This window comes from Streptomyces collinus, assembly GCF_031348265.1.
GTDB classification, from domain to species: Bacteria; Actinomycetota; Actinomycetes; order Streptomycetales; family Streptomycetaceae; genus Streptomyces; species Streptomyces collinus.
This window is the reverse complement of record NZ_CP133771.1, coordinates 3,210,037-3,266,675: the sequence shown is the minus strand read 5'-3', so window position 1 is coordinate 3,266,675 and position 56,639 is coordinate 3,210,037. Positions and strand designations below refer to the sequence as shown.

Below are 56,639 nucleotides of genomic sequence, written 5' to 3'. Positions count from 1 at the left end.
CGGATCGGCTCCTCGGTGCTCGGCGGCACGGAGGTGCGCATCTGGATCCAGCTCGACGGCCGCGCCCCCGCGACCGGAGGACACCGGCAGCCGCGGCGCCGCCGCCCCGGCCGGCTCGCGGCCGCGTACCACCGCTCCCGCTCCCGCTGAGCGCTCCCGGTCCCGCTGGCCGCTCCCGCTCCCCTGACCGCTCCCGGTCCCGCCGGCCGCTCTCTTTGAGCCGCCTTCACGAGACGGTCACGTTTCGACAAATGAAGGGAACGGCTCTTGACGCATGACCGGACATGCGGCTGTCATTGCGCCACCGTGTTCGGTCAAGTTGATTTCTGGTCGATTACGGCTGGATTTCACGCCACACCCTCGTGGCCGAACCCTGCCCTCAGGAGCCGTCCATGCACGACCTCTCTTCCTCCGGATCCTCCCTCCCCGTCCCCAGCCGCCGCACCCTCCTGCGCGGCATGGGCGGCGCGGCCCTGCTCGGCGCCGGCATACCCCTGCTGAGCGCCTGTGGCGGCAGCGGGTCGTCCGCCGACCCGAAGACGGTCAGTCTCGGCTCCAACTCGTCCGACGCCGTGCCGAAGAAGGCGTTCGCGGAGATCTACGCCGCGTTCACCAAGAAGTCCGGCATCAAGGTCGACGTGAACACCAAGGACCACAACACGTTCCAGGAGCAGATCAACTCCTATCTGCAGGGCACGCCCGACGACGTGTTCACCTGGTTCGCCGGCTACCGCATGCAGTTCTTCGCCTCGAAGAAGCTGGCCACGCCGATCGACGACGTGTGGCAGAAGATCGGCGGCAACTTCCCCGAGGCGATGCAGAAGCTCAGCAAGGGCGAGGACGGCAAGTACTACTTCGTGCCGCTGTACACGTACCCGTGGGCGGTGTTCTACCGCAAGAGCGTCTTCGCGCAGCACGGATACAAGGTCCCCACCACCTGGGACGACTTCGTCGCCCTGTGCAAGCGGATGCAGAAGGACGGGCTGGTCCCGATCGCCTTCGGCGACAAGGACGCCTGGCCCGCGATGGGCACCTTCGACCAGATCAACTTCCGCACCAACGGCTACGACTTCCACGTCGAGCTGATGGCCGGCAAGGCCTCCTGGACCGACCCCAAGGTGCGCAAGGTCTTCGACCACTGGACGGAGATCCTGCCCTACCACCAGGAGGGCGCGGTGGGCCGCACCTGGCAGGACGCGGCGCAGACGCTGGTGGCCAAGAAGGCCGGCATGTATCTCCTGGGCACCTTCGTCGGCCAGCAGTTCACGAACAAGGCCGACCTGGACGACCTCGACTTCTTCGCCTTCCCGGAGATCGACCCGCAGTTCGGGCAGGACACCGTCGAGGCGCCGACCGACGGCTTCATGCTCTCCAAGGCCCCGAAGAACCGCGACGGCGCCGTCAAGCTCCTGGAGTACCTGGGCACCCCCGAGGCCGAGCAGATCTACCTGAAGGCCGACTCCAGCGTGGTGGCCGCCTCCACCAAGGCCGACACCTCCTCCTACACCGCGCTGCAGAAGAAGTCCTTCGAGATGATCTCCGGCGCGAAGAGCCTCACCCAGTTCATGGACCGCGACTCCCGCCCGGACTTCACGTCCACGGTGATGCAGCCCGCGCTGCAGAACTTCGTCCGCAACCCGAAGAGCGTCGACAGCATCCTCTCGTCGATCGAACGCCAGAAGAAGACGATCTTCGCCTCCTCCTGACCGAACGGAGACTCGACGACTCGGATCCGACATGACTGCCACCTCCGCGAAGGCCCCGGAGCCGGCCACCCCGCCGGCTCCGGGGCCCGCCCCCACACCCGCGCCCGCCAAGGCGCCCCACGGCCACCGGCGTCTGCTCACCCGCCGCGACCGTCTCACGCTCGGCCTGATGGCGGGCCTGCCCACGATCCTGCACGTCGCCCTGGTGTGGCTGACGGCGCTGGCCTCGATCGCGCTGGCCTTCACCACCTGGGACGGCATCGGCTTCGACTCCATCACATGGGTCGGCCTGCAGAACTTCAGGGAGCTGTTCACCAGCAACCCGCAGTTCTGGCCCGCCGTCGAGCACAACGTGATCTGGTTCGTGGTGCTCATCCTGCTGCCCACGCCCTTCGGCCTGTTCCTGGCCGTGCAGCTCGACAAGAAGATCCGCTTCAGCCGCGTCTACCAGACCGCGTTCTTCCTGCCGGTCGTGATGTCGCTGGCGGTCGTCGGGTTCGTCTGGCAGCTGATCTACAACCCCGACACGGGCCTGATCAACAGCATCATCGGCGCCAACAAGCCCGGCCACTACATCGACTGGATCGGCGACCCGGACCTCAACCTGTGGGCCGTGCTCGTCGCCGCGTCCTGGCGCCACACCGGCTACATGATGATCCTCTACCTGGCCGGCCTGAAGAGCGTCGATCCCGCCCTGCGCGAGGCCTCCGCCCTGGACGGCGCGGGCGAGTGGCAGACGTTCAAGAACGTGGTGTTCCCGACCCTGCGGCCCACGAACACCGTCGTGCTGGTCGTGACGATCATCGAGGCGCTGCGCGCGTTCGACCTGGTCTTCGTCTTCAACAAGGGCGCCCAGGGCACCGAACTGCTGTCGATCCTGGTGACGAACAACATCATCGGCGAGTCCAGCCGGATCGGATACGGCTCCGCGATCGCCGTCGTCCTGCTGGTGATCTCCCTCGCGGTGATCATCCCGTATCTGATCGCCACCTTCCGGAAGGAGCGGCGCGCATGAGCTCCCACCCGTCGCCCACCACCGCCCTGAACGTGGCGCTTCGCGCCGCCCCTTTGAACTCTGGCGCCCCGCGCAGGCAGCGCACCCCGATCCGCCCCGCCCGGATCCTGCTGCACACCTTCCTCGTCGTCACGGCCCTGGCCTGGCTGGCGCCCCTGCTGTGGGCCCTGCTCGCGGCGATGCGGCCGTACGCGGAGACCAGCGACAAGGGCTATGTCTCCTGGCCCGACCAGCTCACCTTCGACAATTTCACCAACGCCTTCCAGCAGTCGGACATGCTGCACTACTTCGGGAACACGCTGCTGATCGCGGTCCCGGCGGTGCTGCTGACGCTGCTGCTGTCGTCGATGGTCGCCTTCTACGTCAGCCGCTTCGACTTCCGGGTCAACCTGTTCCTGCTGCTGGTGTTCACGGCCGGCAACCTGCTGCCCCAGCAGGTGATCATCACCCCGCTGTACCGGCTGTACCTGCTGATCGACCTGCCCGGCATCACCATGAGCGGCAAGCTGTACGACTCCGCGCTCGGCCTGGTGCTGATCCACGTGGCGTTCCAGTCCGGGTTCTGCGCGTTCGTGCTGAGCAACTACATGCGCTCGCTGCCGCACGAGCTGACCGAGGCCGCCCTGGTCGACGGCGCCTCCGTGTGGCGGCTGTACTGGCAGATCGTGCTGCCGCTGTGCAAGCCGGCGATGGCGGCCCTGGCCACCCTGCTCTCCATCTGGATCTACAACGACTTCTTCTGGGCGATCGTGCTGATCTCCACCGGCGAGAACATGCCGATCACCTCGGCGCTGAACAACCTCTCCGGCCAGTACTTCACCGACCCCAACCTGGTCGCCGCCGGCGCCCTGCTCACCGCGATCCCCACCCTGATCGTCTACTTCGCGCTCCAGCGCCAGTTCGTCAGCGGCCTCACCCTGGGCGCCAACAAGGGCTGACGCCCGCTCCCCGAAAGAGAACCCCGTGCACCACCCCTTCACCCCGGTCGCCTCCGTGCCGGTCGATCCCCGCAAGGCGCTCGTCCACGAGGAGGGCTGGCAGTCCTGGAGCCCCAGCGGCGCCTACGCCCTCGACGCGACGCCTCCCCCCAGCTCTCGGCTTCGCGCGGGCAGGGGGCGCCCCCATCGCCCGGCCAACGCCAACTGGGCCACGGTCTGCTACCGCCCCGGCGTCACCGTCCCCGCCGGCACCTTCCAGGGCGAGGGCCTGCTCGCCCTCGACCCCGGCGACGGCTCACCGGCCCGCCTCTGGGCCGCTGCCGAGCCGACGCGTGAGGTGCCGTCGATCCGGCTGGTCAGCGGGGACGGCCGGGTCGCCGAGATCAGCGCCGACGGGCCGGTGAAGGAGTGGACCGGCCCGGACATCCCGTCGGTTTTGGGCGAGTGGGCCACCGGCCTCGGCCTCGACGCCCCCCGCCCGGCACCGACCGTCTGGTGCTCCTGGTACGAGTACTTCACGGCCGTCACCGAGGACGACATCCACGAGAACCTCCGCGCGATGGACACCCTCGACCTGCCCGTCGACGTCGTCCAGATCGACGACGGCTACCAGCGCGCCCTCGGCGACTGGCTCACCCTCTCCGGCCGCTTCCGCTCCCGCGCCGGCATCGCCGAGAAGATCCGCTCCCGCGGCCGCCGCGCCGGTATCTGGGCGGCCCCGTTCCTCGTCGACCCGGCGAGCGACCTGGCCGCCGCCCACCCCGACTGGCTGGTCCGCGACACCGCCGGCGGCTTCGCGCACGCCGGCCGCAACTGGGGCCACGACCTGCGCGTCCTGGACACCACCCACCCGGACGCCGCCGCGTACCTGACCGACGTCTTCACGACCCTGCGCGCCGAGGGCTACGACTACTTCAAGACCGACTTCCTCTACGCGGGCGCCCTGGACGGCGTACGCCACGCGGACACCGACGCCCTCACGGCCTACCGCGCCGGCATCGCCCTGATCCGCGAGGCGATCGGCGAGGACGCCTACCTCCTGGGCTGCGGCGCCCCGATGCTCCCCTCCATCGGCCTGTTCGACGCCATGCGCGTCAGCCCGGACACGGCACCCCACCGCCGCCCCGAGGCCGACGACTACAGCCAACCCGGCCAGGACCCGGCCGAGTTCACGGGAGCGGCCCGCCAGTGGCAGCACAAACGCCTCTGGACCAACGACCCGGACTGCCTGATGGCCCGCCCGGCGGTCGAGACCCGCGAACGGTGGGCGGCCCATGTGGAGTCCACCGCAGGCCTGATGGCCTCCAGCGACCGCCTGCTGTCCCTGGACCGGTGGGGCGTGGACACGACCCGCCGGCTCTTCGAAGGCGTCACCCGATGATCTGCCCCGTCACTTGCCGTCTTCCGGGCCGTACCACTGAAGGGCCTGGCCGGTCACGGAAGCGATGCACTCGAAGTCGCGATCGCGGTGCAGGAGAGTGAGCCCCTGCAACTCGGCGGTCGCGGCCACGACCAGGTCCACCGGCCCTGCGCTGCGATGCTGTCCGCGCTTGGTCAGTGCCTCCTGGACCCGCCAAGCGCGGTCGTAGGCACGGTCGTCGACGGGTACCCACCCGAAGATCAGCCGCAGGTCCTCGATCCCCCGGGCACGGTCCTGGGCGGACCGCGCACTGTAGAAGAACTCGAACTCGGTGATCGGAGAGGTCGCGATGAGTCCGGCCGCCGCGGCCTGGTCCCAGCCGTACTGCTCGGCATCGCGCCGCAGGAACCGGGCGAGCGCACTGGTGTCGATCAGGAACTGCGCCGCGTTCACCGCCGGTAATTCCCCTTGTCCTCGAAAAGATCGAGGTCGAAAGCGCCGTCGGTGGCCGCGGTACGCAGGCGTGTGAGAGCCAGTGCCCGTCGGCGGTTGTCCAGCACTTCGCGCAGGGCGGTGTTGACGGTCTCCCTCTTCGTGCTCGTGCCGAGTGCCTTGGCGACGTCGGCGAGCAGATCGTCGTCGAGATCGATCACTGTGCGGCTCATCGATGACACCTCCTCGTATATCAAAGATGCTGCCGATTATATATCGCCCTGTGTGATGCCTCCGGCGAGTCATGACAGCCGCCGGGGACGGAGGGGCGCGGCACTCCCCTAATCGTGCCGCGCCCCGCCCCCGTCCCCCGTCGGTCAGACCGCCTCGGCCTCGGGCAGGGCCCCGGTCCGCGCCGCCCGGCCGTACCACCGGGCGCTCGTCTTCGGCGTGCGTTCCAGCGTCGCGTAGTCCACGTACACCGCGCCGAAGCGCTTGCCGTAGCCGTAGGACCACTCGAAGTTGTCCATCAGGGACCACAGGTAGTAGCCGCGGACGTCCGCGCCGTCGTCGATCGCCCGGCGGACCGCCGACAGGTGGCCGTGCAGGTAGGCCACCCGCTCCGGGTCGTGCACCCGGCCGTCGGAGTCGATCTTGTCGTCGTAGGCCGCGCCGTTCTCCGTGATGTACAGCGGAAGGCCCGGGGCCTCCCGGGTATAGCGCATGATCAGCTCGTGCAGGCCGGTCGGGTCGATCGTCCAGCCCATCTCGGTGCGGTCGCCGGGCGTCTGGTGGAAGGCGATGTCGTCCGCGGCCGGCCACGGCGAGTGGTCGCTCGCCCCGTGGCCGTCGGCGCGCGGCGCCTTCGCCGACGCGTCCGCCGCCGAGACCAGCGAGGGCGTGTAGTAGTTGAGGCCCAGCGCGTCCAGCGGCTGGTTGATCAGCTCCAGGTCGCCGCCGAGGACGAAGTCCCAGTCCGTGAGGGACGCCGTCGCCACGTACAGCGACTCCGGGTAGGCACCGTGCAGCATCGGCCCGTGGAACACACCGTTGGCCAGGTCGTCGATCCTGCGGGCCGCGTCCAGATCCGCCGGGTCCTGCGAAAGCGGCCGCACCACCGAGGAGTTGAGGCTGACCGCCACCGTGTTGCGGGCCGGCATCGCCGACCGCAGCGCGGACGCGCCCAGCCCGTGCGCCAGGTTCAAGTGGTGCGCGGCGCGCAGCGAGGCCACCGGGTCCGTACGGCCCGGGGCGTGCACCCCGGAGGCATAACCCAGGAACGCGCTGCACCACGGCTCGTTGAGCGTGATCCACTGCTCCACCCGGTCGCCCAGCGCCTCGCCGACGATCTGCGCGTACTCCGCGAACCGGTACGCCGTGTCACGCTCCGGCCAGCCGCCCGCGTCCTCCAGCTCCTGCGGCAGGTCCCAGTGGTAGAGGGTCACGGCCGGCTTGATGCCCTTGGACAGCAGCTCGTCCACCAGCCGCCGGTAGAAGTCCAGGCCCTTCTGCACGGCCGGGCCCCGGCCGGTCGGCTGCACCCGCGACCACGAGATGGAGAAGCGGTAGGCGCCCAGGCCCAGCTCCGCCATCAGCGCCACGTCGTCGCGGTAGCGGTGGTAGTGGTCGACAGCGATGTCACCGGTCTCACCACCGGCCGTCTTGCCCGGCGTATGGCTGAAGGTGTCCCAGATCGACGGCGTACGGCCGTCCTCCCGCACCGCGCCCTCGATCTGGTACGCGGACGTCGCCGCGCCCCACAGGAAGGCGGGCGGGAAGGTCACCGCAGTGGCCGGGTTCTCGGAGTCAGGCATGGAAGCGCTCCCAAAGGGGGTCGAGGAGACCGATGTCGGAGGGGGAGGGGAGGAGAGAAGAGGGGCCGGAGCGGCGCTGACCCGGCCCCCGGGCGGAACGATCAGCCCTTGACGGCGCCCTGCATGATGCCGCCCACGATCTGCTTGCCGAAGATCGCGAAGACCAGCAGCAGCGGCAGCGTGCCCAGCAGCGCGCCCGCCATGATCAGGGACTGGTCGGGGGTGTAACCGCGGCCCAGACCCGCGACCGCGACCTGCACGGTCGGGTTGCCCATCTGGGTCAGCACCAGGAACGGCCACATGAAGTCGTTCCAGGTCTGCACGAACGTCAGCATCCCGAGCACGGCCATCGCGGGCCGGGCCGCCGGGAACACCACGTGCCACACCACCCGCCAGCTGCTCGCGCCGTCCACCCGGGCCGCCTCGATGATCTCGTCCGGCAGAGCCTGGATCAGGTACTGGCGCATGAAGAACACGCCGAACGCGCTCACCAGCGACGGCAGGATCACCGCCTGCAACTGGTCGGTCCAGTCGAGCTTGGCGACCATCATGTACAGCGGGATCACACTCAGCTGCGGCGGCACCATCATCGTGCCGATCACGATCAGCATCAGGGCGCCGCGGCCCCTGAACCGCAGCTTGGCGAAGGCGAAACCGGCGATCGTCGACATGAAGACGATGGTCAGAGCCGAAGTGCCCGCCACGATCGTGGTGTTGAAGAACGCCTCGCCCAGGTTGGCGTCCTTCCAGGCGATCTCCAGCTTGTCGAACAGACCCGAGCCGAACCAGAACGGCGGCGGCGTCTGCGCGAGCCGCTGGTTGTCACGCGAGGCGGCGATCGCCGTCCACACCAGCGGGAACAGCGAAACGAGCGTGAACACGATGAGGATCGCGTACGCGATGGGGCCACCGTGCAGCTGCCCGCCGGCCCGCGCGGACTTCGGCAGCCGGGGGCGCCTGGTCTTCTCGACGGGCTTGGTCTCCGGGGGCGTCACAGTCGTCGTCACGGCCACACTCCTTAACTACTGGCGCGCAGCCGGCGCGAGATGACGTAGTTGACGATGCCGATGACGATCAGGATCAGGAACATCGTCCACGCGATCGCCGAGGCCCGGCCCAGGTGCTGGGCGACCCAGCCCTGCTCGTACAGATACAGGCCCAGCGTCTGGAACTGGTGCTCCGCGCCGCCGGAGGTGCCCTTGTTGGCGTCGAACAGCAGTGGCTCACCGAAGACCTGGCTCGCCCCGATCGTCGACACGACAACGGTGAACAGGATCGTCGGACGCAGCGCCGGCAGCGTCACATGGATGAACTGCTGCCAGCGGTTGGCCCCGTCCAGGGCGGCCGACTCGTACAGATCGTGCGGGATCGCCTGCATCGCGGCCAGGTAGATCAGCGCGTTGTAGCCGGTCCAGCGCCAGATGATGATCGACGAGACGGCGATCTGCGAGGGCCACTTGTCGTTCTGCCAGTCGACCGGGTTGATGCCGACCGTGTCGAGCGCCCAGTTGATCATGCCGTAGTCGCGGCCGAAGAGCAGCACGAACACCAGCGAGGCGGCGGCGATCGACGTCGCGTACGGCGCGAGCATCGCGACCCGGAAGAACGTCGAGGCGCGCAGCTTGTAGTTGAGGATGTGGGCGATGCCCATCGCCATCAGCAGCTGCGGAACGGTGGAGATGATGCCGATGGTCAGGGTGTTCTTCGCCGCGTTCCAGAAGAAGTCGTCGTCGAAGATCCGGGTGTAGTTGCGCAGCCCGACCCAGTTCATGTCGGTCGGCGCGGTCAGCTCCACCTGGTGCAGCGAGGCCCAGCCCGTGTAGATCAGCGGGAACAGGCCGAACGCGACGAACAGCAGGAAGAACGGCGACACGAACGCGTACGGGCTCCAGCGGATGTCCCGCTGCCAGCGCCGGGACAGCCGGTCCCGGCGGCGCCGCTCCTTCTCCGCGGCGGCGTCCTCGGGCGGGCGGCCCGGGGCCGCGCCCCCCTTCACGGGGAGCGCGGCGGTGTCGTTGCGGGTGGCCATTCGGGTCACTGGTCCAGCTTGTTGTCGATGGTCTTGATCGCGGACTCCCAGGCGTCCTTGGCGGACTTGCCCTTCGTCACCAGGATCACGCCGTTGTCCGACAGGCCCTGCATGATGATCTGGTCCTTCGGGCCGATCACCTGGACCGGGGCGGCCTTGGCGGCCTCGGCGAAGATCGGACCGATCTTCTGGCCACCGGTCATCTCGTTCGTCGCGCCCGTCACTTCGGGCATGGTGTAGGCGGACGGGGCGCTCGGGAAGCTGGCCTGCACCTTGAACAGCTTCGCCTGCTGCTCCGGCGCGGTCAGCCAGGTCACGAACTTCTGGGCTTCCTTCACGTTCTTGCCGCTCTTCGGCACGGTGAGGAAGGTGCCGCCCCAGTTGCCGCCCTTCGGCGCGACGGCCACGGCCCACTTGCCGGCGGCGTCGGGCTTCGCGTTGCCCTTGATCGTGCCCAGCATCCACGGCGGGCAGGCGATCGCGGCGAACTTGTTGTTGGCGATCGTGGAGTTCCAGGACGGCTGGAACTGGGTCTGCGACTGGACGAGGCCCTTCTCGGCGGCCTCCGCGGTCAGGTCGAAGGCGGCCTTGACGGCCGGGTTCGTCTTGTAGATGACCTCGCCGGAGGAGTCGTAGAACTTCTCCTTCTCGCTGCCGAGGATCGCGTTGATCAGGCCGCCGGGGGAGTCCATGAAGAACGTGCCCTTGGGGGCCTTCGACTTGTACCGCTCGCCGACGTCGACGAGCTTGGCCCAGTCACCGGCCCACAGCTTGCCGACCTCGGCCGGGTCGGTGGGCAGACCGGCCTGCTTGAAGAGGTCCGTGCGGTAGCAGATCGCCATCGGGCCGACGTCGGTGCCGAGGCCGATCGTCTTGCCGTCCTTGGTGGTGGCCTGCTGCCACTTCCAGGGCAGCCACTTGCTCTTGTCCACGCCCGGAGCCTTCGACATGTCCTCGAGCTTGTCGGCCTGGGTGGCCGTCACCTCGGCGATGTTGGCCACCTCGACGGCCTGGACGTCCAGCAGGCCGCTGTTGGTGGTCAGGTGGTTCAGCAGCGCCGGGTAGTAGTTCTCGTTGCGCTCGACGACGTTCTGCTCGATCTTGATCTTCGGGTTGAGCTTCTCGTACTCGGCGTAGAGACCGGCTTCCTTGAAGCCCATGGTGCCGAAGAGGCCCACCGAGATCGTGGTCTTGCCGCCGCTGTCGCCGTCCGACGAGTCGGAGCCGCCGTTTCCGCCGTCGTCGGCACAGCCGGCCAGCAGCCCGGCGCCCAGCGACGCGACGGCCGCGACGACCATCGCCTTGCGGGCGGTTCGGATGCGTGCTCGCATGTCGTCCTCCTGTTGCCCTGACGTGCCGACCCCCCGGCCAACTGCATCGTCGGACCGTTTTACGCGCTAAAGGCTCGGGCGGGGAACGTGCGGGTTGTGTATGTGTCAGGTAGTGTGGGAGCGCTCCCACCGGTGATGTGTTGAAGAGTCCCCGGTCGCGGCGGGGGTGTCAAGGGACCGGACAGCGGGAGATGCGTTCAGTTATAGGGCTGTTAACTGGACCCGGAACGGGCCCGATTGAGGCCCGGGACAGCGATATCAAGCCGGTTCGGACGCCGCTCGTACCGGTTCCCCCGGCCGAAGCGGAAGGCCGGGGGCGTTGAGCCCTCGGCGGCCATCACAGGGCTGACGAGCCTGTTAAATTCCAGGCCAGTCGCAGAGTGCGGGCGTGGACGGGAAGGCGGAGCCCATGGCAACCCACGGAGCGCGGGGCCGAAGTGGTGGCCGGCCCACCCTTGAAGAGGTGGCGGCGCGCGCCGGTGTCGGCCGCGGCACCGTCTCGCGGGTGATCAACGGCTCGCCCCGGGTCAGCGACGCGACCCGCGCGGCCGTCGAGGCGGCGGTCGCCGAGCTCGGCTACGTCCCCAACACCGCGGCCCGCGCGCTGGCCGCCAACCGCACGGACGCGATCGCCCTGGTCGTGCCCGAGCCGGAGACCCGGTTCTTCGCGGAGCCGTACTTCTCGGACATGCTGAAGGGCGTCGGGGCCGCGCTGTCCGACACGGAGATGCAGCTGCTGCTCATCTTCGCGGGCAGTGACCGCGAACGCGCCCGCCTCGCCCAGTACCTGGCGGCCCACCGCGTGGACGGCGTCCTGCTGGTCTCGGTGCACGCGGACGACCCGCTGCCCGACCTGCTGGCCCAGCTGGAGATCCCGGCGGTGATCAGCGGCCCGCGCTCGTCGGCGGAGACCTTGCCGTCGGTCGACTCGGACAACTACGGCGGCGCCCGCCAGGCCGTCGAGCATCTGCTGTCCCGGGGCCGGACCCGGGTGGCCCACATCACCGGCCGCCTCGACGTCTACGGTGCCCAGCGCCGTGTCGACGGCTACCGCGAGGCCATGAGCGACGCCGGCCTCGGGGTGGAGGAGGGGCTGATCGAGGCGGGGGACTTCACCGAGGAGGGCGGACACCGGGCCATGGCGGTCCTGCTGGAGCGCCACCCCGACATCGACGCGGTCTTCGCCGCCTCCGACGTCACCGCATCCGGCGCCCGCCGGGCACTGCGCGACGCGGGCCGCCGCATCCCCGAGGACGTGGCGCTCGTCGGCTACGACGACTCCGCGATCGCCCGCCACATGGAACCGCCGCTGACCAGCGTCCGCCAGCCCATAGAGGAGATGGGCCGCCGGATGACAGACCTCCTGCTCACCGAGGTCGCCGACCGCCGCCCGCTCGCGTCCCGGGGCCTGGAGCGCCGGCAGATGGTCCTGGCCACGGAGCTGGTGTCCCGGTCGTCTTCGTGACGCACCACCCGCTCCTGGACGCCACCGAGGTGCCCGCGACCGAGCCGTACCTGCGGACGGTGGGTGCGGTGTTCCGGGCCTTCCGCGAGCAGGACTCGGGCTGCGTGTCGTACGGGGTCCGGCTGGCGAACGGCGAACGCTGGTTCGTGAAGGAGGCGACGACCGCCGCGGCCCGGCGGTCGCTCGCCCGGGCCTGGACCTTCCACCGCGCGGTACGCCACCCGGCGGTCGTCCCCCAGCTCCACCGCTTCGCCGTCCGCTCCGGCGGGCCGGCGGTCGTGATGCCCTGGTGCCCCGGCGAGATCCTCCACCACCCGGCCCTGCACCGCCACGGCGGCCGCGCACACCCGGCCCATCCCCTGGCCCGCTTCCGCGCCCAGCCGGTCACCCCGGTCCTGCGCGCCGTCGACCGGCTCCTGGACGCCCACCTCGCGGTGGAGGCGGCGGGGTTCGTCGCCGTCGACCTCTACGACGGGGCGTTCCTCTACGACTTCGACGCCGGTGACCTCCGGCTGATCGACCTCGACGAGTACCGCCCGGGCCCGTTCACCCTGGAGGCGGACCGCCTGCCGGGCTCGCGCCGCTTCATGGCGCCGGAGGAATGGCGGCGCGGCTCCCGCATCGACGGCCGTACGACGGTCCACGCCCTGGGCCGCGCCATCCGCCTCCTCCTGGACGCGGGCGACGAGGAACGCGCCTGGCGGGGCACGGCGGAGCAACTGGCCGTGGTGGACCGGGCCGTGCGGCCTGACCCGGCCGAACGGTTCACGGGGGTGGGGGAGTTGGCTGCCGCCTGGCGGCGCTCGGTGCGCTGAGGCCGGGGCGGCGCCGCAGGGCCTCCACGCCGTCGGGCACGAACAGCTTCGTCCGGAGTGCCTCCCCGAGCTCCGCCTCGCCGACCCAGCCGTGCCAGGCGATCGCCGACGGGTCGGGGGTGAGGGGCTCGGCGACGACGGCCTCGTGCACGCCGAGCCAGTAGGGGCTGATCGCCCCTCGGCAGAGGAACTTGAAGACGAACCGCACCCGCGTCCGGACGCCCAGTTCCTCGGCCAGTTCCCGGGCCGCCGCCTCCTCGTACGACTCGCCGACCTCCGCGGCCCCGCCGATCAGCCAGTCGTAGTGCCCCGGAAACCGCGACACGTGCTCCGGCCTGCGATGCACCAGGACCCGCCCCTGCGGGTCACGGCACACGGTGGTCGCGATCCGGTGCGGCCAGCCGTTGCGGATCGCCTCGTCCCGGTCGACCACCCCGAGTACCCGGTCCTGCTCGTCGACCCGTTCCACCGGCTCACGCATGGGCCCACGATCGCACGCGCTCAAACCCGAGCCGGTTCCGGCCGCCGCAGCAGATACACCGCCGCCGTCACGACCAGGGCGGCCATGCAGCCGATGAACACCAGCCCCGCGCCCTCCAGGCCGATCGGACCGGTCAGGAGGCCGACGCCGATCACGGGCACGGAGATGCCCGTGTAGGCGACGACGAACAGGGTCGAGATCACGGCGGCGCGCCGGTGCCCGGGGGAGGCCGCGGCCACGTCGGCGAGGGCACCGCGAAACGCCAGCCCCTGGCCGACTCCGCCGACGAGCGCGCTGGCGATCAGCAGCGACATCTGGTCCCACCGCAGCGCGCCGGCGAGCAGCGCCAGTCCGGCGAGGAGCCCGGCGCAGCCCAGCGGGAGGGAGTGCCGTACACCGACCCGGCCGACCGCCAGTTGCCCGGCCGTCGAGGAGAAGAAGGCCAGCGCGACGATCAGCCCGCTCACGGCGTGGTCGTCCACGTGCAGGGACTCCGTGAGGAAGGCGGGGCTGACCGAGGTGAACACCCCGAACAGGGCGAACCCGACGAAGGAGGCCGTGGCGGCGGGGCCGAACACCGCGCGCACCTGCGGGGGCAGCGCGGGGCGCTGCGGGCGCACGGTGCGCAGCGGTTGCCGCTCCCTCACCGTCTCCGCGAGCCGCAGCAACACCGCGGCCGAGACGGCCACCAGGGCGATATGGGTGATGAACGGCAGGTACAGCGGCCATGCGGCGTACTGCGCGAGCAGCCCGGAGAGCAGGGGACCGCAGCCCAGCCCGCCCATGTTGGCGGCCGTCGCCACGAACGTGGCCCGGGAGGCGCCGCCCTCGGGCGCCAGCTCCATCACGTACGCCGTGGCGGCGCCGGTGAACAGACCGGCGGACAGTCCCGACAGCAGCCGCCCCGCGTAGAGCCAGCCGAGGCCGGTGGCGCACAGGAAACAGACGGCGCTCAGCGCCGCCAAGCCCAGGCCGCACAGCAGCACCGGGCGCCTGCCCACGGCGTCCGAGGCGTTGCCGACCAGCAGCAGCACACCGATGACGGCGAAGGCGTAGAGGGCGTACACCACGGTGACCGTCAGCTCGGAGAAGCCGAACTTGTCCTGGTAGAGGGGGTAGAGGGGTGTCGGCAGTGTGGTGCCGGCCATGCAGACGGCGAACACCGCCCCGCTGAGCACACACGCGCGCCATTCCGGGCGTCGACCGTCCATGCCGCCGACGGTAGCCAGCCTGCCGCGCCGCCCCGGAGAGGCGCGCAAAAAGCTTCAGCCGGTGGCTTCTTCCGAAGCCACCGGCTGATTACTCAGGGTGAGTGACGGGACTTGAACCCGCGGCATCCTGGACCACAACCAGGTGCTCTACCAGCTGAGCTACACCCACCATGACCGGTTTGGAGGTCAGTGACTTCCCTGACCGGCCGAGAAAAAGTGTACAGGGTCCGAAGGGGTGCTCGCGCCCGGCTTTCGCGGTGCCCCTCCACGGGCCCCCTGCCGGCCTTACTGAGCAGGCAGAACGTGCTTCGCCGCGATCGTCTTCGCGGTGTCCGAGTCGGGCCCGGGCTGCGGGACGAACACGGCCTCGCGGTAGTACCGCAGCTCCGCGATCGACTCGCGGATGTCGGCGAGCGCACGGTGGTTGCCGTTCTTCTTCGGGCTGTTGAAGTACGCCCGCGGGTACCAGCGGCGGGCCAGCTCCTTGACCGACGACACATCGACGATCCGGTAGTGGAGGTAGCTCTCCAGGGCCGGCATGTCGCGCAGCAGGAAGCCGCGGTCCGTGCCGACGGAGTTCCCGCACAGCGGCGCCTTGCCCGGCTCCTTGACGAACTCCCTCACGTACGTCAGGACCTGGTCCTCGGCGTCCTTGAGGGTGGTCCCGGCGGCCAGCTCGTCGAGCAGCCCGGAGGCGGTGTGCATCTGACGCACCACGTCCGGCATCGTCTCCAGCGCCTGCTCCGGCGGCCGGATGACGATGTCCACGCCCTCGCCGAGCACGTTCAGCTCGGAGTCGGTCACGAGGGCGGCCACCTCGATGAGCGCGTCGTCCGACAGCGAGAGGCCGGTCATCTCGCAGTCGATCCACACCATGCGATCGTTCATGTGTCTAACCTTACGGCCCGCCGTCACCGGCCGGGCCGCCCGTGCCGGGAAAGCCGAGGGGCCCGCGAGGAGACGTGCTCCCCGCGGGCCCCTCGCTACCGGATCAGGGCGCGCTGCGCTGCCCGGGCAGGCTCGCCGACAGGGCCGGCGACTGGCCGACCGCGCTCGCCGCCGCCGTACGGCGGGACTGCAGCGGCACCGGGTGCTCCGGGTGGAGCGGGGTCGGTGCCTGTCCGGGCTGGCCCGGGTGCCCGGCGTGGCCCGGATGGCCCGGCATGCCGGACCCGGGGCCGCCCGGAGCGCTCTCGGTGTCCTGGGGCCGCTCGCCCTGCGGGCGCCGGGCGCGGTAGGCGGCCCGGTACGCGGCCGGGGACGATCCCAGCTGGCGGCGGAAGTGCCCGCGCAGGGCCACCGGCGACCGGAAGCCGCAGCGCCCCGCCACCTCGTCCACCGAGTAGTCCGACGTCTCCAGCAGGCGCTGCGCCTGGAGGACCCGCTGTGTGATCAGCCACTGCAGCGGAGCGCTCCCGGTCAGCGAGCGGAAGCGGCGGTCGAACGTACGCCGGCTCATGTACGCGCGTGCCGCCAGGGTCTCCACGTCGAACTGTTCGTGGAGGTGCTCCAGCGCCCAGGCGACGACCTCGGCGAGCGGGTCGGCGCCGATCTCCTCCGGTAAAGACCTGTCGAGGTAGCGCTCCTGCCCGCCGCTGCGGCGCGGTGGCACGACGAGCCGCCTGGCCAGGGCCCCGGCCGCCTCGTTGCCGTGGTCCGTGCGCACGATGTGCAGGCACAGGTCGATGCCCGCGGCCGTGCCCGCCGACGTCAGTACGTCGCCGTCGTCGACGAACAGCTCGCGCGGGTCCACGTGCACCGACGGATAGCGCTTGGCCAGCGTCGGTGCGTACATCCAGTGTGTCGTCGCGGGGCGGCCGTCCAGCAGGCCCGCCGCCGCCAGGACGAAGGCGCCGGTGCACAGCCCGACGATGCGGGCGCCCTCCTCGTGGGCGCGGCGCAGCGCGTCGAGCGCCTCCTCCGGTGGCGGAGAAGTGATCGAACGCCAGGCCGGTACGACGACCGTGCCCGCGCGCGAGATCGCTTCCAGGCCATGTGGTGCGGTGAGTTCGAGTCCCCCGGTGGTCCGTAGCGGACCGTCCTCGCCCCCGCACACCAGCAGTCGGTAGCGCGGTACGCCGGCGTCCTGGCGGTCAACCCCGAACACCGACAGCGGTATGGAACTCTCGAAGATGGGGCCGCCGCTGAACAGCAGCACCGCGACGATCTCCTTGCGGCGTCGCCCGGAAAGTTTCCGGGCCGCGGCTTCCGGCGCGGCAGTGGAGTCGTGGCTCATACTGCTAAGCCCCCCTCGGTGGTCGCGGCTCCTCGGTTGTGTCGCTCCTGCACGTTTCCCCTCGGTCCTGCACGAGTCCCCCGCCGTAGACAGTCAAGATCGAATCTACTGTGTGCCGTCGTGCCGAAGTGGCCGGTTAGGCACTCGGCGCATTGTCGACTTGGCAACTTGGCGTGAAGCATTCGATCACGAAGCGTTGCACTCGTGGGGCGTGCAGGGAAGTGCGCCTTGTCGCAGTGGCCAATCCACGTAGGGTGCGCAGACCCCCTGAGGTCCTTTCCGTGCAGGTCGAACGCGGGTTGGGGGGTGGTGGGGGCGGGGGATGCACGGGGGCGTGAAGTTGGCTGAAAAGTGACGTGCGCGTGCGCGGAAACCGGTCAGCCGACCGGTGTATCTCCTCCGGTGTGCCGTCCGCCACGGTGGGACCCGGTTCCGGTGCGGTGGTGCCGGCCCCGGTGGGGTGCCCGGTCCTCGGCCGCGAGCCGGGCCGCCCCGCGCTCGGACTGGCGCAGCAGGACCCGGCAGGCGCCCGTGACGGCCGCCAGACCGAGGGCCGTGCCGGCGGCGCCGGCCAGAGAGGTGCCGTAACCGAGGAGCACCACCGGGACGAGCAGGCAGCTGAAGACAGCCCAGCGAACCACATCCGTCGCGGTGTCCCGCGGCGGCGGGGTCGCGCGGTCCGCCTCGGTGGCGGTGCGGGGTCCGGACATGCGTGCTCCCTGGGGCGTGACTCTCGGGGTTCAACGCGTGGCGGCGGCGTCGGTCACTGGCTGTCCCGATCACCTCCGCGGTCATTGAATCCCGTGCAAACCGCCTGTACAGGGCAGCAACCATTGCGTTACGGGCGGTGCCTCGTGCATGCTCCCTGGAACCCGCACGCACCGTGAGCGGGATCTGGGCTAAGGAGGCGTGCCGCCGTACCCTTGAGGGTATGGGGGTGGGAAGACCATTCCCGGACACAGCTCCGCCGCACACTGTTGTCCCCCATATAAGGATCACAACGCCGAGACAGCCATGGCCGGTCACGAATTCTTCGAACCCGCGGACCGCAAGCGGCCCGTCGCCGATCCCACGGCGGCCGAGCCCCTGGCGGCGGAAGAGCCACGTCATTCCTGCGACCCCGCCTTCAAGCACGGGGTCGTCGTCGGCTTCGACGGCTCCACGTCCAGCGAGCGCGCCCTGGCGTACGCGATCGGCATGGCCCATCGCTCCGGGTCGGGCCTGATCATCGTGCACGTCGCCAACCGGCTGCCGACCACCGTGTGGGCCGGCTGCGAGCCGCCCGTGTTCGTGGACGTGCCGGACCACCGCACCGAGGTGCTCGGTCTGGAACTGGCCTGTGCGGACTACCTCGCCGAGGTGCCCTGGATCCTGGTCGAGCGCGGCGGTGACATCTGCCACGAACTCGAAGAGGTCGGCCGGGAGTACGAGGCCGACGCGATCGTCGTCGGCTCCACCCACGGCCTTGTGGGGCGCATCTTCGGCTCGGTCGCGGGGCGGCTCGCCAAGCGGGCGCAGCGGCCCGTCATCGTCATCCCCTGACCTGCCCCGAGCGGTAACTCCCCCTGTGCGGTGCGTCAATCTACTCACGCGTAGAGGTGTTTGTGCCCTTGTGAAGGGCATATACGGGACACCGCACAACTGCACATGCACGAAGGGAGCCCGCCGTGGACAAAGACGTCTCCGCGGGAAGCGGAATCACGACCGTGGCCGGTCGACTCGCCCTGGGAATCACCCTGTTGGCCTTCGGGCTGGGGCATACCGCTCTGATCGACGGCGTGTCGGCCGCTGACGCCGTGTCAATCGCCCAGTACGTGGGCGGCATCGCGCTCTTCGTCGCGGGGCTGATGGCCCTCCGGGAGGGTGATGCCGCCGGTGGTACGGCGTTCTCGGTGCTCGGGGCGCTGTGGTTCACCTGGGCCGTGTCCGACAGTGCCTCCGGCAACGAGGCAGGGCTCTTCCTGCTGTTGTTCGCCCTCGTCGCGCTGTCCCTGACGCTCGCGGGCGGGGACCAGCTCGGTCAGGGCGTGTACGGGCTGTTCTTCGTCGCCCTGTTGCTCATGGCGATCGCGAGTTTCGCCGGCAACGACGGGCTCGTGAAGGTGGGCGGCTGGTTCGCCGTCGCCGCGGGGGCGGTGGCCTGGTACGCGGCGACCGCGGCGCTGGCGCACTGGCCCACGGCGATTCCGCGACGCGCTGCGGGCCGGGGCGTGACGGCCACCGGTTAGCTGCGCCGGCTGGGGAGTTGGGCGGCTTCCCGGCGATGAAAACGGACCCCCCGTGCTTGGTGGCAGCACGTGGGGGTCCGTCCTCATTGTTCGGCCTGTGCAGGTGCGTTGGGGCTGTTCGCGCCCACGCGGCGGAGCCGCACATCGATACAGCCCCGCGCCCCCAAGCGAAACGAAGGGCGTCTACTCAACCGTCACCGACTTCGCCAGGTTGCGGGGCTTGTCGATGTCCCGGCCGAGCGCCAGAGCGGTGTGGTACGCGAGGAGTTGGAGGGGGATGCCCATCAGGATGGGGTCGAGTTCGTCCTCGTTCTTCGGGACGACGATCGTCTCGTCGGCCTTCTCCTGGGGCTGGTGGGCCACCGCGAGGATCCTGCCGCTGCGGGCCTTGATCTCCTCCATGGCGGCGCGGTTCTTCTCCAGCAGGTCGTCGTCGGGGACGATCGCGACCGTCGGGAGGGCCGGCTCGATCAGGGCCAGCGGACCGTGCTTGAGCTCGGAGGCGGGGTAGGCCTCGGCGTGGATGTACGAGACCTCCTTGAGCTTCAGGGAGGCCTCGCGGGCCACCGGGTAGCCCCGGACGCGGCCGATGAAGAGCATCGAGCGGGCCTCGGCGAACTGCAGGGCCAGCTTCTTGACGTCGTCCTCGTGCTCCATGATCTCGGCGATCTGCGCGGGCAGCTTGCGCAGGCCCTCGATGATCCGCTTGCCGTCCCGGACCGACAGGTCACGGGTGCGGCCCAGGTGCAGGGCGAGGAGGGCGAAGGCCACCGTGGTGTTGGTGAAGCACTTGGTGGAGACGACGCAGACCTCCGGGCCGGCGTGCACGTAGATGCCGCCGTCCGCCTCACGGGCGATCGCCGAGCCGACCACGTTCACCACGCCCAGGACGCGCGCGCCCTTGCGCTTGAGCTCCTGCACGGCGGCCAGGACGTCGTAGGTCTCGCCGGACTGGGAGACCGCGACGTAGAGCGTGTCGGGGTCGACGACCGCGTTGCGGTAGCGGAACTCCGAGGCGGGCTCGGCGTCGGCGGGGATGCGCGCCAGCTCCTCGATCATCTGGGCGCCGATCATGCCCGCGTGGTACGAGGTGCCGCAGCCGAGGATCTTCACGCGGCGGATCCGCCGGGCCTCGCGGGCGTCCAGGTTCAGGCCGCCCAGGTGCACGGTGGAGAAGCGGTCGTCGATACGGCCGCGCAGCACACGGTCCACGGCGTCGGCCTGCTCGTGGATCTCCTTGTGCATGTACGTGTCGTGGCCGCCCATGTCGTAGGAGGCGGCCTCCCACTCGACCGTGGTGGGCTCCGCCGTGGTGCGGGTGCCCTCCGTGGTGTAGGTGCGGAAGTCGTCGGCCTTGAGGGTCGCCATCTCGCCGTCGTCGAGGGTGACGATCTGGCGGGTGTGGGCGACCAGCGCGGCGATGTCCGAGGCGACGAACATCTCCTTCTCGCCGATGCCGAGGACGACCGGGGAGCCGTTGCGGGCGACGACGATCCGGTCGGGGAAGTCGGCGTGCATGACGGCGATGCCGTACGTGCCCTCGACGAGCCGGAGGGTCTCGCGGACCTTGTCCTCCAGCTTGGGCGCCTGCGCGCGGGCGATGAGGTGGGTGAGGACCTCGGTGTCGGTCTCGGAGAGGAACTCGACGCCGTCCGCCTCCAGCTTGCGGCGCAGGTCGGAGGCGTTGTCGATGATGCCGTTGTGCACGACGGCGACCTTGTTGTCGGCCGACATGTGCGGGTGGGCGTTGACGTCGGACGGGGCGCCGTGGGTGGCCCAGCGGGTGTGGGCGATACCGGTGGTGCCCTTGAAGCGGGCCGGGACCTTGGCCTCCAGGTCGCGGACGCGGCCCTTGGCCTTGACCATCTTCAGGCCGGACGTCTTCGGGGAGGTGACGACGATGCCCGCGGAGTCGTAGCCGCGGTACTCCAGCCGCTGGAGGCCCTCCAGGAGGAGGGGCGCGACGTCACGCTTCCCGATGTAACCGACGATTCCGCACATGTATACGTATTCCTAGCCGTAGACGATGCGCCGCAGCTGCCGGAGCGAGAGCTCCGGCGGGGCCACCGCGCGGTATTTGAGATCCGCCTCGATCCGTTCGAAGATCGCCGTGTTGACCAGGCCCTGGGCCTGGAGCTCACGGTGGCGGCGACGGACGTACTCCTCGGTCGTCTCGTCGAAGTAGGCGAGCACGTCCTGGATCACGCGCAGCGCCTCGCCCCGCCCGAGGGCGGTGGACCGCGTCAGATGATCAACGAGTTCGTCGTGCACTCGCTAGATCTTGGGGTACCGGCGGCGCTTTCGCAAGAATTCTGCCCGATTCCGGGCAAGCGCCTGTTGGGATCCCTTGGGGAACGTTGAACGTGTCATGACGGCTTGTTCGTGAAGCGTCCACCGGACGTCCGGCAACCCGTTGCCCGAGGCGTCGATTTTTGGACGCCATGGACACTCCTCGTATGGGCGTACCCGAGCGGCTCGCCGAGCGCATGACCATGGCCGAGCAGCACGAGTACCTGCGCGCCCGGTTCTCCCGGCGCACGATGATCAGAGGCGGTGCCGTCACGCTCGGCGCCGTCGCGGGTGGCGCGTTCGTGCCCGGCGCCACCGCCCAGGCCGCCGTCCCGAGCGGCCGCCCCGGCACCGAGACCGTCGACGGCGCCCACGTGGCCCCCTTCGGCCGTCACCTCGCCTACGGCACCGACCCGCGCACCGAGATGACCGTCTCCTGGCAGGTCCCGCTCGCCGTGAAGAAGCCCTTCATCCGGATCGGCGCCCACCCCACGGACCTCTCCCGCAAGATCGACGCCGAGGTCCGCACCCTCTTCACGCCCGCCGGTGTCGGCGCGAGCGGCAACCACACCCAGTACTACGTCCACGCCAGGCTGAGCCGTCTCAAGCCGGGCCGGACGTACTACTACGGCGTCGGCCACCAGGGCTTCGACCCGGCCGCACCGCATCTGCTGGGCACCCTCGGCACCTTCACGACCGCCCCCGCGCGCAAGGAGCCCTTCACCTTCACGGCCTTCGGCGACGAGGGCGTCAGCTACCACGCGCTCGCCAACAACAGCCTGCTCCTCGGCCAGAACCCGGCGTTCCACCTGCACGCGGGCGACATCGCGTACGGCGACCCGGCCGGCCAGGGCAGGACCGACGACACCGGCTTCGACTCGCGGATCTGGGACCAGTTCCTCGCCCAGACCGAGTCCGTCGCCAAGTCCGTGCCCTGGATGCCCGCCTACGGCAACCACGACATGGAGGCCTGGTACTCGCCCAACGGCTACGGCGGCGAGGAGGCCCGCTGGACCCTTCCGGACAACGGCCCCGACAAGAAGAACCTCCCGGGCGTCTACTCCTTCGTCCACGGCAACACGGCCGTCATCTCGCTCGACGCCAACGACATCTCCTTCGAGATCCCGGCCAACCTCGGCATCTCCGGCGGCACCCAGACCACGTGGCTGGAGGCCCAGCTCAAGAAGTACCGGGCCGCGCACGACATCGACTTCATCGTCGTGTTCTTCCACCACTGCGCCTACTGCTCCTCCACCTCCCACGCCTCCGAGGGCGGGGTCCGGCAGGAGTGGGTGCCGCTGTTCGAGAAGTACACGGTCGACCTGGTCATCAACGGCCACAACCACCAGTACGAGCGCACCGACGTGATCAAGGGCGACAAGGTCACCAAGAAGCTCCCGATCGGCGGCACGGCCTACCCCGAGACCGAGGGCGTGGTCTATGTGACGGCCGGTGCGGCCGGGCGCAGCCTCTACGCGTTCAGCGCCCCGCTGTCGTACGAGGGCAACGAGCACGACGTGGAGTCCGTGGCCTCGTTCGTCAACGTCAAGGGCGGCAAGCAGAACGAGACCGTCGCCTGGTCACGGGTGCGCTACCTCGACTACTCCTTCCTGCGCGTGGACGTCACCCCCGCGCCGAAGGGGCACCTGGCCACGCTGACGGTGCGCGGCATCGCCGAGACCGGGGACCAGGTCGACCACTTCACGGTGGCGCGCCGGGCGAAGTAGCCGCGAGGACTACATCCGCTTGAGGATCGCCTGCTTGGCCAGGGCGAACTCCTCGTCCGTCAGCACGCCCGAGCGGTGCAGTTCACCGAGCTCGCGCAGGCGGCGCAGCAGGGCGTCGTGATCGTCCTCGGAGACCGCGACCGGAGCGGAAGGCGACTCCGGTCGCGCGTCCACCGGGTCGGCGGCGGCCCGGGCCGGGTGCGGAAGCCTGGCCTGGACCGCCGCCGCGACCAGCGCCATCAGCGGGTCCTTCTTGAAGCCCCACAGCTCCACGGCGTTGGGGTCGTACTTGGGCGGGGTCTTGGTGGGCGCGTGCCGCACGGTGAAGCGCAGGTGGCCGTTCTCCAGACCGGCCGCCGGGTGCCACTCCACGCCCGTGATGTCGGCGAGCGCGAGCGTGCGGGCGCCGGCGGCGGCCTTGGCGTCCTCCGTCTTCCAGTTCCACTCCAGGCGTATGCGCTCGCCGTCGAAGCCGGCGGTGCCGTCTCCGGCGGACACCGACAGGGGAACGGAGGGGCCCGGCAGCAGATACGCGTCGACCGGCCCGGCGGGGACCTGGTCCAGGAGCAGGGCGCTGCGGACCTCGTCCACGAAGTACTCGGCGACGCCGTAGCGGTCGGACTCCACGATCAGCTGGTACGGGTCGTGGGGCTCGGTGAGCCGGCCGCCCGTGGCGTGCAGCAGCGGGTCGGCGCCGTCGCGCAGCCGCAGCCTGAGCCGTCCCGACTTCTTGCCCTGCTCCAGGGAGATGCCCGCCAACGCCCCGAGCGGGACGACCAGTTCACCCAGCTCCTTGCGTAGCAGGCTGACGTTCTTGTCCCGTCCCGGAGTCAGCCGCAGTGCGTCCCCGTCGAAGGCCCATGTGCCGTCCTTCTGGATGATTTCCGCCATGGGGTGGATTGTTCCACCCGTCTCACGAGAGAGTGGTCCAGACCTCTTGGAGCTCAACGGCTCGTGAAGGGACACGCTTGTGAGAGATGGCCGTGTGAGACAGCACCGCAGAACGCTCCGCCTGCTCGGTTCCCTGCTGCTGGTCGCGATGGCCGCCTCGGTCACCGGGGCCGCTCCCGCACCGGCGGCGTCGCCCGCACCCCTCGACCGGGTGATCCCCGCGCCCGCCTCGGTCGCCCCGGGCGGATCCCCGTACCGGATCACCCGCGGCACGCACATCCGCGTCGACGGACCCCGGGAGACCCGGGGCGTCGGCGAGTACCTCGCGAGGATCCTGCGCCCCTCGACCGGCTACCGCCTCCCCGTCACCACCCAGGGCGCGGGCGGCATCCGGCTGCGCATCGCCCAGGGCCCCTTCGGCGCCGAGGGCTACCGGCTCGACAGCGGCCGCCACGGCGTCATCATCACCGCCGCCCGGCCCGCCGGCCTCTTCCACGGCGTGCAGACCCTGCGCCAGCTCCTGCCCCCGGCCGTCGAGAAGGACTCCGTCCAGCCCGGCCCGTGGCTGGTCGCGGGCGGCACGATCACGGACACCCCGCGCTACGGCTGGCGCGGCGCCATGCTCGACGTCTCCCGGCACTTCTTCACCGTCGACCAGGTCAAGCGCTACATCGACCAGCTCGCCCTCTACAAGATCAACAAGCTGCATCTGCACCTCAGCGACGACCAGGGCTGGCGCATCGCCATCGACTCCTGGCCGCGCCTGGCCACTTACGGCGGTTCCACGGAGGTCGGCGGAGGCCCCGGCGGCTTCTACACCAAGGCCGACTACAAGGAGATCGTGCGCTACGCCGCCTCCCGCTACCTGGAGGTCGTGCCCGAGATCGACATGCCCGGCCACACGAATGCGGCGCTGGCTTCGTACGCCGACCTGAACTGCGACGGCGTCGCACCGCCGCTCTACACCGGTACCGAGGTCGGCTTCAGCTCGCTGTGCGTCGGCAAGGAGATCACGTACGACTTCGTGGACGACGTGATCCGGGAACTCGCCGCGCTCACGCCGGGCCGGTACCTCCACATCGGGGGCGACGAGGCGCACTCCACCAGCCATGAGGACTACGTGACGTTCATGGACCGGGTGCAGCCGATCGTCGCGAAGTACGGCAAGACGGTGGTGGGCTGGCACCAGCTGACCGGGGCGACCCCGGCGAAGGGGGCGCTCGCCCAGTACTGGGGGCTGGACAGCACCGGTGCCGAGGAGAAGGCGCGGGTCGCGAAGGCCGCGCAGAACGGGACCGGGCTGATTCTGTCCCCGGCGGACCGGGCGTATCTCGACATGAAGTACACGAAGGACACGCCGCTGGGGTTGTCGTGGGCGGGGTATGTCGAGGTGAAGCGGTCCTACGACTGGGATCCCGGGGCGTATCTGCCGGGGGTGCCGGGCGGTGCGGTACGGGGTGTCGAGGCGCCGATGTGGTCGGAGACGCTGGAGAACTCCGAGCACATCGAGTACATGGCGTTTCCGCGGTTGCCCGGTGTTGCCGAGTTGGGGTGGTCGTCGGCGGCTTCTCTTGACTGGGAGCGGTACAAGGGGCGGCTTGCTGCGCAGGCTGAGCGGTGGGATGCGCTGGGGATCGAGTGGTATCGGTCGCCGCAGGTTCCGTGGAGTGTGCAGTGATCCGTCCGCGGGCCGGTGGGGGCTGGTCGCGCAGTTCCCCGCGCCCCTGAAAGCCGAAGCCACATGACGAGCACCCCGGAGGACCGTACTCCGGGGTGCTCGTCCGTATGTGGGTCGGTCAGAACTCCGCGATCGGATTCCTCAGGTTGCCCACCAGCTGGAGGGCGCCCGACGGGTCGGACAGGTCCACCATCTGTTCGTTGTTGCGGAGTTGGAGGCGGTTGAGGCAGGAGAGGGCGAACTCGGGGGCGAACATGTCGTACTGCTTGAACTTGTCGGCGAGTTCGGGCGTCGACTCCTGGTAGGCGCGAGTGACGTCCGCGACCGTGCGCCAGAAGTCGTCCTCCTCCAGGATGCCCTCGCCGGCGAGGTTCGCCGCGAGGAAGCGGAAGAAGCAGTCGAAGACGTCCGTGAAGATCGACAGGAGCTTCTTGTCGTCCGGGACCTCCACGCGCAGCCGCTCCACCGTCGGCGGCAGCACCGCGTCCGGGTCCATGACCGCGATCTCCTCGGCGATGTCCTTGTAGATCGCCCGCTGCACGACCCCGTCCTTCAGCACGAGGATGACGTTCTCTCCGTGCGGCATGAACACCAGGTCGTAGGCGTAGAAGCTGTGCAGCAGGGGCGTGAAGTAGGCCTGGAGGTAACGGTGCAGCCACTCCTTCGGGGCGAGGCCCGACTGCTCGATCAGCGCGCCCGCGACGGACGCCCCCTGGCGGTCGACATGGACCAGGGACGCCATGGTGGCCAGGGACTCGCCCTCCTCCAGGGACGGCACCGGGCTCTCCCGCCACAGCGCGGCGAGCATTTTGCGGTAGGGCGAGTAGCGGTCCGTCGCCTGCTCGTACTCCAGGTGGCGGTAGCCGACGGCCGCCCGCTCCCGGATGATCGACAGACCAGTCGACCGCAGCACCGGGTCGCCCTCGATGAGCTGCGCCAGCCAGTCGTTGATCGCCGGGGTGGCCTCCATGTAGGCCGCCGACAGCCCCCGCATGAAGCCCATGTTGATGACCGACAGGGCGGTTTTGACGTAGTGCTTCTCGGGGCTGGTCCGGTTGAAGAAGGTCCGGATGGACTGCTGGGCCAGGTACTCGTCGTCGCCCTCGCCCAGGCACACCAGGTGCCTGCGGGCCACCTCGGCGGCGAAGGTGACGCTGAGCTTGTTCCACCACTGCCAGGGGTGGACCGGGATGAGCAGGTAGTCGGCCGGGTCGAGGTCCTGGTCGCGGAGGACGCCGTGGAAGCGCTCGACGGTCTCCGCGCCCAGCTCCTCGCGCAGGAACGACTCGTACTCGATGCCGACCCCGGCCGTGAACGCGGCCCGCGAGCGGTGCGCGGCCAGCCACACCAGCCGGACCGGGCTCGCCGTCTCCGGCGCGTACGACAGGTACTCGTGGATGCCGAAGCCGAGCCGCCCGTTGTTGGCGACGAAGCAGGGGTGGCCCTCGGTCATGCCGGTCTCGATGGCCTGGAAGTCACCGCGGGCGAGTTCGGCCGCCGTGATGTCCGGCTTGGTGAGCTTGTAGCAGGTGCCGGAGAGGGTGGAGGAGATCTCCTCCAGGTAGACCGGCAGGATGTCGTCGCTCAGACCGAGGGACTTCTGCAGCTCGATGAAGAAGTCCAGCGCGGCGAGCGGCAGTTCGGAGCCGTCCCGGTGGCGGGTGATCGACTCGGCGTCCACCTGCCAGTGGTCCAGGGCCCGGCGGGCGGCCGAGAAGCGGTAGCTCGTCAGGCCGTCGTCGCTGCGGACGACGTAACTCTCCCCGTCCTGCTCGGGGGTGATCAGCCGCTCGTGCGCGAACTCGGCGAGGGCTTTGCGGATCAGGAGGCGGTTGGCCCGCGCCCAGCGGTGGGGGGACAGATGCGCTACGGCGTCGGACAGGGTCATACGGCTACTCCTCGGGCGGCCAGGAACTGTGCACGCGTGCAGAAGCTCAGCAGCGCGCGCTTCTCCGGCTTGTCGATCTCACGCTCGGGCACGAAGCCGACGGCCTCGTTGAGCGCGTGGACTGCCTTGTTGCTCACGTCGGGCTCCACCACGACCCGGCGGGTGCGCGGGTCGGCGAACAGCTCGTCCATCACGGCGGTGATGACGGCCTTGGTGAAACCGTGGATCGGGCGGTCGGTCGGCGCGACCAGGAAGTGCATGCCGACGTCGCCGGGCTCCGGGTCGTACAGGCCTTCCAGCTCGACGTAGCGGGGGTCGTACTTCTCCATCAGGAACGCCGGGCGGCCCTCGTGCAGACCGAGGTAGGCGTCGTGGTGCTCGTGCGCGGCGATCCGCATGTATTCGCGCTCGACGTCCTGGAGTTTCGCGTCCTGCATCATCCAGTAGGCCGCCTTGGGGTGGGTGACCCAGGAGTGCAGCAGCTCGGCGTCCCTCAGGGGGTCGAGGGGGCGGACGGTGAGCGTTCCGATGCCGGTGGTGGCGCTCATACGGCGAACTCCTGGAACGCGATGGTCTTCTCCACCGGGTAGTACTCGCTGCCGAGCAGCTCGCGGATGATGTACGCGTTCCGGTACGGGCCCATGCCCAGGTCCGGGCTGGTGATGCTGTGCGTGTGCACGCCGGCGTTCTGGAGGAAGATCCCCCGGCCGGTGACGTCGATCGCGTAGTTGCGGGCGACGTCGAAGTTGCCGTGGGAGTCGTAGACCAGGCGGTCCTTGACCGGGGCCAGGAACTCCGGCTCGGCGTACTTGTAGCCGGTGGCCAGGACCAGGCCCTGCGAGTCCAGCTCGAACTCCTTGCCCTGCTCCTCCTGGCGGAAGCCGAGCGTGTACGTGCCGTTCTCGTACCGCGCGCTGCGCAGCGAGGAGTTGGTGAGCAGCCGGGTGGGGACCGGGCCGCCGAGGTTCTTCTGGTAGAGCAGGTCGAAGATCTCGTTGATGAGGTCGCCGTCGATGCCCTTGAACAGGCCCTTCTGCTCGGCCGTGAGGCGGTAGCGGGTCGCCTCGGGCAGCTCGCGGAAGTAGTCGACGTACTCCGGGGACGTCATCTCCAGCGTGAGCTTGGTGTACTCCAGCGGGAAGAAGCGCGGGGAGCGGGTGACCCAGTTCAGCCGGTAGCCGTGGACGTCGATCTCGCTGAGCAGGTCGTAGTAGATCTCGGCGGCCGACTGACCGGAGCCGACCAGCGTGATCGAGTCCTTCTTCTGCAGCTCCGCCTTGCTGTCCAGGTAGCGGGAGTTGTGGATGAAGTCGCCGCCCAGGCCCTGGCAGGCCTCGGGTATGTGGGGCGGGGTGCCGGTGCCGAGGACCAGGCGCCGGGCCCGGTAGGTGTCGCCGGCGGTGGTCCGCACGACGTAGAGCTCGTCCTCGTACGTCACCTCGGCGACCGTCGTGCCGAAGCGGATGCTGCTCAGTTTGCCCGCGGCCCAGCGGCAGTAGTCGTCGTACTCGACGCGCAGCGGGTAGAAGTTCTCGCGGATGTAGAACGAGTAGAGCCGGCCCTTCTCCTTCAGGTAGTTCAGGAAGGAGTACGGGGACGTCGGGTCGGCGAGGGTGACCAGGTCCGACATGAACGGGGTCTGGAGGTGGGCGCCGTCCAGGAACATGCCCGCGTGCCACTCGAAGTCGGGCTTGGACTCCAGGAAGACGCCGTCGAGCTCGTCGATCGGTTCGGTCAGGCAGGCCAGGCCGAGATTGAAGGGGCCGAGCCCGATGCCCACGAAGTCATGAGTCGCAGGAAGGGGGGCCGGGTTGTCAGGACGCGCGGTCAAGGGACTCTCCCAGGTACTGCTCGGCGTGGCCGGCGATCAGATCGAGGACGGCGGCGATGTCGGACGCCTGCGTCTCGGGGTTGAGCAGGGTGAACTTCAGGTAGTGGCGGCCGCCGACCTTGGTGCCCGCGACGATGGCGTCACCGGAGGCGAACAGGGCCTTGCGGGCATAGAGGTTGGCGCGGTCGATCTCGGCGGGGTCGGTGACGGCCGCCGGGATGTAGCGGAAGACGAGGGTGGACAGGCTCGGCTGCACGACCACGTCGAAGCGCGGGTCGGCGGCGATCAGCTTCCAGCCCTCCCGGGCCAGGTCGCACACCTCGTCGAAGAGCTGCCCGATGCCGTCGGCGCCCATGGTCCGCAGGGTCATCCACAGCTTGAGCGCGTCGAAGCGGCGGGTGGTCTGGAGGGACTTGTCCACCTGGTTGGGGATGCGCTCCTCCACCATGCGGCGCGGGTTGAGGTACTCGGCGTGGTAGGTCGCGTGGCGGAGCGTGGCGGCGTCCCGCACGAGCACGGCCGAGGAACTCACGGGCTGGAAGAAGGACTTGTGGTAGTCGACGGTGACCGAGTCGGCGCGCTCGATGCCGCTGATGCGGTCCCGGTGCTTCAGGGAGGCCAGCAGGCCGCAGCCGTAGGCGGCGTCGACGTGCATCCAGGTGCCGAACTGTTCGCACAGCTCGGCGATCTCGGGCAGCGGGTCGATGGAGCCGAAGTCGGTGGTGCCGGCGGTGGCGACGACGGCCATGGGGACGAGGCCGTCCTGCGCGCAGCGCTCCAGCTCGCGGGCGAGCGCGACGGTCTGCATGCGCTTGTCGTGGTCGACGGGTATGGAGATCACGGCGTCCTGGCCGAGCCCGAGCAGCTTCGCGGACTTCTTCACGCTGAAGTGGCTGACCTCGGAGGCGAAGATGCGCAGTTTCGCCAGGGAGTCGGTCTTGGCTTCCTCGCGGGCGAGCAGCAGCGCCTGGAGGTTGGACTGGGTGCCGCCGGAGGTGAACACGCCGTCGGCGGCCGGGCCGAGGCCGATCCGCTCGGTCGTCCAGTCGATCAGTTTCCGCTCGATGAGCGTGCCGCCGGCCGACTGGTCCCAGGTGTCGAGGGAGGAGTTGACGGCGGACAGGACGGCCTCGCCGAGTACCGCCGGGATGACGACCGGGCAGTTGAGGTGGGCCAGGTAGCGGGGGTGGTGGAAGTAGATCGCGTCCCGGAGGTAGACGTCCTCCAGTTCGTCGAGCACCGCCGTGGTGTCGTGCAGCGGCTGGTCGAGGTCGATCTCGTCGATGCGCGGGGCGAGGGCGTCGACGGTGATGCCGGTGAACGGCCGGTCGGTGGTGGCGAGTTTGGCGGCCACCCGCTCGACTCCGTCGGTCACGGAGCGGCGGTACTGCTCCGCGGTGGTGTCGTTGAGCAGGTGCGAGCGCATGTGGGGGTCCTCCGGTGGGGACAGTCCGGTGTGGGACGGGATGGGTTGGTCTCCGGCGTCCAGAACTTAGGTAAGCCTAACCTAACTTGATCGAGGGGAAGGCGGGCCCTGCCGTGACTGTGGTCACTCGTGTCACCGCAGCGCCGGTGAGCTGCGGGCTACGCCTCCGCCCGCAGCTGCTCCTCGCTCACGCCCCGGCGCCAGTAGCCGACGAACGTCACCCTGCGGCGGTCGATGCCGCGCTCGCGCACGAAGTGCCGGCGCAGCTCCTTCACGCACCCGGACTCGCCGGCGATCCAGACGTACGGCCGCTCGGCGGAGGGCAGATGGGCGGCGCGGAGGGCGTCGAGGGCCATGGGTGCCCCTCCGGCGCCCCGCTCCTCCCTGACGAGCCAGGTGATCTCGGCGTCGGCCTCGGTCGCCAGGTCCTGGATGTCGCCGGCGTGCGGGACCTCCAGGAAGACCCGGGCGCGGGTGCCGGCCGGCAGTGCCTCGACGATGGCCGAGGCCGCGGGGACGGCGGTCTCGTCGCCCCAGACGACGACGAGGTCGGTGTCCTCGGGCGGCCGGAAGCGGATCGCCCGGTTGTCGGCCACGGCCGGGCCGAGCAGCAGGACCCGGTCACCGGCGGTGGCCCGGGCGGCCCAGCGGGAGGCGGGGCCGGCCTGGACCGGGGCGCCCGGCTCGATGCCGTGCAGGGCGAAGTCGATGTCGATCTCGTCCGGGTCCCGGCGCAGGCCGCGCAGGGTGTACGACCGCATCACGGCCCGGACGTCCTCCGGGAGTTCGCGCCAGCCCTGCCACCAGCCGTCCCCCAGTTCGAGCGGGACGACCGGCTCTGGCTGCCCGGGGTGCGGCAGGAACAGGGACAGGGACTGGTCGTGCCCGTCGGAGTGGAAGGCGTGCAGATCGGGTCCCCCGAAGGTCACCCGGACCAGAGACGGCCCGAGCCGCCTCGTCCGCACGACCTGGAGGGAGAAGAACCGGAAGGGGGCGGCTACGGCGGTAGTCATGGGGGCTCCTGATTCATCGTCAGGGGTGAGTGGAGGCGCCCCGGGGGGGGCGGGGCGGCCGTGTCGGCCTGCGGCTCCGCCGCGCGGGCGCGACCGGCCGCATCCGGCCCGCGCCCGCGACACCCCCTCAAGCGCCCCGCGGGTGGCGCGTCAGGAGACCTTCTTCGCGCTCTCGATCGCCTTCGCGAGGTTCTCCACCAGAGGCGTGCACTTGTCGTACGACAGGATCGGCTCGGGCGAACGCGCGATGACCTGGCCGGCCTTGACCGCGGGCAGCTTCTTCCAGGTCGCCTCGGTGATGTCGGCCGGCTGGATGGTCGAGGCGCGGTCGTCCATCATGATGACGTCGGCCGGGTACTTGTCGACGTTCTCCCAGCTGAGGTTCTCGAACCAGCCGCCGTTGGCCTCCATGGCCTTCTTCGGGGGCTCGACGAGGTTCACGCCGAGGGCCTTGAAGTACTCCAGGTCGATGGAGAAGTTGGAGCCGGAGACGTAGAAGATGGCGTCCGAGGCGGAACCGGCCAGCACCTTGATCTCGGGGCGGGACTTGGCGGCCTTGCGCAGCCGCTCGGAGGCGGCCTCGAAACGCTTCTTCGCCTCGACGACCTTCGCGTCCTTCAGGTCGGCGCCGAGCGACTTGGCGAGCTCCGCCATGCGCTGCAGCGGCTTCGGCATCTGACGGTCGAAGACCGAGAGGGCCACGCTCGGGGCGAGCTTGGCAATCTTGTCCTTGGACGCCTCGGGGACGTACCAGAGGGTGCCGGCGGCGTCGAAGGTGGTGGTGATGAGCACCTCGGGCTGGAAGGCCGCGTACTGCTCGACGTTGAACTGGTCGAAGCGGTTGCCGAAGACGGTCAGCTTGCTGACGTCCATGTCGCCGGCCTGGACGTCGGCCTTGCCGTCCTTGGTCTTGGTCGGGCCGAAGACGCCCTCGACCTCGATGCCGTAGTCGTGCAGGGCGGCGGCGACACCGATGAACGCGACGATCTTCGTGGGGACCTGGTCCAGGCTCACGGTCTTGCCGCGGTCGTCCTTGAAGGACCAGGGCCCGGACTTGGCGGCGCCCTTCGCGTCCGAGCCGCCGTCCTTGGAGTCTTCACTGCCACACGCGGTCACGAGGGCGCCGAGCCCGAGAGCACCACCGGCGGCGAGCAGGCCGCGACGGGAGAAGCGGGCGGTTCTGGCGTTCGACATGACGGGGTCTGCTTTCGTACGTACGGAGCCACTGCGGGCACGGCTGAAAGCCGCTTGGCTGAGATCAGGATTAGGTTAGCCTAACCTCAGATTGTGTCCAGTGGGGCCCTCGGGTGTGTGCCCCGGCGGAGACCGGGGAATGCGAACGGGCGCAGTGATCCGAGTCACTGCGCCCGTGCGGCAGGGGGCCTTCGGCCCCGGTCCCGTTTCTCAGCCCACCAGCCCCAACTCCCGTGCGATCAGCATCCGCTGGACCTCGCTCGTGCCCTCGCCGATCTCCAGGATCTTGGAGTCGCGCCACATGCGGGCGACCGGGTACTCGTTCATGAAGCCGTAGCCGCCGTGGATCTGGGTGGCCTCGCGGGCGTTGTCCACCGCGACCGTGGACGAGTGGAGCTTCGCCAGGGCCGCTTCCTTCTTGAAGGGGGCGCCGGACACCAGGCGGACCGCTGCGTCGCGCCAAGTGAGGCGGGCCGTGTGAGCCTTCATCTCCATGTCGGCGATCTTGAACTGGATGGCCTGGTTCGCGCCGATCGGCTTGCCGAACGCGAGGCGCTCCCGGGCGTACTTGACCGATTCGTCGACGCAGCCCTGCGCCAGGCCCGTCGCCAGCGCCGCGATCGCGATGCGGCCCTCGTCGAGGATGCGCAGGAACTGGGCGTAGCCGCGGCCCTCCTCGCCCAGAAGGTTCTCCGCAGGGACGCGGACGTCCGTGAAGGACAGTTCACGGGTGTCCGAGGCGTTCCAGCCGACCTTGGAGTACGGGGCGGCGACCGCGAAGCCCGGGGTGCCGGTCGGGACGATGATCGAGGAGATCTGCGGCTTGCCGTCGGCCGTGCGGCCGGTGACCGCCGTGACCGTCACCAGGCCCGTGATGCTCGTGCCCGAGTTGGTGATGAAGCACTTCGTGCCGTTGATGACCCACTCGTTGGTCGACTCGTCCAGGCGGGCCGTCGTGCGCGTCGCGCCCGCGTCGCTGCCGCCGTCCGGCTCCGTCAGGCCGAAGGCGCCCAGGAGTTCGCCCGAGCAGAGGCGGGGGAGCCACTCGCGCTTCTGGGCCTCGGTGCCGTAGAGATGGAGCGGCATCGCGCCGAGCGAGACGCCGGCCTCCAGGGTGATCGCCACCGAGGAGTCGACCCGCGCCAGTTCCTCCAGGGCCACGCCCAGGGCCAGGTAGTCGCCGCCCATGCCGCCGTACTCCTCGGGGAACGGCAGCCCGAACAGGCCCATGCGGCCCATCTCGCGGACGATCTCGTACGGGAACTCGTGCCGCTCGTAGAAGTCGCCGATCTTCGGCGCCACCACCTCGTGTGCGAACTCCTCGACGGTGCGGCGCAGTTCCTCCAGCTCGGGGGAGAGACGGTAGTCCATGGTGATCAGTGCTCCTCGGTGTCCTCGTGGGACAGGGCTCGGACGGTGCGGGACGGGCTCGGTCGGCCCAGTTGGGAGGCCATCCAGGTGCTTGTGGCGACGAGACGGCCGAGGTCGATTCCGGTGTCGATGCCGAGGCCCCGCAGCATCCACACGAGGTCTTCGGTGGCGAGGTTGCCGGTGGCCGACTTCGCGTACGGGCAGCCGCCGAGGCCGCCCGCCGAGGCGTCGACCGTGGTGACGCCCTGCTGGAGCGCCGCGAGCGTGTTGGCGAGGGCCTGGCCGTAGGTGTCGTGGAAGTGCACGCCGAGGGCGGTGGGCGGGACGCCCGCCTCGTCCAGGGCCGCGAGGAGCGCGACCACATGGCCCGGGGTCGCCACGCCGATCGTGTCGCCCAGGCTCAGTTCGTCGCAGCCCATGTCCAGCAGGGCCCGGCAGACCTTCACCACTTGGGGGATCGGGACCGCGCCCTCCCACGGGTCGCCGAAGCACATCGAGAGATAGCCGCGGACGTGGACCGATGCGGCCTTCGCGCGGCTCACCACCGGCTCGAACATGGCCAGGGCCTCGTCCACCGTGCGGTTGAGGTTGGCCTTGGCGAAGGACTCCGTCGCGCTGGCGAAGACCGCCACCCGCCGGGCGCCCAGCCCCAGGGCACGGTCCAGACCGCGCTCGTTCGGGACCAGGACCGGGAGCGCGACGGGGAGGTCTGCGACTGTCGGGAACAGCGCTTCCGCGTCCGCCAGCTGGGGCACCCACTTGGGGTGGACGAAGCTCGTCGCCTCGATCGTCGTCAGGCCCGCGTCGGCCAGGCGGTGGATGAACTCCGCCTTGACCTCCGTGGGGACCGTCGCTTTCTCGTTCTGCAGGCCGTCGCGGGCGCCGACCTCGTGGATGCGGACGCGCGTGGGCAGGTCCCTGCTCGGGACGGCCATCGGGAGCCCTGGAACCGTCATTCCGCCGCCTCCTCATGCGGTGCGATGACCGCCAGCACCTGGTCCATGGAGACCGTGGTGCCGGGGGCCACGTCCAGCTCGGTGACCTTGCCCGCGTGCGGCGCGGCGATGACGTGCTCCATCTTCATCGCCTCCACCACCAGCAGGCTCTGACCGGCGCTCACCTCGTCGCCGACGGCCACCTTCACCACCGTCACCGTGCCCGGCATCGGCGCGGTCAGCGAGTCGGCGCCCGCGTGGGCGGCGCGGGTGAGGGACGCGGCGACCGGGTCGTGGTCGCGGACGTGCCAGGCGTCGCCGTCGCGGCCGAGCCAGTCGGCGGCGCGGTGGAAGGTGTGGCGGACGCCGTCGAGTGTCACGGCGACCCGGTCGCCGGTGACCGTGGCGGTGCCGCGCGGGGTGTACTCCAAGGGCTCCTGCACCCGCAGGTGGAAGGCGGCCGGCTTCGGTTCGCCGCCCAGGCGCCAGCCGTTCGGCACCGAGAAGGGGTCCGTCCACCCGCCCGGCTCCGGCTTCAGGGCCTCCAGACGTACGGCCGCCGCCGCCTCGTACACCTCCTCCGGTACGTCCGTGGGGACCAGTCCCTCGACCTCGCGCTCGACCAGGCCCGTGTCCATGTCGCCGGAGACGACCGACGGGTGGGCGAGCAGGCGGCGCAGGAAACCGGCGTTCGTCTGCACGCCGAGCGTGACCGTCTCCGCCAGGGCCGCCCGGAGCTTGCGCAGGGCCGTCGCCCGGTCGGGGCCGTAGGCGATGACCTTGGAGAGCATCGGGTCGTAGAGGCTGCCGACCTCCGTGCCCTCGGTGAGGCCCGAGTCGGTGCGGACGCCGTCGCCCTGCGGTTCGCGCAGCTTCAGGACGGTGCCGCCGGAGGGGAGGAAGCCGCGCGCCGGGTCCTCGGCGCAGATGCGGGCCTCCACGGCGTGACCGGTCAGCCGTACGTCCTGCTGGGTGAAGCCGAGGGGCTCCCCGGCCGCGACCCGCAGCTGCCACTCGACCAGGTCCAGGCCCGTGATCAGCTCCGTGACCGGGTGCTCCACCTGGAGGCGGGTGTTCATCTCCATGAAGTAGTACGACGACGGATCGTTGCCGGGGACGATGAACTCCACCGTGCCCGCGCCCCGGTAGCCGCACGAGCGGGCCGCCTGGACCGCCGCCTCGCCCATCGCGGAGCGCGTCTCCTCGTCGAGGAGCACGCTCGGTGCCTCCTCGATGATCTTCTGGTGGCGGCGCTGGAGGGAGCACTCGCGCTCCCCGAGGTGGACCACGTTCCCGTGGCCGTCCGCCAGGACCTGGATCTCGATGTGGCGGGGGCGGTCGATCCAGCGCTCGACGAGGAGCGTGTCGTCGCCGAAGGAGGCGCGGGCCTCACGGCGGGCCGAGGCGATCTCCTCCTCCAGGCGGGTCAGGTCCCGCACCAGGCGCATGCCCTTGCCGCCGCCGCCCGCGCTGGGCTTCAGCAGGACGGGCGCGCCCAGTTCGCGGGCCGCCTCGGCCAATTCCGGGTCACGGCCGCCGGGGACGACGGGGACACCGGCCTCGCGGACCGTTTCCTTGGCGCGGATCTTGTCGCCCATCAGCGCGATCGCGTCCGCCGGAGGGCCGATGAAGGCCAGGCCGGCCTCGGCGCACGCCCGCGCGAAGGCGGCGTTCTCGGCGAGGAAGCCGTAGCCGGGGTGGACGGCCCGGGCGCCCGTGCGGCCCGCGGCCTCCAGCAGGCGCTCCACCGAGAGATAGCTCTCGGACGCCGGGGCCGGGCCGATCCGGACCGCCGTGTCCGCCTCGCGGACGTGCCGGGCGTCGGCGTCCGCGTCGGAGAAGACGGCCACCGAGCGCACGCCCATCGACCGCAGCGTCCGGATGACGCGTACGGCGATCTCGCCCCGGTTGGCCACCAGTACTGTCTCGAACATCGTCGTCCGTCCCCTCACATCCGGAAGACGCCGAACTGGGGGTCACCCAGGGGCGCGTTGGCGCAGGCGGTCAGGGCCAGGCCCAGGACCTGACGGGTGTCCAGCGGGTCGATCACACCGTCGTCCCAGAGGCGGGCCGACGCGTAGTAGGCGTTGCCCTGGCGTTCGTACTGGGCGCGGATCGGGGCCTTGAAGGCGTCCTCGTCCTCCGCGGACCAGGACTCGCCGCGGCCCTCCAGCTGGTCCCGCTTGACGGTTGCGAGGACCGAGGCGGCCTGCTCGCCGCCCATCACCGAGATCTTGGCGTTGGGCCACATCCACAGGAAGCGGGGGGAGTACGCCCTGCCGCACATGGAGTAGTTGCCCGCGCCGTACGAGCCGCCGACCACGACCGTCAGCTTCGGTACGCGGGTGCAGGCCACCGCGGTGACCATCTTGGCGCCGTGCTTGGCGATGCCGCCCGCCTCGTAATCCTTGCCGACCATGAAGCCCGAGATGTTCTGGAGGAAGACCAGGGGGATGCCGCGCTGGTCGCACAGCTCGATGAAGTGGGCGCCCTTCTGGGCGGACTCGGAGAACAGGATGCCGTTGTTGGCGACGATGCCCACCGGATGCCCGTGGATCCGGGCGAAGCCGGTGACCAGGGTCTGGCCGAACTCGGACTTGAACTCGGCGAAACGGGAGCCGTCGACGACCCGGGCGATGATCTCGCGCACGTCGTAGGGGGTGCGGGAGTCGACCGGGACCGCGCCGTAGAGGCCGTGCGGGTCGACCTTCGGCTCCGTCGCCTCCGTGACCTCCCAGGGGAGTGCTCCTCGGGAGGGGAGCGTGGAGACGATGGTGCGGACGATGCGGAGCGCGTGCGCGTCGTTCTCCGCGAGATGGTCCGTGACGCCCGAGACGCGGGAGTGGACCTCGCCTCCGCCGAGCTGCTCCGCCGTGACGACCTCGCCCGTGGCCGCCTTCACCAGGGGCGGGCCGCCGAGGAAGATCGTGCCCTGGTTGCGGACGATCACCGCCTCGTCGCTCATCGCCGGGACGTACGCGCCGCCGGCCGTGCAGGAGCCGAGGACCGCGGCGATCTGGGGGATGCCGGCGCCGGACATGCGGGCCTGGTTGTAGAAGATGCGGCCGAAGTGGTCGCGGTCCGGGAAGACCTCGTCCTGCATGGGGAGGAAGGCGCCGCCGGAGTCCACCAGGTAGACACAGGGGAGGCGGTTGTCGAGGGCGACCTCCTGGGCGCGGAGGTGCTTCTTGACCGTCATCGGGTAGTACGTGCCGCCCTTGACCGTGGCGTCGTTGGCGACGATCACGGTTTCGCGGCCGCTGACCCTGCCGATGCCGGCGATGACGCCGGCGGCCGGGGCCTGGCCCTCGTACATCCCGTCGGCCGCGAGCGGGGCCAGCTCCAGGAACGGCGAGCCCGGGTCGAGGAGGGTGTCCACGCGGTCGCGGGGGAGCAGCTTGCCGCGCGCGGTGTGGCGGGCGCGGGCCTTCTCGCCGCCGCCCTGTGCGGCGGCGGCGAGCTTGGTGCGCAGCTCCTCGACGAGGGCGTGGTGCCCCTCCTCGTTGGCCCGAAAGGCCTCCGACGCGGGGTCTGCCGCGCTCGTGAGCTCCGGTGCCTCGTGCATCCTGCGGGTCCCCTCACCTTGTTAATGAGCGTTAACGCATTTCCTTCAGGTTAACGACCGCTAACCTCCCTGTCTAGAATTGTTCTCATGACCACCAGAACCGACGCCCCCACCCGCCGCGAGCAGATCCTCAAGGAGGCCGCGCGGCTGTTCGCCGAGCGGGGCTTCCACGGGGTCGGGGTCGACGAGATAGGCGCCGCGGTCGGGATCAGCGGGCCCGGGCTGTACCGGCACTTCGCGGGCAAGGACGCGATGCTCGCGGAGCTGCTGGTGGGGATCAGCGGGCAGCTGCTGACCGGGGCGAAGCGGAGGCTGGCGGAGGCGGACGGGGGTGGGGCGGAGGCGGTCCTCGACTCGCTGATCGAGGGGCATATCGACTTCGCGCTCGATGACCGGCCTCTGATCACCCTGCACGACCGGGAGCTGGACCGCCTGCGGGACAGCGACCGGAAGATGGTGCGGCAGTTGCAGCGGCAGTACGTGGAGCTGTGGGTCGGGGTGGTCCGGGAGGTGTACCCGGGGCTCGGGGAGCCGGCGGCCCGGTCCGCTGTCCACTCGGTGTTCGGGCTGCTGAACTCGACGCCGCATCTGGGGAGGGGTGGGTCGCCGCTCCCCGGGCGGGGGGCTACGGCGGAGCTGCTGCATCGGATGGCCCGGGGGGCGTTTGCGGCGGTGGGGGTTTAGGGGGCTTTGCCCACCCACCGGCCGTAGCTGTGGGCCGAGAGGCCGGTCTCGTTCCGGGGCTGCGCCCCGGCCCCGGCGGGGGCTTCCTCCCCTGTACCCCCAGGGGTTTCCCACCCACCCGCCCGTAGCTGTTGGCCAAGAGGCCGGTCTCGTTCCGGGGCTGCGCCCCCGGCCCCGGCGGGGGCTTCGCCCCCTGCACGGGCTTCCCACCCACCCGCCCGGAACTGTGAGCCAAGAGGCTGGTCTCGTTTCGGGGCTCCGCCCCTGGCCCCCGGCGGGGGCTTCGCCCCCTGCACCCCCAGGGCTTCGCCCCCTGCACCCCCAGGGCTTCGCCGCCTGCGCCCCCAGGGCTTCGCCCTTGCGCCCCAGGGCTTCGCCGCCTGCGCCCCCAGGGCTTCGCCCGCCCCCCGCCCCTCTCCGTACAGCTCCGCCCCACCCCACCCCCACCCGGCGTGACGAGCGTTACCCCGCCCACCCCGGTCTCACCCTGGACGCCTCTCGATACTGGCCGGTATCTTTGGCTGAGCAAGCGCTTAGACATGCGGAGTCCTGGAGGTGGCGGCGTGCGCCGTACGGTGTTCAACGAGGATCACGAGGCGTTCCGGGAGACCCTTCGCGCCTTCATCGAGGCCGAGGTCGTACCCGTGTACGACGAGTGGTTCGCGGCGGGCCAGGCGCCCCGCGACTTCTACTACAAGCTCGGTGAGCTGGGCATCTTCGGCATCAACGTCCCCGAGGAGTTCGGCGGCGCGGGCCTGGACAGCCACAAGTTCGAAGCCGTGCTGTACGAGGAGACCGCTCGTGCGGGCGTCGCCTTCGGCGGCTCCGGCGTGCACGTGCTGCTCGCCCTGCCGTACATCAAGATGCTCGCCACCGACGAGCAGAAGAAGCGCTTCCTCCCCAAGTTCGTCTCCGGCGAGGAGATGTGGGCCATCGCGATGACGGAGCCGGGCACCGGTTCCGACCTCGCGGGCATGAAGTCCACCGCCAAGCTGAGCGAGGACGGCACCCACTACGTCCTCAACGGCGCCAAGACCTTCATCACCGGCGGCGTGCACGCCGACCGCATGATCGTCTGCGCCCGCACCGCCGCCCCGACCGCCGAGGACCGCCGCCACGGCATCTCCCTCTTCGCCGTCGACACCAAGTCCGAGGGCTACTCCGTCGGCCGCAAGCTCGACAAGCTCGGCCTGAAGACCTCCGACACCGCCGAGCTGGCGTTCGTCGACGTCAAGGTGCCCGTCGAGGACCTCCTCGGCGAGGAGAACAAGGGCTTCTACTACCTCGGCCACAACCTGGCCTCCGAGCGCTGGGGCATCGCCTTCGGCGCCTACGCCCAGGCCAAGGCCGCCGTCCGGTTCGCCAAGCAGTACGTCCAGGACCGCACCGTCTTCGGCAAGACGGTCGCGTCCTTCCAGAACACCAAGTTCGAGCTGGCCGCCTGCCAGGCCGAGGTGGACGCCGCCGAGGCCGTCGCCGACCGCGCGACCGAGGCCCTGGATGCCGGCGAGCTCACCCCCGCCGAGGCCGCCTCCGCGAAGCTGTTCTGCACCGAGGTCGCCCACCGCGTCATCGACCGCTGCCTCCAGCTGCACGGCGGCTACGGCTTCATGAACGAGTACCCGATCGCCCGCCTGTACGCGGACAACCGCGTCAACCGCATCTACGGCGGCACCAGCGAGATCATGAAGTCGATCATCGCCAAGGACATGGGCCTGTAAGGCCCCCGCAATCACTGGCGTATACAACTGACTTCATGAGCCAGGCACTCCAGGATCTCCTCGATCTGCTCGACCTCGAGCCGATCGAGGAGAACATCTTCCGCGGCCAGTCCCGCTCCGCCGTGGTCCCCCGGGTCTTCGGTGGCCAGGTCGCGGCCCAGGCGCTGGTCGCCGCCGGGCGTACCGTCCCGGCGGACCGGCCGCCCCACTCCCTCCACGCGTACTTCCTGCGCATGGGCGACCCCGGCGCGCCCATCGTCTACAACGTCGAGCGCATCCGCGACGGCCGCTCCTTCACCACCCGGCGGGTGGTCGCGGTCCAGCACGGCCGGCCGATCTTCTCGCTGTCCGCGTCCTTCCAGGAGCACGAGGAGGGCATGGACCACCAGACGCCCATGCCGCCCGCCCCGGACCCGGCGGCGCTGCCCACCTCGCAGGAGCGCTTCCGCGGCTACGACCACCTCGACCCCAAGGTCGTCGAGCACTTCCTCGCCGCCCGTGAGGCCATCGACCTGCGCTACGTCGAGGAGCCGCCCTACGGGCGGTTCGGGCAGCCTCGCGAGCCGCACTCCCAGGTGTGGTTCCGCACCAACGGCAAGCTCGACGGGCCCGTCGACAGTGCCCTGCTGCACATCGTCCTCGCCACCTACGTCTCCGACATGACCCTGCTCGACTCGGTCCTGCTCGCGCACGGCCGCGGCGGCTGGGCGGTCGGCGACGTCGTCGGGGCTTCCCTGGACCACGCCATGTGGTTCCACCGGCCCTTCCGCGCCGACGAATGGCTGTTGTACGACCAGGAGTCCCCGTCGGCGTCCGGCGGCCGCGGTCTCGGCCAGGCCCGCATCTACACCCAGGACGGCCGGCTCGCCGTGTCGGTCATCCAGGAGGGCGTGGTGCGCGTTCCCCGCTGACAGGAACGCGTCGAGGCCGGCCCGGCGTTCCCCGCCCCCCTACCGACCTCGGGGAGGGGGCGATGAGCCCGGCCGGCCTGGGCCTGCCGGTCAGTCCAGCCCTGCCGCCGCCAGCAGGTACGCCGTCACCGGGTCGTAGTGGCGCGGGCTGACCACGTGGTCGTCGAGGGGGACCGTCACCTGCACGGTGCCCTCGGCCTCGGCGATGAAGAGGGCCGGGTCGTTGCAGTCGGCGTAGCCGACGGAGTCCACGCCGTGCTGTCCGGCGTACCCCGCCCAGCCGTGGTCGGCGACGACCAGGTCGGGCAGCCGGCGGCCCTCGCGCTCCATGGCCGTCAGGATCGCCTTCATCGGCTCGCCCGAGTGGGTGTGCCAGAGGGTGGCGCCGTGCTCCAGCACCGCCACGCTCGCGAACTGCATGACGTAGCCCTCCTCCGTCGTCAGGCCCTCCGGGATGACGACGATCTCGCAGCCCGCCGCGCGCAGCGCCGCCGCGGTCGAGCTGTGCACGTCCAGCAGGCCGCCGGGGTGGCCGGTGGCGAACAGCACCCGCTGCTGCCCGTCAGCCGCCTTGCGCAGCCGCCCGGCCATCCGCTCCAGACCGTCGACGGTCAGCTCCGGGTCGATGGTGTCCTGGCCGTACCGGTATTCGGGATCGTCGTTCACGCCGACCCGCTCCGCCATCACCGCGAGGACGTCCTGCTCGTCGCTCCAGCGGTCGCCGAGTTCCAGCCCGAACCAGTAGTGGCGGTCGCTGTTCGCCAGCTTGCGGTAGTGGGAGAGGTTGTTCTCGCGGGGGGTGGCGACGTCGCCCGCGATGCGCGTCCTGACGAGGTGTTCGACGAGTTCGGCGCGGCTGGGTGTCCCGGATATCGGCATGGCATCCATTGTGAGGCAGCCGACTGTGGGCGTCCCTGGCGTATCGAGCGCTGGGACGTGCGTCACGTACTCAGAGGGACACCGCTCACGTACTCAGCTCCGCTCCCCTTCTCAGAGCCGTCGCAGCGCGAACCACAGTTCCATCCGTACGTCCGGGTCGTCCAGGTCCGTCTCCAGCAGCGTCGCGCAGCGGGCGATGCGCTGGCGCACGGTGTTGCGGTGCACGGACAGGGCGACGGCCGTGCGGTCCCAGCTGCCGTGCAGGGACAGCCAGGTGCGCAGGGTCTCGGTGAGCGCGGGGTGTGCCGTGACGGGGGCCAGGAGGGTACGGGCGTGGGCCGCCGCCTCGCCGGGCGGCACCAGGTCGGCGAGGGCGGGGCGCGGGGCGTGCCGCAGCAGCGGGGTCCGGGTGGCGCGGGCCCGGGCCAGGGCGCGGGCCGCCTGGGTGTCGGCGGCGGGCCAGTCGTGCGGGGCGACGGCGGCGCTGACGCCCAGGGTCCAGCCGGGCAGCGGGGCCGGTGCCCGGTCGGCCGGGACCAGGACCCGTACGACGTCGCCCGCCGGGTCGACCAGAGCGGAACCGAGCGCGGCACCCAGCGCGGAGGCCGCGACGGGGTCCGCGGGGCCCGTACCGTCCGGCCGGGCCCGCACGACCACCCACCGCCCACCCCCGAGCAGCGGCGCGACCTCCTCGGGCGCCGCGCCCAGCAGCAGCCGCACCAGCGCGGACGATCGAGCGGCACCGGTGCCGCTCTGCTGCTCGCCGGTGAGCAGGGACAGCAGCACGGCCGCGACGGAGACGACGGTGTGATCACCGGGCGCCCGCTGCGGACTGGCGACCCCGAGCACGAATCCGTGCCCGGCACCGAGGGCGTAGGCGGCGAGGTGGGTGCCGGCGGCGGTGTCGGTGGCGGAGGTGGGGACAGGGCGGCCGGGGTCGGTCTGCGACGCCGGGGCGCCGCCGGCGTCCGGCCGGAGGAACGCGGCGGCGCGTGCCGCCCTGGTCTCACCCGACCGTGCCGCGCCTGCGCGCGGGGTGGAGCCGGTCGGCGGCGCCGGACGGTCCGGTGGTCCTGCGGTGCCTGGCTCGGTCGGTCGTGTTCCGGTCGCGCCCGTGCGCGGGGTGGAGTCGGTCGGTGGTGTCGCACCGGTCGGCGGTGCAGGGTGGTTCGGTGGTCCTGCGGTGCCTGGCTCGGTCGGTCGTGTTCCGGTCGCGCCCGTGCGCGGGGTGGAGTCGGTCGGTGGTGTCGCACCGGTCGGCGGTGCCGGGCCGTCCGGTCGTACCACTCTCGCCAGCCGCGTCAGCGCCGCCCGCACCTCCTCCCCGGGCCTCCGCCCCGCCCCCGCGATCTCCGCCCCCTCCGGCCCGTACAGCACGGCCCACCCGCCCAGCCGCTGGGCGAGCTGGCGGAGGACCGACGGGACCGGGTCGGGGCGGGAGGCGGCGGAGGCGAGGCTCTGCTGGGCATCGGTGACGCGGCGGAGTTCGGCGAGGCGGGACTGGGCCATCAGCTGCCAGACCGCGCGGGCCACGCCCGAGAAGGTGGTCTGCGGCGGCACCTCCAGGAGCGGCAGGCCGTGTGTCTCGCAGGCCGCGACCAGCGCCCTCGGGACCGTGTCGTGTACCGGCGCCACCCCGAAGCCCAGGGCCGCGCCGCCCGCCGCCACGATCCGGGAGACGTACTCGTCGAAGTACGTACCCGACCCCGCCGCCTCCGGGATGTGCACGCCCGCCGTGAGCAGCAGCTCCCCGCCCAGCAGATACGGATACGGGTCCGCCATCTCGGAGGTGTGCACCCAGTGGACGACGGTGCCGGGGTCCTCCGGACCGGCGATCCGGCGCAGGGAGAGGTCCTCCCTGGCCAGGAGGGACGTGAGGAGGACGGGAGGTGTCGGGGGGACCGCCGGGTCCGGCATGGTGTGCGTTCCCTCCAGCCAAGGCCGCTCGAATGGATGAAACGTACACTTCGCAGTCGCTTTCCGGCCACCTAGTGTCAGTGCTCGTCAACCTCGTCCCCCGCGACCGAGCCCTGCGCCCTGTGCGTGCGCGAAGGAGGCCCCATGGCCGTCGACTACCTCGTGATCGTCGTCTACCTGGCCGGAATGCTGGCCATGGGCTGGTGGGGCATGCGCCGCGCCCGCTCCAAGAGCGAGTTCCTGGTGGCGGGCCGCCGGCTCGGCCCGGCCATGTACTCCGGCACCATGGCGGCCATCGTCCTCGGCGGCGCCTCCACCATCGGCGGTGTGGGGCTCGGCTACCAGTACGGCCTCTCCGGCGCCTGGATGGTCTTCACCATCGGCCTCGGCCTGCTCGCCCTGTCCGTCTTCTTCTCCGCCCGCATCGCCCGGCTGAAGGTCTACACCGTCTCCGAGATGCTCGACCTGCGCTACGGCGGCCGGGCCGGGGTGATCTCCGGTGTCGTCATGTGGGCGTACACCCTCATGCTCGCGGTGACCTCGACCATCGCGTACGCCACGATCTTCGACGTCCTGTTCGACATGAACCGCACGCTCGCGATCGTCCTCGGCGGCTCGATCGTCGTCGCGTACTCCACCCTCGGCGGGATGTGGTCGATCACCCTGACGGACATGGTGCAGTTCGTCGTGAAGACCATCGGCGTGCTGCTCCTGCTGCTGCCGATCGCCGTGGTGAAGGCCGGCGGCTTCAGCGAGATGAAGGCCCAGCTGCCCACCGAGTACTTCGACCCGCTCGGCATCGGTGGCGAGACGATCTTCACCTATGTGCTGATCTACACCTTCGGCATGCTCATCGGGCAGGACATCTGGCAGCGCGTCTTCACCGCCCGCAGCGACACGACCGCCAAGTGGGGCGGCACCGTCGCCGGCACCTACTGCCTCGCGTACGCCCTCGCCGGCGCCGTCATCGGCACCGCCGCCAAGGTGCTGTACCCGAAGCTCGGCAGCCCGGACGACGCCTTCGCGACCATCGTGAAGGAGGAACTGCCCGTCGGAGTGCGCGGGCTGGTGCTGGCCGCCGCCCTGGCCGCCGTGATGTCGACGTCCTCCGGCGCGCTGATCGCCTGCGCCACCGTCGCCAACAACGACATCTGGTCCCGGCTGCGGGGCATCGTCAAGGCACCGGCCGAAAGCGCCGAGAACGCGGAAGAGCACGACGAGGTGAAGGGCAACCGGGCCTTCATCCTGATCATGGGGCTCGCGGTCATCTGCACGGCCATCGCCATCGACAACGTGGTGGAGGCGCTGACCGTCGCCTACAACCTCCTCGTCGGCGGTCTGCTCGTGCCGATCCTCGGCGGCCTGGTGTGGAAGCGGGGCACGGTCCACGGCGCCCTCGCCGCGGTCGTGGTCGGCGGACTCGCGGTCGTCGCCCTGATGGCGACGTACGGCATTCTCGCCAACGAGCCCGTCTACTACGGCCTGCTCGCCTCCCTCGCCGCCTATCTGGCCGTCTCCTTCGCCACCCCGGCCACCGACGCCGCCGTCCTCGCCGCTTGGCGCGAGCGCCTCGCGGGACGGGCACCCGAAGCCGAGTCCGAACTCGCGTCCGAACCGGCCGCGACCCCCCGGTAAGGTCATAAGGCAAGCAGTACATACGCGATGAAGCGTAGGAAAGAGAGCATTTCTTCATGAGCAGCAACGAGACTCCCCGCGGGCCCGTCGACTCCTCCCGCGTTCCGCGGTACGCGGGCCCCGCGACCTTCGCCCGGCTGCCCCGGCTGGACGAGGTCGGCCGGGCCGACGTCGCGGTCGTGGGCGTGCCGTTCGACTCGGGCGTCTCGTACCGGCCGGGCGCCCGCTTCGGCGGCAACGCCATCCGTGAGGCGTCCCGGCTGCTGCGCCCGTACAACCCGGCGCAGGACGCCTCCCCGTTCGCCCTCGCCCAGGTCGCGGACGGCGGCGACATCGCCGTGAACCCGTTCAACATCAACGAGGCCGTCGAGACCGTCGAGGCCGCCGCGGACGACCTGCTCGGCACCGGCGCCCGCCTGATGACCCTCGGCGGCGACCACACCATCGCCCTGCCCCTGCTGCGCTCGGTCGCGAAGAAGCACGGCCCGGTCGCCCTGCTGCACTTCGACGCGCACCTCGACACCTGGGACACCTACTTCGGCGCCGAGTACACGCACGGCACCCCGTTCCGCCGCGCGGTCGAGGAGGGCATCCTCGACACCTCCGCCCTGTCCCACGTCGGCACCCGCGGCCCGCTCTACGGCAAGCAGGACCTCACCGACGACGAGAAGATGGGCTTCGGCATCGTCACCTCCGCCGACGTCTACCGGCGCGGCGCCGACGAGGTCGCCGACCAGCTCCGCCAGCGCATCGGCGACCGGCCGCTGTACATCTCCATCGACATCGACTGCCTCGACCCGGCCCACGCCCCCGGCACCGGCACCCCCGAGGCCGGCGGCATGACCTCCCGCGAACTGCTGGAGATCCTGCGCGGCCTGGCATCCTGCAACCTGGTGTCGGCCGACGTCGTCGAGGTGGCCCCCGCGTACGACCACGCGGAGATCACGTCGGTGGCGGCCTCCCACACCGCCTACGAACTGACCACGATCATGTCGCGCCAGATCGCCGCGGCCCGGAAGGACTCGGAAGCGAAGTGACTCACGACCACGACCTGGTGCTCCGCCCCACGCCCGCCCAGACGGAGGCCGCCCTCAACCCTCCTCCCGGCCGCACCGGCGGAGACCTGGTCGTGGAGACGCTGGCCGGGCTGGGCGCGACGACCGTCTTCGGGCTGCCCGGCCAGCACGCCCTCGGCATTTTCGACGCGCTGCGTCGCTCGGACCTGAGGTACATCGGCCTGCGGGTGGAGAACAACGCCGGGTTCGCGGCGGACGCGTACGGCCGGATCACCGGTGAGGCCGCGCCGCTACTGCTGTCGACCGGCCCCGGGGCCCTGACCTCCCTGGCGGCCCTCCAGGAGGCGGCGGCGGCCTCCGCTCCCGTGCTGGCCGTCAGCAGCCAGGTCCCGACGGCGGGCCTCGGCGGCGGCCGGCACGGCTACCTCCACGAACTTCCGGACCAGGCCGCCTCGTTCCGGGGCGTGGTCAAGTCCGTCCACACCGTCCGCACCCCGTCGCAGATCCCCTCGGCGATCGAGGCGGCCTGGAAGTCGGCGCTGAGCGCCCCGCACGGCCCGGTGTGGGTGGAGATCCCGCAGGACGTCCTGCTCGCCGAGACGGCCATCCCGGTCGTCACGGGCGGCGACGCCTTCCCCGAGGAGCTGCCGCCGCGCCCCGAACTGACCGCCGTGGCAGCCGACCTGCTGTCCAAGGCCGCCCGTCCGGCGATCATCGCGGGCGGGGGAGTGGTCCGGGCGGACGCCTCCGGCAAACTGAAGCAGCTGGCGGAGCGGCTTCAGGCGCCGGTCGTCACCACCCCCGGCGGCAAGGGCGCGTTCCCCTGGAAGCACCCGCTGTCGCTCCAGTCGTGGATCGAGGACCGGCACACCACCGACTTCCTGGAGGACGCCGACGTCCTCCTGGTCGTCGGTTCGGGCCTCGGTGAACTCTCCTCGAACTACCACACGTTCAAGCCCCGGGGCCGGGTCGTCCAGATCGAGGCCGACCTCGGCAAGCTGGAGTCCAACCATCCCGCGCTGGGCATCCACGCGGACGCCCGCCTCGCGCTGCAAGCGCTGCTGGAGACGGTGTCCGAACGACAGGACCCCCAAGCCCCGGAGCGCGTACGAGAGCTGCTCGCCAAGGTGACCGACCGCATCGCCGCCCAGGAACTCACCCTGGAGCAGGACGTGCTGGCGTCCGTCCGCAAGGCGCTCCCGGCCGACTCCCCGTCCTTCTGGGACATGACGATCCTCGCCTACTGGGCCTGGTCGGCCTTCGACGCCAAGGGCCCCAACCACATGCACTCGGCGCAGGGCGCGGGCGGCCTCGGCTACGCCTTCCCGGCGGCACTGGGCGCGGCGGCGGCCGACCCGACCCGCCCTGTCCTCGCCGTCTCCGGCGACGGCGGCGCCCTGTACTCGATCGCCGAGCTGGCGACGGCCCGTCAGTACGACCTGGACGTCACCTGGCTGATCGTCGACGACGGTGGCTACGGCATCCTGCGCGAGTACATGAACGACGCTTTCGGGGAGGCGACCGCGACGGACCTGACCCGGCCGGACTACGTGGCCCTCGCGGAGTCCTTCGGCGTGCCCGGGGTGCGGACGACTCCGGAGAACCTGGAGCAGGACCTCGCGAAGGCGCTGAAGACGCCCGGGCCCTCGGTGGTCCTGCTCCCGGCCGTGCTGCGGATGTTCGCGCCGACGCACCTGGGGTGAGCGCCGGCCGGACCCGCGAGGCCGTCTACAGGCCGTCGCGGACCATCGCGGCGACGATGTGGACGTGGCGGTCGGCCGCCGTGCCCGACCACTCGTTGTCGTAGTTCAGGCCGTAGGGCCAGAAGTGGCCGCCGCCGGTGGAGATCTTGGCGCCCGAGCCGTCGTACTGCTTGACGAGCGCGGTGGCCTGTCCGCCGGTCCAGGTGCCGCTGCCGCCCAGGCGGGACCAGCCCGAGCTCGTCCCCACGCCGATGGTGTGGGCGATCTCGTGCAGTGCCGTCCGCTCGTTCATGTAGCTGCGGTTGCTGCCGAAGCGGATGGTGCCGTTGATGTTGCCGTCGGCGGTGGGGACTCCCGGCTCGTAGCGGACGGTGAGGGTCTTGCCCAGGTCGCTGAGGTTGTTGTAGCGGGCCACCGCCGCGTTCATGGCCTTGGTGATCTGGTCGTAGGCCGAGCGCTGGTCCGCGGTGGGGTTGCTCGCGCGGACGAGGGACCAGGTGATGGTGGCCGCCGCGGCGCGTTCCCGGGCGGGGGCGGGCGGGGCCTGGACCGTGGCGGCCTGGGCGACGCCGGGACCGGCCAGCAGTGCGGCGGTCACGGCGGCGACGAGTGCCTTGCGTGGGCTCATGCGGATCCTCCAGTGGGGGTGGTCGTCACGAAACTTGCGAAACTTCGCACGACGTTCGGGATCTCGTACAAGCGGCGCCACCGTCCACACAAAGTCCTTGTATGACACGGCAGTTGGCGCGCTGTCGACCGCAAGTATCCCGGTGGGAAAGGCGGCGTCAAGAGTTCCGGCAGTGGTCAGTGGAACCAGAAGAGCAGCGTGTCCGGATTCCTCCCGAGCTTCCGGGCGCTCTCCCACTCCTCCGCCTCGAACCGCATGGCGTCGATGAACCGGCGGGCCGCGCCGCGGAATTCGGGATCCAGGCGGCTCAGTACGGACCCGTAGGCATCGGCCAGGGCGGAGGCCCGCTGGGCCGGCAGGGTGCCGATCGCGGGCACCGCGTCACCGGGGTGGGGCAGCCGCAGCGGCGGACCGCTGAACAGGAACGTGCCCGGGAGCAGGTCGGACGGTACGCCGTGCCGGGACAGTTCGTCGTCCATGGCGTAGAACCACGCCGGGCGGCGCCAGGCGCCGAGGTCGGTGGGGTCGGAGAAGTGCGCCGCGACGGCCTGGTAGAAGGCGTAACTGTAGGAGGGGCAGAGGTCGGTGCTCGGGGTGCCGTCGATCAGTTCGTCCAGGGCGCGGCTGATGGAGACGTCGAGGTCGATGCCCTGCTCCTGGAAGCGGACGTCGGTCCGCTCGCACTCGGTGCGCACCCGGGCCAGGGTGCGCTCCTGCTGCTCGGTCCGCTCCACCGCCGTGAGCAGCCGCACCACCGTTCTCATGTCGCCGGTGCTCATCTCCAGGCAGTAGCCCACCGTTGTGCTCCCCTTCACCCGATCGCCGGACACCGGTGTCCATGATCGGGGACGCGGGAGCGGCCCCGGACCCAGGGCCTGTCGTTTGGGTCGGGGCCGTTCGCCGGTGTGCGGTGGGTGGGGTCAGCTGACGTCGGACGCGTCCAGGCGGTAGACGGCCGACTGGCCGGACTGCGCCGAGGATTCGGAGCCGTTGCCGGAGTCCGTGCTCGTACGGCTGCTGTAGTCGCTCTCCTTCACTTCCGTGCCGTGCTTCTGCACCCACGCCGTGACCTCGGAGCTGACGGAGGAGCCGCCGCCGGGGCCGCCGCCCATGCCGCCGCCGAGCTGGACGTAGTGCAGTTCGCCCTGCTTCACCAGCTCCTTGAGCTTGGCGAGCGTCATCGCCTTGTCGCTGCCGGACCAGCCCCACATCGAGATGACGGGCTCCCCGCTGCTCAGGATGAGCTGGGCGGCACCCTGCGAACTCGACACCGCCAGCAGCCACTTGGCGCCGTCCTGGTGCTTCTTGAGGTACGCGATCAGCTCGCTGCTCGCGCCACCGCGGCCCATGCCGCCACCGCCGGGGCCGCCCTGCATGCCACCGGAAGCCTGCCCCTTCTGAGTGCCACCGGAAGCCTGCCCGTTCTGAGTGCCACCGGAAGCCTGCCCGTTCTGAGTGCCGCCAGGAGCCTGCCCGCCCTGCAAGCCTTCCGGAGCCTGCCCGCTCCGCCCGCCGGACGGCAGCCCGCCACCGGGGAAACCGCCCCCCGCCTGGGCGCTGCCGCCCTGCTGACCGCCCTCACCGGGACCGCCCGACCCCCCGCCCGGGAACCCTCGGCCACCGCCACCGCCACCGCCACCGCCACCGCCACCACCCCCGGGCCCGCCGAAGCCGCTGCCCGTGGTCGGCCCGGCCGTCGGGTTCGTACCGCTCATGCCGCCGCCCGCTCCCGACGACGGAACGGACCAGGCGTACGCCGCCGGTCCCGCCACCGCCGCGACGACCGCCGCCGCCACCGACACCGCCAGCAGCCGCAGTCGCAGCCCCGAGGTGCCGGAGCGGAAGGCGAGCAGGCCCGCCACGGCCAGTGCCATGACGACCAGGACGGCGGGCCACAGCCAGGAGTTCCAGCCGGAGGCCCGCCGCAGCAGCACCGCCGCCCAGACGGCCGTGCCCCCCAGCGCCAGCGGAAGCACCCACACCCACCGCCGGTCCGCGCGGAAGGCCCGCAGCAGCAGCACCCCGCCGCCCCCGCACAGCGCCGCGACGCCCGGGGCGAGCGCGGTCGTGTAGTACGGGTGCATCGTGCCCTCGGCCAGGGCGAAGGTCAGGTAGTGCAGCACGGTCCAGCCGCCCCAGAGCACGAGCGCGGCCCGGGTGAGGTCCGTGCGCGCGGCACGGCCGCACAGCAGCAGGCCGCCGACGAGGGCGACGCCGGTGAAGGGGAGCAGCCAGGAGATCTGGCCGCCGAGGATGTCGTTGAACATCCGTCCGAGGCCCGCGGTGCCGGCGAAGCCTCCGCCCCCGCCGCCCCCGCCGTTGCCCTCGCCGCCGAGGATCCGGCCGAGTCCGTTGTAGCCCATGATCAGGTTCCAGGCGGTGCCGTCCGTCGAACCGCCGATGTACGGCCGCTCCGAGGCCGGGACCAGCGACACGGCCGCGGCCCACCAAAAGCTGGAGACGGCCAGCACCACCCCCGCCAGGACCAGATGGACGGCCCGCTTCACCAACGCGGGCCGGGCCGCGTACAGATACACCACGAACACGGCGGGCAGCGCGATGTACCCCTGGAGCATCTTGGTGTTGAAGGCGAGCCCGAAGCAGGCCGCCGAGCCGAGCAGCGGCAGCAGCCGGCCGTCGCGCGTCGCGCGCAGGGCGAGGGCCGCACCGGCCACCATCAGGAACACCAGCAGGGTGTCGGGGTTGTTGTCCCGGTTGATGGCGACCGTGATCGGGGTGAGGGCCAGGACGAGCGCCGCCACGGCCGCCGCCGCGTGCCCGAACACCCGCTTCACCGAGGAGTGCAGGATCCAGATCGTGGCCAGGGCCGCCACGATCATCGGCGCCATCATCTGCCAGGTGCCGTAGCCGAGGACCCGGCAGGACAGGCCCATGACCATCAGCGCCAGCGGCGGCTTGTCGACGGTGAGGAAGTTCCCGGAGTCCAGCGAGCCGAAGAACCAGGCCTTCCAGCTCTCGGTGCCGCTCAGCACGGCGGCGCTGTAGAAGCTGTTGAGGCCGGCTCCCGACAGGTTCCAGGAGTACAGCACCGCGGCCAGGGCGAGGACCGCGAGCAGCGCGGGAAGGGACCAACGCGGCGCGGGGGCGGCGTCCTTCGGCGGAACCGGCGGGGGCCCGGCGGTGCGGAGCTGGGTTTCGGTGGCTGATGTCACCCGAGCATGGTGGGCGGCCACGGTGGGAGGCCGCTGTGCCGGAGCTGGCCGCCGCCTGTGAAACCGGGCAGGCTCCGGTAACGACTCGCACAAGACTTCGCCACACCTACAACCATTCGCTCCCGTCCGGGAGTCATGTGGTGCATGACTTCTGGGATATCCCGCCGCGCGAGAGTGCTGGCGGCGGCCGTGGGTACGGGCGTTCTCGTGCCGCTCGTCGCCACCGCCACGCCCGCCTCCGCCGCCGCTCCGGCCGTGACCTGCACGTCCGCCAAGGCGGGGCTCGCCGCCAAGCTGAAGAAGGACATCACCGCCGCGCTCGCCACCCGCAAGGGCACGGTCGCCGTCGGCCTCTACGACCGCAGCACCAACACGACCTGCACCCTGCGGGCGAGTTCCGCCTACGACTCGGCCAGCATCGTCAAGGTGACCGTCCTCGCCACGCTGCTGTGGGACGCGAAGAAGACGAACCGGTACCTCACCGACCGCGAGAACACCCTCGCCAAGGCGATGATCACCAAGTCGGACAATGCTGCGACCTCCACCCTGTGGAAGCAGCTCGGCATGACGAAGATCAAGAACTTCCTCGCGGCCGCCGGCATGACACAGACCAAGCCCGGCGCGAACGGCTACTGGGGTCTGACGCAGATCACCGTCACCGACGAGCAGAAGCTGCTGAAGCTCCTCACCGCCAAGAACGCGGTCCTCAGCGACAACTCCCGCGCCTACATCATCAAGCTGATGGGCCAGGTCGTCTCGTCCCAGCGCTGGGGCACCCCGTACGGGGTGCCCTCAGGTGTCACCGTGGCCGTCAAGAACGGCTGGCTGCAGCGCTCCACCAACGGCTGGCGGGTGCACAGCGTCGGCGCGTTCAAGGGCGGCGGCCACGACTACGTGATGACCGTGCTGTCCCACGGCAACAGCACGATGAACTACGGCATCACCACCATCCAGGCCGTGGCCAAGGTCATCCACAGGGATCTGGCGGCGAGTTGACGGGGGAGGCCGGGCCGAGAAGATCCAGGAGCCTCCTGACGACGGCGAGGATCGTGTAGAGCACGGGCGGAAGGACGTTCCACATCCGGGCAAACAGCCACAAGGCGGGGCGAGTGGCTACCCGGGCGGCCGGCTCACCGGAACGGCCGCCCTTCACCCAGCCGCCCACCGGGCGTCACCGGCCCGCCCTACGGTGACGCCCATGCCCCTGAGAACCCACCTCGCCCTCCTCACGGCAGGCCTGGCGGCGGTCACCTGTCTGACCGCCGCCGGCCCAGCACAGGCCACGTCCCACTCCTGCTCGCCGTCCGTCGCCATCGACCGCTTCTCCGACGCGCTCGACAAGACGGCCTACGACGACACCTTCGTCGGCAACCTCTCCGCGCTGGCCGTGGACCGGGACGGCTCCCTGGCGGCCCTCTCCGACCGCTCCTCACTGTTCCGCCTGGACGCGAGGACCCTCGGCCCCCGGTCCGTGACCCCCCTCGCCGACGAGACCGGAGCCGCGCTCGACTCCGAGGGCCTGGTCGTGGACCGCGACGGCACGTACCTCGTCACCTCCGAGACCGAGCCGTCGGTACGCCGCTACTCCCGCACCGGCGAGATCCTCGACCGCCTCCCCGTCCCGGACGACCTGCGCGTGAGCCCCGCGGGCCGGGGACAGCCCAACGGCACCTTCGAGGGCCTCACCCTGCTGCCCGGCGGCCGCACCCTCGTCGCCTCCATGGAGTACGCCCTCGCCGGCGACCCCGCCGACACCCTCCGCTTCCAGACCTGGACCCGCCACGGGAGCCACTTCCGGCTCGCCGCCCGGTACACCTACCGCACGGACCCCGGCCTCGGCGTACCCGAGATCCAGGCCACGCCCGACGGCCGCCTCCTGGTCCTGGAACGCGGCTTCACCGCCGGCGTGGGCAACACCGTCCGCCTGTACCTGGCCGACCCGCGCCACGCGATGAGGAAAACCCTGCTCACCGACCTCGTCACCTGCCCGTCACTGGGGGCGACGGCCAGGCAGCCCCAGCCGAACCCCCTCCTGGACAACATCGAGGGCATGACGATCACGGGCCGCACGCGGAACACCCTGAAGGTCCTGCTGGTCAGCGACGACAACCAGAACGCGGCCCAGACGACCCGCTTCTACTTCCTGCGCGTACGGATCTGACCGAACAGGAGGTGTGATCACATCTCCCAGCCCAGCAGCGGGACGCGGACCCCGGTGAGCAGGGCCAGGGCCATCACCGCGGACAGCAGCAGCACCGCGGCGAGGCGCACGACGGCGAGTGCGTCCACCGCGGTGCGCAGCGGCGGCCAGGGAAGCAGGCGCAGCGACCAGGTCACCGCGACCGAGACCGCGAGGAGCAGAGCCAGCCGCGCGATCTCCGCGTCTCCGGACATCTGGCGCGGCGCGCTGGGGTCGAGGTCGTAGCCCTCCGCGTACATCGCGAAGGCGAGCAGTCGCCAGCACAGGGCGGCTGCCAGGGCCACCATGGTCTCGGTGCGCGCGAAGCGGGGCCCCCGCGACACCTGGGCGAGTATGAGCACCATGACGGCAGACCCTAGCCCGGTCCTAGGTCCTCGGTCGGGTGTTTTCTCGTCCCCTGGTAGGGGAGGTGGCGCCGCGGGATGAAATCGGGTGGGTTGCGCGTTGTCGCCTTCCGGCAGCTCAGGACGGACGGAAGGCACCGGTGTGACACCGAAACGGGGATGGGCACGACGACTGTGGGCCTATGCATGGCGCCACCCGAAGGACGTCGTGCTCGCCCTCGGCTCCTCGCTGGCCGGCATGGCCGTCATGGCCCTCGTCCCGCTGATCACCAAGGTGATCATCGACGACGTCATCAGCGACCACAGAAGGTCCATGACCACCTGGGCCGGTCTCCTCATCGCCGCCGCGCTGGTCGTCTACGTCCTCACCTACGTCCGCCGCTACTACGGCGGCCGTCTCGCCCTCGACGTCCAGCACGACCTGCGGACGGAGATGTACGGCACGATCACCCGGCTCGACGGCCGCCGCCAGGACGAGCTGTCCACCGGCCAGGTCGTCGGCCGCGCCACCAGCGATCTCCAGCTCATCCAGGGCCTGCTCTTCATGCTCCCGATGACCATCGGGAACTTCATGCTCTTCCTGATCTCCCTGGTGATCATGGCCTGGCTGTCCGTGCCGCTGACCCTGGTCGCCCTGGCGGTGGCGCCCGCCATCTGGTGGATCGCCAAGCGCAGCCGCACCCGGCTGCACCCCTCCACCTGGTACGCCCAGGCCCAGGCCGCCGCCGTCGCGGGCGTGGTCGACGGCGCCGTCAGCGGCGTACGCGTGGTGAAGGGCTTCGGGCAGGAGGAGCAGGAGACCGGCAAGCTCCGGGAGGTCGGCCGGCGGCTGTTCGCGGGCCGCCTGCGCACCATCCGCCTGAACTCCGTCTACACCCCGGCCCTCCAGGCCGTCCCCGCGCTCGGCCAGGTCGCGATGCTGGCCCTCGGCGGCTGGCTTGCGGTGCGCGGGCACATCA

The 56,639-nt window shown here is 70.7% G+C and carries 50 protein-coding genes and 1 tRNA gene (2 of these 51 only partly in view); 20 read left to right on the top strand and 31 right to left on the bottom strand.

Translation table 11 applies throughout. The annotated features are described in order from the left end of the window. The 5 genes from RFN52_RS14670 to RFN52_RS14650 all read left to right on the top strand — a co-directional run. A protein-coding gene (locus RFN52_RS14670) for a sensor histidine kinase (protein ID WP_184846706.1) crosses the window boundary here: on the top strand, window positions 1-150 show its 3' portion. 1,248 nt of this gene lie to the left of the window's left edge; 150 of the gene's 1,398 nt are visible here — the last part of the coding sequence; the start codon falls outside the window, past its left edge; it ends in the stop codon at window positions 148-150. Window positions 151-392: 242 nt separating this feature from the next. Further along, on the top strand, window positions 393-1,706 hold the full coding sequence (locus RFN52_RS14665) for an ABC transporter substrate-binding protein (RefSeq protein WP_184846704.1): 1,314 nt from the start codon (window positions 393-395) through the stop codon (window positions 1,704-1,706). A gap of 31 nt (window positions 1,707-1,737) precedes the next feature. After that, window positions 1,738-2,721, top strand: a complete 984-nt coding sequence (locus RFN52_RS14660; RefSeq protein ID WP_184846703.1) for a carbohydrate ABC transporter permease — start codon at window positions 1,738-1,740, stop codon at window positions 2,719-2,721. Then, entirely contained in the window at window positions 2,718-3,659 is a 942-nt protein-coding gene (locus RFN52_RS14655) for a carbohydrate ABC transporter permease (protein WP_229856311.1), read from the top strand. Before RFN52_RS14660 ends, RFN52_RS14655 begins: the two co-directional genes overlap by 4 nt. A gap of 25 nt (window positions 3,660-3,684) precedes the next feature. Beyond that, window positions 3,685-5,040 (top strand): glycoside hydrolase family 36 protein, encoded by a 1,356-nt coding sequence (locus RFN52_RS14650; RefSeq protein WP_184846701.1) that lies wholly within the window; start codon window positions 3,685-3,687, stop codon window positions 5,038-5,040. A 9-nt stretch (window positions 5,041-5,049) separates the two neighbouring features. Here the strand turns inward: RFN52_RS14650 and RFN52_RS14645 are convergent, their stop codons facing one another. The 6 genes from RFN52_RS14645 to RFN52_RS14620 form a co-directional block, all read right to left on the bottom strand. Beyond that, the gene (locus tag RFN52_RS14645; protein ID WP_184846699.1) at window positions 5,050-5,472 is read right to left on the bottom strand and encodes a PIN domain nuclease; all 423 of its coding nucleotides are present in this window, start codon (window positions 5,470-5,472) and stop codon (window positions 5,050-5,052) included. Continuing rightward, window positions 5,469-5,684, bottom strand: a complete 216-nt coding sequence (locus RFN52_RS14640) for a type II toxin-antitoxin system VapB family antitoxin (RefSeq protein ID WP_184846697.1) — start codon at window positions 5,682-5,684, stop codon at window positions 5,469-5,471. Before RFN52_RS14640 ends, RFN52_RS14645 begins: the two co-directional genes overlap by 4 nt. Window positions 5,685-5,828: 144 nt before the next feature. Beyond that, window positions 5,829-7,265 carry a GH1 family beta-glucosidase gene (locus RFN52_RS14635; protein WP_184846695.1) on the bottom strand — a complete coding sequence of 479 codons (1,437 nt, stop codon included), beginning with the start codon at window positions 7,263-7,265 and terminating at the stop codon, window positions 5,829-5,831. Window positions 7,266-7,366: 101 nt separating this feature from the next. Then, window positions 7,367-8,272 (bottom strand): carbohydrate ABC transporter permease, encoded by a 906-nt coding sequence (locus tag RFN52_RS14630; RefSeq protein WP_184846693.1) that lies wholly within the window; start codon window positions 8,270-8,272, stop codon window positions 7,367-7,369. Window positions 8,273-8,283: 11 nt separating this feature from the next. After that, window positions 8,284-9,294 (bottom strand): carbohydrate ABC transporter permease, encoded by a 1,011-nt coding sequence (locus tag RFN52_RS14625; protein WP_184853894.1) that lies wholly within the window; start codon window positions 9,292-9,294, stop codon window positions 8,284-8,286. 5 nt (window positions 9,295-9,299) lie between these two features. After that, complete coding sequence (locus RFN52_RS14620; RefSeq protein ID WP_184846691.1) at window positions 9,300-10,625, bottom strand: ABC transporter substrate-binding protein; 1,326 nt, start codon at window positions 10,623-10,625, stop codon at window positions 9,300-9,302. 409 nt (window positions 10,626-11,034) lie between these two features. Between RFN52_RS14620 and RFN52_RS14615 the strand changes: the two genes are divergently transcribed. After that, entirely contained in the window at window positions 11,035-12,090 is a 1,056-nt protein-coding gene (locus RFN52_RS14615) for a LacI family DNA-binding transcriptional regulator (RefSeq protein ID WP_184846689.1), read from the top strand. Next, window positions 12,087-12,905: a serine/threonine-protein kinase gene (locus RFN52_RS14610; RefSeq protein ID WP_184846687.1), complete on the top strand. Its 819-nt coding sequence runs from the start codon at window positions 12,087-12,089 to the stop codon at window positions 12,903-12,905. Before RFN52_RS14615 ends, RFN52_RS14610 begins: the two co-directional genes overlap by 4 nt. Here RFN52_RS14610 and RFN52_RS14605 read toward each other — a convergent pair. From RFN52_RS14605 to RFN52_RS14580, 6 genes are all read right to left on the bottom strand, one after another. Then, window positions 12,856-13,386 (bottom strand): NUDIX hydrolase, encoded by a 531-nt coding sequence (locus RFN52_RS14605; protein WP_184846685.1) that lies wholly within the window; start codon window positions 13,384-13,386, stop codon window positions 12,856-12,858. The genes RFN52_RS14610 and RFN52_RS14605 overlap by 50 nt on opposite strands. A 20-nt stretch (window positions 13,387-13,406) precedes the next feature. Continuing rightward, the gene (locus tag RFN52_RS14600) at window positions 13,407-14,597 is read right to left on the bottom strand and encodes an MFS transporter (RefSeq protein ID WP_184846683.1); all 1,191 of its coding nucleotides are present in this window, start codon (window positions 14,595-14,597) and stop codon (window positions 13,407-13,409) included. A gap of 96 nt (window positions 14,598-14,693) precedes the next feature. Next, window positions 14,694-14,766, bottom strand: a tRNA-His gene (locus RFN52_RS14595). 116 nt (window positions 14,767-14,882) lie between these two features. Further along, window positions 14,883-15,485: an oligoribonuclease gene (gene orn / locus RFN52_RS14590; RefSeq protein WP_184846681.1), complete on the bottom strand. Its 603-nt coding sequence runs from the start codon at window positions 15,483-15,485 to the stop codon at window positions 14,883-14,885. Window positions 15,486-15,588: 103 nt separating this feature from the next. Further along, a complete protein-coding gene (locus tag RFN52_RS14585) occupies window positions 15,589-16,833 on the bottom strand; it encodes a helix-turn-helix domain-containing protein (protein WP_184846679.1) in 1,245 nt (414 codons plus the stop codon). A 377-nt stretch (window positions 16,834-17,210) separates the two neighbouring features. Beyond that, entirely contained in the window at window positions 17,211-17,543 is a 333-nt protein-coding gene (locus RFN52_RS14580; RefSeq protein WP_184846677.1) for a hypothetical protein, read from the bottom strand. A 304-nt stretch (window positions 17,544-17,847) separates the two neighbouring features. On the opposite strand from RFN52_RS14580, the gene RFN52_RS14575 reads away from it, so the two are divergent. Further along, complete coding sequence (locus RFN52_RS14575) at window positions 17,848-18,375, top strand: universal stress protein (protein ID WP_062927012.1); 528 nt, start codon at window positions 17,848-17,850, stop codon at window positions 18,373-18,375. A gap of 125 nt (window positions 18,376-18,500) precedes the next feature. After that, window positions 18,501-19,061, top strand: a complete 561-nt coding sequence (locus tag RFN52_RS14570; RefSeq protein WP_184846675.1) for a GPR1/FUN34/YaaH family transporter — start codon at window positions 18,501-18,503, stop codon at window positions 19,059-19,061. Between the two features lie 183 nt (window positions 19,062-19,244). On the opposite strand, the gene glmS is transcribed toward RFN52_RS14570, so the two are convergent. Together glmS and RFN52_RS14560 are read right to left on the bottom strand one after the other, a co-directional pair. Continuing rightward, window positions 19,245-21,062 (bottom strand): glutamine--fructose-6-phosphate transaminase (isomerizing), encoded by a 1,818-nt coding sequence (gene glmS, locus RFN52_RS14565; protein ID WP_031102631.1) that lies wholly within the window; start codon window positions 21,060-21,062, stop codon window positions 19,245-19,247. Between the two features lie 12 nt (window positions 21,063-21,074). After that, window positions 21,075-21,332, bottom strand: coding sequence for a hypothetical protein (locus RFN52_RS14560; RefSeq protein ID WP_184846673.1), 258 nt, complete (start codon window positions 21,330-21,332; stop codon window positions 21,075-21,077). A gap of 185 nt (window positions 21,333-21,517) precedes the next feature. Here RFN52_RS14560 and RFN52_RS14555 point away from each other — a divergent pair, with 185 nt between their 5' ends. Next, window positions 21,518-23,077, top strand: coding sequence for a purple acid phosphatase family protein (locus RFN52_RS14555; RefSeq protein ID WP_184846671.1), 1,560 nt, complete (start codon window positions 21,518-21,520; stop codon window positions 23,075-23,077). Between the two features lie 9 nt (window positions 23,078-23,086). Here RFN52_RS14555 and RFN52_RS14550 read toward each other — a convergent pair whose 3' ends face one another. Then, on the bottom strand, window positions 23,087-23,968 hold the full coding sequence (locus RFN52_RS14550) for a DUF4429 domain-containing protein (RefSeq protein ID WP_184846669.1): 882 nt from the start codon (window positions 23,966-23,968) through the stop codon (window positions 23,087-23,089). Window positions 23,969-24,062: 94 nt separating this feature from the next. Between RFN52_RS14550 and RFN52_RS14545 the strand changes: the two genes are divergently transcribed. Next, complete coding sequence (locus RFN52_RS14545) at window positions 24,063-25,646, top strand: beta-N-acetylhexosaminidase (RefSeq protein ID WP_184846667.1); 1,584 nt, start codon at window positions 24,063-24,065, stop codon at window positions 25,644-25,646. 118 nt (window positions 25,647-25,764) lie between these two features. On the opposite strand, the gene RFN52_RS14540 is transcribed toward RFN52_RS14545, so the two are convergent. The 10 genes from RFN52_RS14540 to RFN52_RS14495 all read right to left on the bottom strand — a co-directional run bounded on the left by RFN52_RS14540 (window position 25,765) and on the right by RFN52_RS14495 (window position 38,869). Next, window positions 25,765-27,534: an IucA/IucC family protein gene (locus RFN52_RS14540; RefSeq protein ID WP_184846665.1), complete on the bottom strand. Its 1,770-nt coding sequence runs from the start codon at window positions 27,532-27,534 to the stop codon at window positions 25,765-25,767. Beyond that, window positions 27,531-28,082: a GNAT family N-acetyltransferase gene (locus tag RFN52_RS14535; protein WP_184846663.1), complete on the bottom strand. Its 552-nt coding sequence runs from the start codon at window positions 28,080-28,082 to the stop codon at window positions 27,531-27,533. Before RFN52_RS14535 ends, RFN52_RS14540 begins: the two co-directional genes overlap by 4 nt. Next, on the bottom strand, window positions 28,079-29,365 hold the full coding sequence (locus RFN52_RS14530) for a lysine N(6)-hydroxylase/L-ornithine N(5)-oxygenase family protein (RefSeq protein ID WP_184846661.1): 1,287 nt from the start codon (window positions 29,363-29,365) through the stop codon (window positions 28,079-28,081). The genes RFN52_RS14535 and RFN52_RS14530 overlap by 4 nt, the downstream gene beginning before the upstream one ends. Continuing rightward, window positions 29,349-30,791: a lysine decarboxylase DesA gene (gene desA / locus RFN52_RS14525; protein ID WP_184846659.1), complete on the bottom strand. Its 1,443-nt coding sequence runs from the start codon at window positions 30,789-30,791 to the stop codon at window positions 29,349-29,351. Before desA ends, RFN52_RS14530 begins: the two co-directional genes overlap by 17 nt. Before the next feature lie 158 nt (window positions 30,792-30,949). Next, the gene (locus RFN52_RS14520; protein WP_184846657.1) at window positions 30,950-31,804 is read right to left on the bottom strand and encodes a siderophore-interacting protein; all 855 of its coding nucleotides are present in this window, start codon (window positions 31,802-31,804) and stop codon (window positions 30,950-30,952) included. Between the two features lie 150 nt (window positions 31,805-31,954). Beyond that, window positions 31,955-32,998, bottom strand: a complete 1,044-nt coding sequence (locus RFN52_RS14515; RefSeq protein ID WP_184846655.1) for an ABC transporter substrate-binding protein — start codon at window positions 32,996-32,998, stop codon at window positions 31,955-31,957. Between the two features lie 210 nt (window positions 32,999-33,208). After that, window positions 33,209-34,369 carry an acyl-CoA dehydrogenase family protein gene (locus RFN52_RS14510; protein WP_184846653.1) on the bottom strand — a complete coding sequence of 387 codons (1,161 nt, stop codon included), beginning with the start codon at window positions 34,367-34,369 and terminating at the stop codon, window positions 33,209-33,211. Between the two features lie 5 nt (window positions 34,370-34,374). Beyond that, window positions 34,375-35,325, bottom strand: coding sequence for a hydroxymethylglutaryl-CoA lyase (locus RFN52_RS14505; RefSeq protein WP_184846651.1), 951 nt, complete (start codon window positions 35,323-35,325; stop codon window positions 34,375-34,377). Beyond that, a complete protein-coding gene (locus RFN52_RS14500; RefSeq protein WP_184846649.1) occupies window positions 35,322-37,238 on the bottom strand; it encodes an ATP-binding protein in 1,917 nt (638 codons plus the stop codon). The genes RFN52_RS14505 and RFN52_RS14500 overlap by 4 nt, the downstream gene beginning before the upstream one ends. Before the next feature lie 14 nt (window positions 37,239-37,252). Then, window positions 37,253-38,869 carry a carboxyl transferase domain-containing protein gene (locus tag RFN52_RS14495; RefSeq protein WP_184846647.1) on the bottom strand — a complete coding sequence of 539 codons (1,617 nt, stop codon included), beginning with the start codon at window positions 38,867-38,869 and terminating at the stop codon, window positions 37,253-37,255. Between the two features lie 87 nt (window positions 38,870-38,956). Here RFN52_RS14495 and RFN52_RS14490 point away from each other — a divergent pair, with 87 nt between their 5' ends. From RFN52_RS14490 to RFN52_RS14480, 3 genes are all read left to right on the top strand, one after another. Then, window positions 38,957-39,553 (top strand): SACE_7040 family transcriptional regulator, encoded by a 597-nt coding sequence (locus tag RFN52_RS14490; protein ID WP_184846645.1) that lies wholly within the window; start codon window positions 38,957-38,959, stop codon window positions 39,551-39,553. Between the two features lie 563 nt (window positions 39,554-40,116). Next, a complete protein-coding gene (locus RFN52_RS14485; RefSeq protein WP_184846643.1) occupies window positions 40,117-41,274 on the top strand; it encodes an acyl-CoA dehydrogenase family protein in 1,158 nt (385 codons plus the stop codon). A gap of 35 nt (window positions 41,275-41,309) precedes the next feature. Continuing rightward, window positions 41,310-42,185, top strand: a complete 876-nt coding sequence (locus RFN52_RS14480) for an acyl-CoA thioesterase (RefSeq protein WP_184846641.1) — start codon at window positions 41,310-41,312, stop codon at window positions 42,183-42,185. A 90-nt stretch (window positions 42,186-42,275) separates the two neighbouring features. On the opposite strand, the gene RFN52_RS14475 is transcribed toward RFN52_RS14480, so the two are convergent. Together RFN52_RS14475 and RFN52_RS14470 are read right to left on the bottom strand one after the other, a co-directional pair. Next, complete coding sequence (locus RFN52_RS14475; RefSeq protein WP_184846639.1) at window positions 42,276-43,064, bottom strand: phosphatase; 789 nt, start codon at window positions 43,062-43,064, stop codon at window positions 42,276-42,278. A 111-nt stretch (window positions 43,065-43,175) separates the two neighbouring features. Further along, window positions 43,176-44,981 carry a PucR family transcriptional regulator ligand-binding domain-containing protein gene (locus tag RFN52_RS14470; protein WP_184846637.1) on the bottom strand — a complete coding sequence of 602 codons (1,806 nt, stop codon included), beginning with the start codon at window positions 44,979-44,981 and terminating at the stop codon, window positions 43,176-43,178. A gap of 144 nt (window positions 44,982-45,125) precedes the next feature. Between RFN52_RS14470 and RFN52_RS14465 the strand changes: the two genes are divergently transcribed. Genes RFN52_RS14465 through RFN52_RS14455 form a run of 3 tightly spaced genes read left to right on the top strand, consistent with a single transcriptional unit; the run spans window position 45,126 to window position 49,335 of the window. Further along, window positions 45,126-46,616 carry a sodium:solute symporter family protein gene (locus tag RFN52_RS14465; RefSeq protein WP_184846635.1) on the top strand — a complete coding sequence of 497 codons (1,491 nt, stop codon included), beginning with the start codon at window positions 45,126-45,128 and terminating at the stop codon, window positions 46,614-46,616. 56 nt (window positions 46,617-46,672) lie between these two features. After that, a complete protein-coding gene (gene speB / locus RFN52_RS14460; protein ID WP_030838119.1) occupies window positions 46,673-47,653 on the top strand; it encodes an agmatinase in 981 nt (326 codons plus the stop codon). After that, entirely contained in the window at window positions 47,650-49,335 is a 1,686-nt protein-coding gene (locus RFN52_RS14455; RefSeq protein WP_184846620.1) for a thiamine pyrophosphate-binding protein, read from the top strand. The genes speB and RFN52_RS14455 overlap by 4 nt, the downstream gene beginning before the upstream one ends. Before the next feature lie 25 nt (window positions 49,336-49,360). Here the strand turns inward: RFN52_RS14455 and RFN52_RS14450 are convergent, their stop codons facing one another. The 3 genes from RFN52_RS14450 to RFN52_RS14440 form a co-directional block, all read right to left on the bottom strand. After that, the gene (locus RFN52_RS14450; RefSeq protein ID WP_184846618.1) at window positions 49,361-49,963 is read right to left on the bottom strand and encodes a hypothetical protein; all 603 of its coding nucleotides are present in this window, start codon (window positions 49,961-49,963) and stop codon (window positions 49,361-49,363) included. Window positions 49,964-50,139: 176 nt separating this feature from the next. Next, window positions 50,140-50,760, bottom strand: coding sequence for a DUF7691 family protein (locus RFN52_RS14445; protein ID WP_184853893.1), 621 nt, complete (start codon window positions 50,758-50,760; stop codon window positions 50,140-50,142). Window positions 50,761-50,883: 123 nt separating this feature from the next. Beyond that, entirely contained in the window at window positions 50,884-53,136 is a 2,253-nt protein-coding gene (locus RFN52_RS14440) for an ArnT family glycosyltransferase (protein WP_184846616.1), read from the bottom strand. Between the two features lie 144 nt (window positions 53,137-53,280). Between RFN52_RS14440 and RFN52_RS14435 the strand changes: the two genes are divergently transcribed. Together RFN52_RS14435 and RFN52_RS14430 are read left to right on the top strand one after the other, a co-directional pair. Continuing rightward, the gene (locus tag RFN52_RS14435; protein WP_184846614.1) at window positions 53,281-54,132 is read left to right on the top strand and encodes a serine hydrolase; all 852 of its coding nucleotides are present in this window, start codon (window positions 53,281-53,283) and stop codon (window positions 54,130-54,132) included. 202 nt (window positions 54,133-54,334) lie between these two features. Further along, the gene (locus tag RFN52_RS14430) at window positions 54,335-55,297 is read left to right on the top strand and encodes an esterase-like activity of phytase family protein (RefSeq protein WP_184846612.1); all 963 of its coding nucleotides are present in this window, start codon (window positions 54,335-54,337) and stop codon (window positions 55,295-55,297) included. A 17-nt stretch (window positions 55,298-55,314) separates the two neighbouring features. Here the strand turns inward: RFN52_RS14430 and RFN52_RS14425 are convergent, their stop codons facing one another. Continuing rightward, a complete protein-coding gene (locus RFN52_RS14425; RefSeq protein ID WP_184846610.1) occupies window positions 55,315-55,680 on the bottom strand; it encodes a hypothetical protein in 366 nt (121 codons plus the stop codon). 142 nt (window positions 55,681-55,822) lie between these two features. Between RFN52_RS14425 and RFN52_RS14420 the strand changes: the two genes are divergently transcribed. Continuing rightward, on the top strand, window positions 55,823-56,639 hold the 5' end (the start) of the coding sequence (locus RFN52_RS14420) for an ABC transporter ATP-binding protein (RefSeq protein WP_184846608.1). Its footprint extends 2,924 nt past the window's final position; 817 of the gene's 3,741 nt are visible here — the first part of the coding sequence; its start codon is at window positions 55,823-55,825; its stop codon lies off the right edge, out of view.

Bases quoted from the DNA above. Each gene is read 5' to 3' on its own strand.
- RFN52_RS14520 (WP_184846657.1), bottom strand. From the start codon at position 31,804: ATGACTACCGCCGTAGCCGCCCCCTTCCGGTTCTTCTCCCTCCAGGTC.
- RFN52_RS14665 (WP_184846704.1), top strand. From the start codon at position 393: ATGCACGACCTCTCTTCCTCCGGATCCTCCCTCCCCGTCCCCAGCCGC.
- RFN52_RS14580 (WP_184846677.1), bottom strand. From the start codon at position 17,543: ATGTCCGGACCCCGCACCGCCACCGAGGCGGACCGCGCGACCCCGCCG.
- RFN52_RS14495 (WP_184846647.1), bottom strand. From the start codon at position 38,869: ATGCACGAGGCACCGGAGCTCACGAGCGCGGCAGACCCCGCGTCGGAG.
- RFN52_RS14640 (WP_184846697.1), bottom strand. From the start codon at position 5,684: ATGAGCCGCACAGTGATCGATCTCGACGACGATCTGCTCGCCGACGTC.
- RFN52_RS14625 (WP_184853894.1), bottom strand. From the start codon at position 9,294: ATGGCCACCCGCAACGACACCGCCGCGCTCCCCGTGAAGGGGGGCGCG.
- RFN52_RS14515 (WP_184846655.1), bottom strand. From the start codon at position 32,998: ATGTCGAACGCCAGAACCGCCCGCTTCTCCCGTCGCGGCCTGCTCGCC.
- desA (WP_184846659.1), bottom strand. From the start codon at position 30,791: ATGCGCTCGCACCTGCTCAACGACACCACCGCGGAGCAGTACCGCCGC.
- glmS (WP_031102631.1), bottom strand. From the start codon at position 21,062: ATGTGCGGAATCGTCGGTTACATCGGGAAGCGTGACGTCGCGCCCCTC.
- RFN52_RS14465 (WP_184846635.1), top strand. From the start codon at position 45,126: ATGGCCGTCGACTACCTCGTGATCGTCGTCTACCTGGCCGGAATGCTG.
- RFN52_RS14425 (WP_184846610.1), bottom strand. From the start codon at position 55,680: ATGGTGCTCATACTCGCCCAGGTGTCGCGGGGGCCCCGCTTCGCGCGC.
- RFN52_RS14510 (WP_184846653.1), bottom strand. From the start codon at position 34,369: ATGGACTACCGTCTCTCCCCCGAGCTGGAGGAACTGCGCCGCACCGTC.
- RFN52_RS14605 (WP_184846685.1), bottom strand. From the start codon at position 13,386: ATGCGTGAGCCGGTGGAACGGGTCGACGAGCAGGACCGGGTACTCGGG.
- RFN52_RS14635 (WP_184846695.1), bottom strand. From the start codon at position 7,265: ATGCCTGACTCCGAGAACCCGGCCACTGCGGTGACCTTCCCGCCCGCC.
- RFN52_RS14585 (WP_184846679.1), bottom strand. From the start codon at position 16,833: ATGAGCCACGACTCCACTGCCGCGCCGGAAGCCGCGGCCCGGAAACTT.
- RFN52_RS14540 (WP_184846665.1), bottom strand. From the start codon at position 27,534: ATGACCCTGTCCGACGCCGTAGCGCATCTGTCCCCCCACCGCTGGGCG.
- RFN52_RS14470 (WP_184846637.1), bottom strand. From the start codon at position 44,981: ATGCCGGACCCGGCGGTCCCCCCGACACCTCCCGTCCTCCTCACGTCC.
- RFN52_RS14620 (WP_184846691.1), bottom strand. From the start codon at position 10,625: ATGCGAGCACGCATCCGAACCGCCCGCAAGGCGATGGTCGTCGCGGCC.
- speB (WP_030838119.1), top strand. From the start codon at position 46,673: ATGAGCAGCAACGAGACTCCCCGCGGGCCCGTCGACTCCTCCCGCGTT.
- RFN52_RS14550 (WP_184846669.1), bottom strand. From the start codon at position 23,968: ATGGCGGAAATCATCCAGAAGGACGGCACATGGGCCTTCGACGGGGAC.
- RFN52_RS14450 (WP_184846618.1), bottom strand. From the start codon at position 49,963: ATGAGCCCACGCAAGGCACTCGTCGCCGCCGTGACCGCCGCACTGCTG.
- RFN52_RS14555 (WP_184846671.1), top strand. From the start codon at position 21,518: ATGGGCGTACCCGAGCGGCTCGCCGAGCGCATGACCATGGCCGAGCAG.
- RFN52_RS14505 (WP_184846651.1), bottom strand. From the start codon at position 35,325: ATGACGGTTCCAGGGCTCCCGATGGCCGTCCCGAGCAGGGACCTGCCC.
- RFN52_RS14575 (WP_062927012.1), top strand. From the start codon at position 17,848: ATGGCCGGTCACGAATTCTTCGAACCCGCGGACCGCAAGCGGCCCGTC.
- orn (WP_184846681.1), bottom strand. From the start codon at position 15,485: ATGAACGATCGCATGGTGTGGATCGACTGCGAGATGACCGGCCTCTCG.
- RFN52_RS14660 (WP_184846703.1), top strand. From the start codon at position 1,738: ATGACTGCCACCTCCGCGAAGGCCCCGGAGCCGGCCACCCCGCCGGCT.
- RFN52_RS14500 (WP_184846649.1), bottom strand. From the start codon at position 37,238: ATGTTCGAGACAGTACTGGTGGCCAACCGGGGCGAGATCGCCGTACGC.
- RFN52_RS14475 (WP_184846639.1), bottom strand. From the start codon at position 43,064: ATGCCGATATCCGGGACACCCAGCCGCGCCGAACTCGTCGAACACCTC.
- RFN52_RS14490 (WP_184846645.1), top strand. From the start codon at position 38,957: ATGACCACCAGAACCGACGCCCCCACCCGCCGCGAGCAGATCCTCAAG.
- RFN52_RS14655 (WP_229856311.1), top strand. From the start codon at position 2,718: ATGAGCTCCCACCCGTCGCCCACCACCGCCCTGAACGTGGCGCTTCGC.
- RFN52_RS14430 (WP_184846612.1), top strand. From the start codon at position 54,335: ATGCCCCTGAGAACCCACCTCGCCCTCCTCACGGCAGGCCTGGCGGCG.
- RFN52_RS14480 (WP_184846641.1), top strand. From the start codon at position 41,310: ATGAGCCAGGCACTCCAGGATCTCCTCGATCTGCTCGACCTCGAGCCG.
- RFN52_RS14435 (WP_184846614.1), top strand. From the start codon at position 53,281: ATGACTTCTGGGATATCCCGCCGCGCGAGAGTGCTGGCGGCGGCCGTG.
- RFN52_RS14615 (WP_184846689.1), top strand. From the start codon at position 11,035: ATGGCAACCCACGGAGCGCGGGGCCGAAGTGGTGGCCGGCCCACCCTT.
- RFN52_RS14535 (WP_184846663.1), bottom strand. From the start codon at position 28,082: ATGAGCGCCACCACCGGCATCGGAACGCTCACCGTCCGCCCCCTCGAC.
- RFN52_RS14600 (WP_184846683.1), bottom strand. From the start codon at position 14,597: ATGGACGGTCGACGCCCGGAATGGCGCGCGTGTGTGCTCAGCGGGGCG.